The organism is Acinetobacter sp. YH01010 (genome assembly GCF_013420775.1).
Lineage (GTDB): Bacteria > Pseudomonadota > Gammaproteobacteria > Pseudomonadales > Moraxellaceae > Acinetobacter > Acinetobacter amyesii.
On sequence record NZ_VOYF01000014.1, the window covers coordinates 57,672 to 109,089 of the forward strand.

The window sequence follows — 51,418 nt, forward strand, 5'->3', positions numbered from 1 at the left end:
CACAGCGTCTACTGTCTATGTACGAAGGTGTATTCGTAGAACCTGCTTCTGCAGCGTCTATCGGTGGCGCGATTCGTGACATCAAAGCAGGTAAAATTGCTGAAGGTTCTGTGATCGTATGTACTGTGACAGGTAACGGTTTAAAAGATCCTGACACTGCCATCAAGCAATGCCAAGATGCAGTAATGTTGTCGATTGATGCAACTATGGATCAAGTTCGCGATTCAATTCTGTCAAATATGTAATTCATATGCTGACTAAATAAAAAAGCCCTGCTCTTGCAGGGCTTTTTATATCTTGCATTCACTTCAGCATTTAAACGTTGAGTAAATCCAAATACTGAAAGAATGAAAAATCTGAAATCTTATTAAATACGTTTTGGTAACTGGCTCGCCCAATTCATTAGACGTGTCGCATCATTGGTTCGTGCAACTGAAGAATCCGCACCCAATAACACCACCACCGCTGGACGGTTATTCAGTGTGGTATGCATCACAACACAGCGCCCTGCTTCATTAATAAATCCAGTTTTTGAAATATTAATATTCCAACCACCATTACGTACTAAAGCATTGGTATTGTTTGATTTCAACACGCGGTAGCCCAAATTAAAGTCATAACTTGGTGTGGTTGAAAATTGGCGGATCAAACCATACTGCGAAGCGGTATTCACCAAAATACCTAAGTCACGTGCCGAAGCAACATTGCCTGGGTGCAAGCCAGTCGATTCCATATAATGAGTCGAGTTCATTCCTAATGAGCGTGCTTTCGCATTCATCGCTGAAATAAATGCAGAACGACCACCTGGATAAGTACGTGCTAATGCCGAAGCCGCTGGATTTTCAGACTTCATTAAAGCAAACAGCAATGCTTCTGCGCGGTTCATACTGTCGCCAGCACGAAGTGTTGAACTTGAGCTTTTACAGCCTGAACATGAGAAATCAGACTGTTGTAAGGTAATCTTTTCAGACATGTTTAATCGGGCATCTGAAATCACTACTGCTGTCATGAGTTTGGTAATCGATGCAATCGGTAAAGCGGTATTGCTATTTTTGCTATACAGCACCTCACCGGTTTGCCCATCCATAACCAATGCCGCACGTGCATTTACAGAAGGCTGACCTGCGTATTGATTGGTATCAATGATACGGACCGTTTTCGATGGTGCTGTCTGTACCACACCGCCTGTACTACGTACAGAAGTAGTCACTTTAGTTGACCCTTGAGGAGATGGCTCTTCAGCGCTATAAGACACGTCACCGTTGAGTAACTGGTTTGCATCTTCAGATGACCAGCTAATATTTGACTGCTGATTTGCAGCACTATTCATCACAATTTCAGCAGAACTGAAACTGCTCATACTGAATAAAATTGACATGCCCAAAACGTGCATGAAGGATTTATTTAATTTTTTCACCATTGCTCACTCAACTCAGGATACTAAACATTTGCGCAAGACCAGCAATATGCCGTACATTGGTCACAACTACGAACATTTTTTGCTCACACATTGTGTATGAAGTTTTTCATTTCATATAAGAATAGGATTGCTAATTTTGTCGTTTCATTGCAAGCTTATTTTGCTTTATGTAACAAAAAAAACAGATTTTGACTTGAGGGAGAGTGTAGGTGATCACAGTTTTGGTGGTAGATGACCATGAATTAGTCCGTACTGGTATTTGCCGTATGCTCGAAGACCATGCCGATGTCCAAGTCATTGGACAAGCCGAATCTGGTGAAGATGCGATTACACTTGTTCGCCAGCACCATCCGAATGTCGTTCTATTAGATGTCAATATGCCGGGGATCGGGGGGGTAGAAACCACACGTCGCCTACTCCAAACAGCGCCAGATACAAAAGTCCTCGCAGTCAGTGGACTTGCTGAAGAACCCTACCCGTCTTTATTGTTAAAAGCAGGTGCCAAAGGCTATATCACCAAAGGTGCACCAGTCACTGAAATGGTCCGTGCGATTAATAAAGTGATGCAAGGTGGCAAATATTTCAGTGCAGACATTGCGGAACAACTGGCCAGTTCATATTTGTCTGATACCCAACAATCACCTTTCGATGCCCTGTCTGAGCGTGAAATGCAAGTTGCCATGATGGTGGTCAATTGTATTAGCGCACAAGAAATTTCCGATAAATTATTCGTTAGCGTTAAAACAGTGAACACCTACCGTTACCGCATTTTTGAAAAACTGAATATTGATAGTGATGTCAAACTAACTCACTTGGCGATTCGCTACGGGTTAATCAAACCTTAACACAACGTACATCCTGTTACTTATGACACAGCGTTCAATCCATAGTGAATTGAACCAGTATCATTTGGGCCTTTGGTACAGTGCTTATCGCTTTATCATCAGTGCCTGTCTGTTACTGGTCTTTTTACTGACCTACACTCAATTCAGTTCAGATTATGAATACCCACGTTTATACCTATATGTATTGACGATTTATTTGCTGTTTACCAGCATTCAATTCATGTCGCTTGGACGCTTCAAAGTCCGTATTCCAAACCAGCTACTGCTGTTATTCATCGTAGATGTGATTTCGCTGAGCTTACTGACCTTAGCCATCGATGGACCCAATTTACATTTGAGTTTGCTGTTTGTGATTACGATTTTTGCAGCATCCCTGTTATTAGATGCCCAAAAAGCCTTGGTCATCACCCTCATCGCTGTGATCTGTGTGGTATATCAACTGTTTTTAGGTTCAATTCTTGAATTTACCTCACTTAAAAATTTAACCAACAGTGCGATTTTGGCTTTTTTATTTTGTGTAGTGTATGGCAGTGCGCAAATTGCCGTGAAACGTTTTCAGTTATTGGAAAATCTGAATTTTTCGCAATCTTTAGAGCTACATCGACTACAAAACATTAACCGCTATATTTTAGAACAGATTGATACGGGCTATTTGGTTTTGGATGAAAACTGTCATGTGGTGCTGAGTAATCCTGCTGCTTGCCATTTACTCGGCATGCCAAATTCTTATCATCATGATCAATATCCACTGTATACCACGCAGCCCGACTTATTTGAATTACTCAAGTTTGAAGATTTAAAAAGCGGGGAAAAATTTCAATTTGAATCGCAACAAAGCCAATACCACATTCAGGTACTCGTACAAAAACTCGTTGTGCCGCATCAAATGCTGACCTTGCTGATTTTACAAGATGCACAAAAACTCAATCAGCAAGTGCAACAACTAAAATTAGCCGCTTTAGGGCAACTCTCCGCCAGTATTGCTCACGAAATTCGTAATCCTTTAGCGGCGATTGTGCATGCCAATGATTTATATCCGCAAAGTGATACCGAACAACAGCACATGTTGAATCATATGATTTCACGTCAAGCGGTGCGGATTGACCGAATTATTCAAGACACCCTAAATATGGTGCGCAATAAGGAAACCCATCCGACTCGTCTGAATCTAGAACAATTTTTACCGTTGTTCCTACAAGAAGATCTGGCAGACATTCAACAGAACATTCGACTCAATGTACAAGCCAAAACCTTGATCGATTTTGATGAGGCACAGTTCAGACAAATTTTAATCAACCTAATTCGTAATGCGATTCGCCATAACAATCCGGACATGTCGTATATCGAAGTGGTGGCGCGTACAGATCAAAAAAAAGTCCAGATCGATGTCCGAGATTTCGGTCATGGGGTTGCTTTACAAAATCGCGCACAGTTATTTCAACCATTTTTTAGTACCGAAATTACTGGAACTGGTTTAGGATTATATCTTGCTCATAGCTTCTGTGAAGCGAATCAAGCACAGCTTTCCTATGTAGAACAAAAACAGGGAGCTTGCTTTAGGATTGAGTGCTTACAAGCTGTTATTTAATTGTTTTTAGGGGAAAACTGTGGATTCACAACCACTGGTATTGTTAGTTGATGACGAAGAAGACTTATGTATGCTGATGCAGATGTCTTTATCAAGGATGGGGGTTAAAACACATGTTGCGCATCGCCTCGACGAAGCTAAAAAAGCCTTGTCTACCTATAGCTACGATGCCTGCCTAACCGATCTCAACTTACCGGATGGTAATGGTCTACAGCTCTTAGATTGGATGAATGAACACTGTCCTTCCCTACCCGTTGCTGTGCTTACTGCCTATGGCAACATGGACATTGCCATTGCCGCATTAAAGGCGGGAGCATTCGATTTTGTCAGCAAACCGATCAATCCCAAACATCTTGAACAACTGCTACAAAAAGCCCTGAATAAGCCTTTGGCCGAAGACATTACTTCGCAAGATGCTTTAGAGCATAAAATGTTAATTGGTGAATCGCTCCCAATCCAGCAATTGCGTCGAACCTTAAAGAAAATTGCACGTTCACAAGCACCTGTTTTTATTACGGGTGAATCTGGTACAGGTAAAGAGGTCGTGGCCAATTTGGTTCACCGTTTAAGCAACCGTAATGAAGGACCCTTTATTGCCATTAACTGCGGGGCAATTCCCACAGAGTTAATGGAAAGTGAACTTTTTGGTCATAAAAAAGGCAGCTTTAGTGGTGCCACCCAAGACAAACAAGGTCTGATTCAATCTGCACATGGCGGTAGCTTATTTTTGGACGAAATTGCCGAATTACCTTTAGCCATGCAAGTTAAATTGCTACGCGCAGTACAGGAAAAACGTATACGTCCTGTGGGTTCAGACTGTGAAATTGATGTCGATTTCCGTGTGATCAGTGCCAGTCATCAGGACTTAGAAGCTCTCGTCCAACAAGGTCGCTTCCGCCAAGATTTATTTTTCCGTATCCATGTGATGGATTTAGTGTTGCCTGCCTTACGTGAACGTGGCGACGATATCCTCTTATTGGCGCAACATTTTATTCAAAAAATTAGCCATGAATGGGAAATTGCCACTAAGCCTCTGACTGAACGAGCGAAAAATTTCCTACTCAACCAATATTATCCGGGTAATGTTCGTGAACTCCGCAATATTATCGAACGTGCTATGACCCTCTGCGATGATGATCAGATTGATCTTCAACATCTGCAAAGTGCGCCATTAAGACAACCAAGTGCTCAGTTCAATTCCGCTACAGCAACGAATGAATCTGCTCAGCTGAGTGCAAACAGCAACGAACAGAGTGTGGTCCCTCGCAAACTACCTGAAGAAGGTTTAGAGCTCTTTTTAGAAAATATCGAAAAAGAAGTGCTCATGAATGCGTTAAACCTTACCCATTGGAACCGAACCCTTGCCGCAAAAAAATTAGGCATGTCATTCCGCTCATTGCGCTATCGTTTGAAAAAATTCGGCTTAGATACCGAAGACGAAGAGTAAAAGCTTTCCAGCGTATTGCTGTTTATTTTTGATTCAGCAATAACTCTGCAACATGATCGACATAGTGATCTTCACGTGCATCATGTTGCAGCGGATAGTTATAGTCTGGCTGCACCCCAATTCCTTCAATCATTTTGCCATTCGGTGTCAGATATTGCGACACAGTCATTTGTAAAGCCGCACCATTACTCAATGGAAATAGTTTTTGAACCACACCTTTACCATAACTTTTCTCACCCGCTACCCATGCACGTTTATGCTCTTTTAAGGCTGCGGTAAAGACCTCTGCGGCAGAAGCAGAACGATTGTTGATTAAGATGCCGACTTTCATATTTTGAAATTCAAAACTTGGTAAAGCCTGAAATTGTTGGTCACCCTCAGATCGACTTCGTGTCGACACAATAATGCCCTGATTCAAAAATAAATCGGCAGACTCGACAGCTGCGGACAATAACCCACCGGGGTTATTTCTTAAATCAAACAATACGGCTTTGACACGTGAACCGTGACTTTCAATTAAACGCTTTATTTCATTGGCAGTATCTTGTTGAAAAACTTTAACGTGTAATACTAAAACCTGATTATTTAATAATTTAGATTCTATATCTGTTTCAACTTTAGTGTTTCTGACCAAATTGATCGGTTGACTTGCAGTTATCAGCTGTAGATTCAGCGTCGAGCCGATACTGCCGGTGAGTAAGTGTCGCACTTGATCTTGATTGAGTTTTTTGAGTTCTTGATCATCAATTTTAAACACCGCCGTGCCATTTTTCAGACCTAGCTTTGCTGAATCGGCATCAGGCTTTAAATTGGTGATGACCCATTGCTGTAAACCTACATCAAAGCGCAAATTGAAATCGACACTCGCAATATCCCCTTCGGTGTATTGCAAAAGCTGCTTATAGTCTTCAGGTGAAAGATATCGTGAATAACGGTCTAAACCACTGACCATGCCTTTGATGGCTTGTTGGAATAATGCATCGTCATTTTTTTCAACTACATAATTTTCTTTGACAATGCCATAGATTTGAACAAATTGTTGGATCGATTCGACAGGTACTTCGGCATAACTTTGTTCATAGCTGCCATCAAACTCATCGAAAGCCGACTTTGCTTTGTCGGCTCCCCATGTCGAATGACTAGAACACAGCAGCAAGGCTGTAAGGCTTACAACTGACGTCCAGTGTGCTTTAGTCATTCATGCTTCCTTACATTTTAAGATTCAAGAGTAATCAAGTTACGACCTTGCATTTCTGTTGGTACAGGAATGTGCATAAGAGTTAACAGTGTCGGCGCTACGTCAGCCAAAACACCACCTTCTGCAATTGTTGCATTGGTCGGACCAACATAGATAAATGGCACAAGTTCAGTGGTATGTTGAGTATGCACCTGACCACTTTGGTAATCCTGCATTTGCTCTACGTTACCATGATCGGCAGTCACTAGCATGTGACCTTTATTTGCCATCACAGCTTCATACACACGACCTAAGCACGTGTCTACAGCTTCAACTGCTTTCACTGCTGCATCAAATACACCAGTATGTCCGACCATATCACCATTGGCATAGTTCACAACCAGTAAGTCGTACTCACCTGAATTAATTGCGGCAACCAACTCATCAGTGACTTCATAAGCGCTCATTTCTGGTTTTAAATCATAGGTCGCAACGTTTGGTGATGGAATCAAAATACGTTTTTCACCCGGATATTCGTCTTCACGACCACCACTGAAGAAGAAAGTCACGTGTGCATATTTTTCAGTTTCAGCAATACGCAGTTGTGTTTTACCCAAATTAGACAGGTATTCACCAATCGAGTTATGCAACGCTTCTGGCATATAAGCCACAGGTGCATCAATTGTTGCTTGGTAACGTGTCAACATGACAAATTTTGATAAAGCAGGAACCACTTTACGTTCAAAACCTGCAAAATCTTTTTCCACAAATGCTTTGGTAATTTCACGCGCACGGTCAGCACGGAAGTTCATAAAGACAACGCTATCACCATCTTGAATCGGTGCTAAATCACCAATACGCGTCGCTTTCACAAATTCATCTGATTCTTCAGCAGCATAAGCCTGCTCTAGACCTTCAACAGCAGTCGCTGCAGTGCGCACTGCTTCACCTTCAGTTAATAGGCGATAGGCTTGCTCAACACGATCCCAACGGTTGTCACGGTCCATCGCAAAGTAACGACCAATCATGGTAGCAATACGACCTTGACCCGGATACTGAGCAAACAGCGCATCTAATTTTTCAAGCGAAGGTTGTGCGCTTTTTGGTGGCGTATCACGACCATCAAGGAATGCATGAAGATAAACTTTTGCACCACGTTTTAATGCCAATTCAGCCATCGCCACAATGTGATCTTCATGTGAATGCACACCACCTTCAGACAACAAGCCCATGATATGTACAGCACGGTTTGCAGCTTTGGCTTTTTCAACCGCATCGACTAATACGTCATGTTCAAAGAAGGCACCGGTACGAATATCTTTGGTAATACGAGTAAAGTCTTGATACAGCACACGTCCTGCACCAAGGTTCATGTGACCCACTTCAGAGTTACCCATTTGACCATCAGGTAAACCAACGTCTTCGCCAGAGCCTGAAATCAATCCATGCGGATGCTTTTCCTGCATTGCAGTCAAGTTAGGTCGTTTTGCTGCTAAAAAGGCATTGTCCTCGACCGCTTCGCGATGACCCACACCATCCATAATTACCAATACGTGTGGGATTTTGCCAGCAGTTGCATCCGTCATAATGAACACTCTTTCGTTTATAAATTAATCATACTATCTTACCGAATTTTCGGTGAAGACTCTATGTGACAACCATGGTTTATCTAGGTCATCAACATTGTTTTACTCAATCTTGCATGCACTTAACGTGCGCGGTGCAGCAGATAGCCACCCGCTACAAACATCAAAATAATTGGTATAAAGACGAACCATGCAGGCGATGGAGCGTACACCAAACTTGCATAACCCAAGAAATCTTGTAAGTAGTAAAAGCCCAGTCCAGCAAATAAGGCAATCACCAAGCGGAAACCCATCGACTGTTGACGTAAAGGTCCAAAAATAAATGAACACGCAATCACCACTAAGGCAATTAAAGCAAAGGGCGAACCAAACTTTTGCCAAAACGCCAATTGGTAAGTTTTCGGGACTTGGCTATATTCATGCATATAACTCATAAAGCTCACCAATTGACTGGGTGATAGGTCTTCAGGGTCAATGGTAACCATATGCACATATTTAGGTTGCAAGGCCAATGAAAGCGGCTGTTCAGCATTTTGCTTAGCCACAGCATCACCCGTCGCTAATAGGTCGACTTGGGTTGAATTTTGCAGTGTCCAAGCCCCATTTTTGACAAAATTCCCTTGCTCCGCATCTAAAGTGCCTCGCAAACGATATTTTTCATCAAAATCAACAACCTGAACATCTTTAATTTGACCTTGTGAATTGGCATAGTCAATATAAATAAAGCGCTGGCCTTCACGTGACCAATAGCCTTTGACTTCGCCCAGTTCAGCCGCAGTGCGGTGACTTTTGACGCTTTTGGCTTGTTCATTGGTATAGGGAATGACCCATTCGCTTAATGCAAAGGATAAAACCACCAAAATGAGTGCCGAACGAATCACCCAGCCCACAATCCGCCAAAGGCTGATGCCGACCGAACGCATCACAATTAATTCACTATTTGAAGCTAGAGTCCCTAAACCCAGTACTGCACCAATCAAGGCTGAAATCGGCAAAATTTCATATAAATAATTCGGTGAACTCCATAACACATACTGCAAAGCATTCCATGCGTTATAGCCTTCTTTCAGCGAGCCCAATTCACCTAAATAAGTAAAAAGCACTTGTAAGCCAGCCAATACCGCGGTCGCACCAAGCATGGCTAAAGCAGTAGTTTTGGTCACATGTTTTGCAACTATACGACGTGCCAACATTTTAAGACCTCACTCGCTGAATTTGTTTCTTAATTTTGGGCGCTAATTTTTGTTTACGCGAGAACAATGCCGCTGCAATGCCGTAAATTACCAAAACAAGTGGATAAGCCCAGATGCCCATTTCTTCTTTACTGATCCGCGTTTTGATCGCCATTAAAGCCACGATTAAACTGGCAAAAATAAGTAAGGCTGGGAACAGTTTTAGGTAACGCCCTTGACGAGGACTGACCTCAGACAAAGCAGTGGCAAGCAATAACGCCACCAAAATAGCGAACGGCACAAAGATTCGCCAACCAAGTTCACTGGCAACCACAGGATCATGACGGTTATCCCATAACTTCGAGGTTGGTAAAGCTTCTACTTCGGTACTTTCAAATTTTGCTTCTTTATCATTTTCTAAACGTAAACGATAACTTTGGAATTCAGCTTGAGAATAACGCGGTTGCCCCGGATAGATTTCGTAACGGCGGCCTTCAACTAAATCAACCACATTGGCATTGTCATCGGGCACTTCGACGCGGGTCGCTTCTTTTGCCAAAATAATGACATCAGGCTTGCCCTCTTTTTCTGCACGCTGATAGAAGAAAATATCTTTTAAGTTTTTACGGTCTTCTGACAAGTCCCCTGCATAAATGGTATAGGGCCCAGAGGAAATAAACTCTTTCGGTCGAACCAAGTCAAAGCCTGTTCGTACCGCTTGCGAAGTCGTTAATGCTTCAAACTGACGGATGCCCCAAGGCGACGCCCACAGCATCAAAAATGCTTGAACAGCCATAAAGACCACGGTCATCGGCACCAATAAACGTGACAATTGATTACGACTGACACCGCTACCATTGAGCACAGCCATTTCATGATCGACATACAGACGACCAAAGACCAACATCAGACCAATAAAGAAACCGAGCGGAAGAATTAAGGTTAAAAATTCAGGCAAACGGTAGCCAATGATGCTAAATAAAATACTTGCATCTAAACGACCCTGCGCCGCCACACCAAAGTACTTGATCAAACGACCACCCATCATGATCAAGGTCAATAAGGCAATCACAACCAGTGATGTCGACACCACTTGCTTGACCAGATAACGCCGAATAATCAAATTAATTCTTCCAAAAATAGGGCCAATAAAAACTAGCGTTAGTTTACCCGAATGTAGAAAATATAAAACCTATACCCTTGTTGCTCATTGAAACTCTATTCATATAAATGTTTCAATGGTTTAATGGTTTATAAATTTAAAAAGGCATAAATACCGCACATGAAACTTTCTATTAATACGTCATTCCAAGCGAATGCGTCCAGCCAATATTTGTTGATATTAGTAGATTCTGAGCACGTTACAAATGCAGCTACTTCATATCAAATCAATGATTTAGATAATTTAATTGACGCGACTCAATTTAAAGCAGCACTCAATGAAAGCCTGCCTTTGGTGGCGAACATTGCCGCTTGTCGTAACAGCACACTTTTAGGCCTCGGCAAAGTTGCTGAATTACAGGTCAATAAATTTGCAAAAATTGCACAAACCATTATTAAAGCGTCACAAAAAAAATTCAAACAGATCAGTGTCGATATCTCTGCCCTACCACAAGAACAACATTATTTATTTGCACTTAGCCTGACGCAAGCGGCTTATGCATTTGATGAATACAAGTCTAAGAAAAATGAATTTGTTTTGGAGCAGATCCATTTAATCGCTACTGAAAGTCCATTAACCACTGCACAGCTTGAATTAATTTCTGCAGTGCAATCAGGTCAAAGTTTTACTCGTGACTTAGGTAACCGTCCGGGCAATATCTGTTTTCCTGAATATTTAGCCGAACAAGCTCAAGCACTTGCAGCTGAATTCCCAGATCAACTCAAAGTGACTGTACTCGATGAACAGCAAATGGCTGATCTCGGTATGGGTGCTTTCCTTGCTGTGAGTAAAGGTTCTGACCGTCCAGGCCGTATTATTACCATCGAATACCTTTCAAATCGTGAAGAAGCGCCAGTGGTGCTTGTTGGTAAAGGCGTGACTTTTGATACTGGCGGTATCTCACTTAAACCGGGTGCAGGCATGGACGAAATGAAATTCGACATGTGTGGTTCAGCATCAGTTTTGGGTACCATCCGTGCGCTGTGTGAAGCGAAATTACCGATTCATGTAGTCGGTGCAATTGCTGCTGCAGAAAACATGCCGTCTGGTCATGCCACTCGCCCAGGTGATATCGTGACGACCATGAGCGGTCAAACCGTTGAAATTCTAAATACCGATGCCGAAGGTCGTTTGGTGCTGTGCGATACCTTGACCTATGTAAAACGCTTTAACCCTGCACTGGTAATTGATATTGCAACCCTCACAGGTGCATGTGTCGTAGCACTGGGTTCAGTCCTTACTGGTATGTTCACTCCGGATGATGAACTGGCGGCTGAATTGACTGCTGCGGGTCAACATAGCTTTGACCGCGTATGGCGCATGCCCGTGATTGAAGATTATCAAGAACAACTTGATTCTCCATTTGCAGATATTGCCAACATTGGTGGTCCAAAAGCAGGTTCTGTAACAGCTGCATGTTTCCTTCAACGCTTTACGCGTGAATATCGTTGGGCGCATTTAGACATTGCTGGGACTGCATGGAACTCAGGTGCAAATAAAGGCGCAACAGGTCGTCCTGTGCCATTATTAATGCAATTCTTAGCGAATCGTGCTCAAGCGAATGGCTAAAGTTAGCTTTTATTTATTTGAAAAAAGTCCTGAACGACAAGTCGAAAGCACTTGTCGTTTATGCCGTAAGATTCTGCGTCAGCCTGTACGTATTTGGCTACATTGTGCTGACCCAGACTTACAGCAACAACTTGATGAACGCCTGTGGAGTTTCGATCACACAGGTTTCATTCCCCATGGTATCGATCAAGCCGAGGCAACGGTCTGTATTTCTGCCCAATTGCCTGAGCAAGCCGACTGGATTGTGTTTAATTTTAACGATCAAGCACTTGAACAGTTCGCAAGTTTTAGTCACATTATCGAAATTATTGAAAATAACGAACCCGCTAAAATTATCGGGCGTGAAAAATATAAACAATATCGACGTTTGGGCGTTCAACCACAGACCCATAAACTTTAACGTGATATTGGTTTTACCCTATTTGCAAGGAGATGCACCATGGCATTGAATGTCGGTCCAGACTTTAAACAGCGCTGGTTAAAAGTACCTGAAGCTATTCGTCAGACCTTTATTGATGACCTTGGTCGCGTTTGCGATGTACTCAATCCCAGTACAGACATTCAACAATGGCTAGTCAATGACCAACAGCAACAGCAAATGTCTTTTGACAAAATTGAGTCTGCCTATGCAGATTTGAAAGCACAGCTGATTGAAGATGCTCGCATTCGTAAACAATTGGCTTTAGAAAAAGCCTTAGAAGAAAAACGTGAAGCTGAACAAGCCTATGCAGAACAACTGAAACGTGACGAAGAGTTACGCTTTGCTGCACAAACGCAAGCGCTCACCATGATGCAACATAATCTTGATCGTGAAGTACAACACTATGCCGCTCGCTATCATAAAAATCCTGAAACGGGTTTAGCAGGATTAAGCCAAAGCTTATCGGTCAGCGAAGGACAAATGTTGTCAGAACTTGAAAGTGTACGCGTGCGTTTGGAACTTGAGGCAGAAACGCAAATCGAAATGGCAGTCAGTGATTTCCGTGCAAAATTGAAAGCTGCAGCACAAGAAGAAATTGACTATATCTTAGAAAACTCCAATTTTTCGACAGAATCTACATCATCCCAAGCATCGTAAGCTGTCGATCGAAATCTGGTCACTGTCATTAAACTGACATGTATTTGCAACATGATGTTCATATGGCTGAAGCATTGTCCCTCAAAATACAATGCTTCAGGCATCCTAAAAATATAATCATGCATCCAGATGGGAATTCAATATGGACATCATTCACCAGATTACCCAGAAAATATCCTCTCTATCTGCTGGAGAACAATGGGACATTCGTGCCAAAGATCTTTGGCTGAGTCATTCAGACTTTCACAGTATTTCGGTGTATCTCAGCCGAGAATCAGAAAAAGGTGGTTTTAGCATTCAGCAACCGCCCCACAGCTCGATTTTTCAAACCCTTGATGTGGTGACCGTTACAAAACACTAAGTTGTCATCGACTCCATAAAAAAAGCCCACAACTGTGGGCTTTTTTTATGTCTAAGTTTAGCTTAGACCAAATCTGCAACTGCAGAAACAGTATGTCCTAGGAAATAACCGATACCGAGTAGTAATCCAATCCAGATGAAACCACCTAGCACATTATAAAACATAAATGTACCGAGGCTCATGCGCGCAGACCCAGCGGCAAAAGGCGCAAAAGAACGTACAAAAGGTACAAAGCGTGCGACTAAAATCGTTTTACCGCCATGCTTCATAAAATATTTATTGGTTTTGACCATATATTCGGGCTTAAAGTAACGTGTGTGCTTATTAAAGTACTTAATGCCTAGCACGCTGCCCGTATAGTAATTGACGCAGTAGCCCAAGACCGATGCGACAAATAACATCAGCCCCATGGTGTGTAAATGCACCACTTCCGTCGTTGAACATAATGCGCCGATGGCAAGCAACAGGCTGTCTCCCGGCAGGAAGAACATAAATACTGAACCCGTTTCTGAAAATATCACCAGAAATAAAATGGCATAAATCCACACACCATAATTTTCCAATAACATGGGTAACCACTGTTCCAGATTCAGTAAGAAATCAATCATTATCACCTGTCTGATTATTCATCATATATGTCATTCCGCGACGCATTATCACCAAAAATAAAAAAACAGTCTAATTTTTCAATCAGACTGTTTGGTTTTCTTCGGTATCAACTTATTTCAAGAAGCCATTTTCAGCGAGAAAATCTAAGCTAATTTTAGATTGCGCTGTGGTCTCAGCGGCTTTATCTCCGAGCAATAAACGCTCAATATAACGTGCTAAAACATCCACTTCCAAGTTCACTTTAGCCCCAGCTTTCCACGTACCGATATTGGTTCGTTCAGCCGTGTGCGGAATTAAATTTAAGCTCAGCACATTGCCACGTAAATGGTTAATCGTCAGGCTAATACCATCCACGGTCACAGAGCCTTTTTCTGCTAAATAGCGTGCAATTTCTTTCGGTGCGGTCACTTCAAAATAAATTGAACGTGCATCTGAACGAACTTGAGTGATTTCACCCACTGCATCGACATGACCACTGACAATATGTCCACCAAAACGCGTGGTCGGCAACATGGCTTTTTCCACATTTACTGCCTGCCCTGCTTTCCAGTGTTCCAAAGTGGTCCGATTTAAACTTTCACGTGATACATCAGCTGCATACCAATTGCTACCAAAGTCAATCACGGTTAAGCAAATGCCATTGGTGGCAATAGAATCTCCCAAATGCACATCCGACATGTCTAAATCTGTCTGGATACGCAAGCGGACATCGCCACCCACGTTTTGAATGCTTTCAACTTTACCTAGACTTTCAATAATGCCTGTAAACATGTTCAATCCCTAAAAAATATGGGGCGATGATTTTTACCACAAATCAAGTTGCGTGCTCACGCCAGAGGTATCGACACCACCTAATTCTGCAAAATGGTGCAATTGACTCAACAACTGACGGATTGGTGGACCTGATTTGGCATGCGTATCCGTGATGACAATAAACTCTAGTACGCGTGCACGTTCAGACTGACGCTGCTTACTCACGCGGTAACGTGGTACATCTTGCGTCAATAAGCTTACTCTGCCACGTTTTAAATTGGCTTGTAACAAATCTGTGGCGCTGATATTACCATCGGTTGAATAGCTCGTCAGGATGTAACGTGCATTGATGGTTTCTAATAATTTTTCATAAGCTTCTTTCGCATGCTTCGAAGAATTATATGGACTTGGACGTTCTTTACGCCATGCACGGTCGATTCCGCTCTTAAAGCCTTTGGTATCTGGCGTTGGTAAATCCACCTGATCCCATAACGTTAAGGCATTCAACACATGGTAGTTACTGCTATAAGCATGTTGGTTATATGGTGGATCGAGATAAGCCACATCTACTTCAAAGCCGCTCATTTGATTGGCCAAATGCTGTGCGTCGACACACCACATTTCCGCGGCGGGTTTTTTCGGATCACCAATTTCACAAAAACGACTTGGGGTCAGCCATAACAATGAACCGATACGATCTAAGGCTGCTTGGGTTTTACCACCCCAACCATGATGAAAGCTTTTAAATACACCGCTGGTATTGCTGACAAAACTTGCTGAATACAATAACGGTGCCAACAAAGCACTCATTTCCACATCATCAATCGCGCCTTGAGCCTGCCAAGTTGCAATTTGCTGACGAATCGCATCGATACGCATACCATTACGACGTTTAAAGAATAAACGGTCACGTGCCGGATCGTAGATTTCATCATTACGTGGACACAAGTTATGGGTCACCCAACCTTTAACTTCTGGCAAACGGTTCAGATAATCAATCGCTTTCTGATAGCCACCCAACTCTTTAAAAGCAGGTGCTTCAACGCAAGAGAGAATCGCGCTGTTCAAGGCATGGCTGTAGGGTTCCCAGTCATTGGCAATAACACGATAGCCGTTTTGACGAGCCAACCGTGATACCACACCCGAACCTGCAAAAAAGTCTGCAAATATCGGCGCACGACCATCTTCGCGTTTTAAGGTTCCCGTTTGCTCAAGTGCTTCTAAAATCAGATGTAATAGGCGGCGTTTGTTTCCCAAATAAGGAACCAACTGATGGAAAAGATATTCGTCTGTGGTACGAGCCGCATGACGACGTTTGTGATAAACCGTAGACTCTGAATTCATAGCGTCTCTTGAGAAGGGATTAACCTTAAGCGAATGTCATCACCCAATTGAGTGACATCTTTCAGCTTAAATCGAAGCTGCTCTGCCATGCGGTCAAATTCCGCATTAAACATCGCACGTGCTGACTGACCCAACAAGGTCGGTGCAACATAACTGATCATTTCATCGATCAAATGTTCTTGTAAGAAAGCGGTCGAAAGTGTCGCACCGGCTTCCACAAGGACATCATAAATTTGGAACTGTTGAACGCATGCTGCTAACAGATCGGCCAAAGGCTGAATTTCAAATTGTACCACGCCCAAGTCAGCAAGTTCCTGACGATATGGCCCCATGACCATCACGGTTTCAGGTTGCTGCAATATTTTTGCGCTTAATGGCAAGCGGCCTTGGCGATCTAGCACGATACGTTTCGGCTGAACCACGCTTCGCATATCAACAGCATCATCGAGTTGACGTACGTTGAGTAAGCAATCATCTGCTAATACTGTTTCCATCCCAGTAATCACAGCACCTGATATCGCACGCCAATGCTGTACATCTTGTCGCGCCATTGCACCGGTAATCCATTTAGACTCACCCGAGGCCATGGCAGTACGCCCATCCAGGCTCGATGCGACTTTGAGCCGGACATAAGGCATGCCCGTCGCCATGGCTTTTAAAAAGCCCAAGTTCAATTGATGCGCTTCTGCTTCACAAATACCTGTGATCACTTCAATGCCAGCATCACGTAGGATTTGTACACCTTTACCCGCAACCAATGGATTCGGATCGGGACATGCTACAACGACTTGAGCAACACCTGCTTCTACCAAACCTTTGGCACAAGGTGGCGTACGTCCATAGTGTGCGCAAGGCTCTAAAGTCACATAAGCGGTTGCGCCACGTGCGGCCTCACCTGCATCACGCATTGCAAAGACTTCGGCATGCGGCTGACCCGCTTTGGGATGAAAGCCTTCACCAACCAATTGACCGTCTTTGACAATTACACAGCCCACATTGGGATTGGGACGAGTGCTGTATTGCCCCTGCTGTGCCAATGCAATTGCACGCCGCATCCACTGTTGATGCTGCTGCAAAGGCACTTGATCTAACTCAGACATGTAATCACTCATGATAAAAATGGAAGCAGATGTGCATTAGTGCTCACGCTGCTGCATTTGTTCAATTTGACGACGAAAAGCTTCTACATCTTGGAAGTCTTGATACACAGAAGCAAAACGTACATAAGCCACATGATCTAAAGCAAACAAAGACTGCATGACAATTTCACCAATGGTGCGTGATTTCACGTCACGTTCACCCAAACGGCGAATTTGCAATTGAATATCACTGAGTACCGTTTCAATTTGCTCTTGCGTTACTGGACGCTTTTGCAAGGCATGCATGAGCGAGCGGCGGAGCTTGGCTTCATCAAAAGGTTCGCTCTTTGAGTCAGACTTGATGACACGCGGCATCACCACTTCATAGCTTTCAAAAGTTGTAAAACGTTCACCGCAACTAATACATTCACGGCGGCGGCGTATCTGACAGCCTTCAGCAGCAAGACGTGAGTCAATCACTTTACTGTCTTCAGCGTTGCAAAATGGACAATGCATAGCGGTTAAATTGAACAAATCCGAATGGATTTAGAGTGTAGCAAAAATTTTGAAATTTGTAGAGCTTTACGCTAGATATGGAAAAAAAACAGCCCTTTCGGGCTGTTTTACACAATATATTGATTTACTGTGATCTTATTATTCTACACGTTCACCATGTTGACTTAAGTCTAGACCCATACGTTCGTCATCAGCTTCAACACGGATGCCAATCACTAGATCAATCACTTTCAAGATAATGAATGTCATCACTGCTGAGTAAGCAATAGTCGCTAGTACGCCTTCGACTTGAACCCATAATTGATGCATTAAGTCGCTCGGTGCTTTATCACCCATGATGAATTCGCTGGCAAAGAATGCTGTAAGGATCGCACCCACGATACCACCGACACCATGTAGACCAAACGCATCCAAAGAGTCATCCGCTTTCAACGCACGTTTCAGCGCAGTAATCCCCCAGAAGCAAACCACACCACCGATCAGACCCATCGCTAAAGCACCACCAACTGTTACGAAACCTGCCGCAGGTGTAATCACCACAAGACCTGCTACTGCACCAGAAGCACCACCCAAAACAGACGCTTTACCACGAACCACTTTTTCAGTAATTAACCATGCCACTGCTGCTGCCGCTGCTGCAACTTGTGTTACCACCAATGCATAACCAGCGGAACCATTTGCACCCAGTGCAGAACCACCGTTGAAACCAAACCAACCTACCCATACAAGGCTTGCACCGATGACGGTTAAAGTTAGGTTATGTGGCGCCATAGATTCACGGCCAAGCCCCATACGTTTACCAAGCATGTACGCTGCAACGAGACCCGCAACACCTGAGTTGATGTGAACAACCGTACCACCCGCAAAATCAAGCGCACCGTCGTTACCTAACCAACCACCGCCCCATACCCAGTGGGTAATTGGTGCATAAACCACGACACTCCAAATTGCGATGAACGCAACGAAAGCACCGAATTTCATACGTTCTGCAATCGAACCGCTAATAATGGCAACGGTAATGATGGCAAATGTCATTTGGAAAATAACAAAAAGAATCTCTGGAATCGTACCGGACAAGGCTTCTGTGGTGATGCCCGACAACATAAATTTGTCTAAGCTACCGATAAAGGCATTACCTTCACCAAATGCTAAGGTATAACCCACAATCACCCACGTTAAGCTCACGACACCTGCCGCAACAAAACTGTGTGCCATCGTGCTGAGTACATTTTTCTTACGGACCATACCGCCGTAAAATAATGCTAAACCGGGAATTGTCATGAGTAACACAAGTGCAGTGGATACTAAAATCCATGCTGTATCACCTGTATCGAGCTTAGGTTCTTCTTCTGTAGGTGCTGGTTCTGCAGGTGCTGGCGCTGCTTCAACTGGAACTGCAGCTTCTGTTGTATTTAGCGTTGTTGTATTTGCAGTATCAACTACTGTGACTTCTTCTGTAGGTGCTGTTGCGCTTTCTTCAGCCCACGCAACAGAACCACCTAAAAGTGCACTGGACAAGCCGAGTGCAATTAGCATTTTTTTCATTCGTATCCCCCGACCTGATTTTCTGAGTTATTAGCTACTCAGCAAACTTCATGCCAATTTTTTAAACGGCATCTGCACCTGTTTCACCAGTACGGATACGGATGACTTGTTCCAGATTGCTTACAAAAATTTTACCGTCGCCAATTTTTCCTGTGCTTGCAACACGAGTAATTGATTCAATTACGGTATCGACCATTTCATCACTGATTGCGATTTCGATTTTTACTTTTGGTAAGAAATCAACCACGTATTCAGCACCACGATAAAGTTCAGTATGACCTTTCTGGCGACCGAAGCCTTTAACTTCAGTGACAGTGATCCCTTGAACACCATTTTCAGAGAGTGCTTCACGCACGTCATCTAATTTAAAAGGTTTTACAATTGCAGTTACGAGCTTCATGTTTTGTTTTCCTTCGGCTTATTTCACCTGTAAGGTTTTATGTTCAATTTTCATGCCAATATGACTACAGTCGGGGGAAAATAGTCAGCCCAGCATGAGATTTCTTTATAACCTATTTTATACGGATAATCTTGCGTATGCTTATAAAAATAGACGTTTTTACTAGAAGAATTACGATTTTACTGATCGATTAAACGCATATTTAAATAAAAGCACTATGGTCATGAATGTGGCGATGTTAAACTGCTGCCACCAATTCACTGAGGATGGTCAAAACAATGATTGAAACCTTATTACAAGCGATATTAGAACAAATCGATCAGCCGAAAAAAGACGTCGAACATAATCTTCGCAGCTTACTCAATGAAGCTGTGAGCAAAATGGATCTCGTATCTAAAGAAGAAATCGAACGCCAACGTACTGCACTGAATAATGCCAATTTACGTTTAAATGAATTGTTGAAACACGTCGAAGAACTCGAACAAAAAATTCAGAACAAAAAATAAGCACCTTTTTAGTGCAACAAAAGACGCATAACGATTAAAAATAATGCACCATAACGGAACAATAATATGTCTTTTGCCAAAATCTATACTCGGGGTTTGCTCGGCTTAAATGCACCCCAAATTGAAGTTGAAGTTCATGTCAGCCAAGGCCTACCGTCATTGACCATTGTGGGCCTACCTGAGGCCGCCGTCCGTGAAAGTAAAGACCGTGTCCGCTCTGCGATTATTAATAGCGGCTTTCAGTTTCCGACCAAACGTCTGACCATTAATCTAGCACCCGCAGATTTACCCAAAGATGGTTCACGTTTAGATCTCGCCATTGCTTTAGGGATTCTGATCGCGTCGGGACAACTTCCTGAAAATGCAGCAGATGGTTTTGAATTTATTGGAGAATTGGCACTTGATGGTTATTTACGACCTGTCAGTGGCATCTTAAGTATAGCCATTGCCTGTCAGCATATCGGGCATCATCTGATTCTACCGGCACTCAATGCCGATGAAGCGGCACAACTGCCGGAGTTCCAAGTCTTTCCTGCTCAGCATCTTAAGGATGTATGTGAACATTTGAGTCGTTCAGCCTTAATCAGCAGCCACCCCTCGACATCGTCAGCCAATCAACACAGTTACCCTTTTGATTTATCTGATGTGAAAGGTCAACTGAGACCACGTCGTGCTTTAGAAATTGCGGCGGCTGGCGGTCATTCCCTGCTATTTCGTGGCCCTCCAGGCACAGGTAAAACTCTACTCGCCTCGCGTTTAGCCAGCATTCTTCCGCCCTTAGATATGCAAGAAAATTTGCAAGTCGCGAGTATTTATTCCATTGCAGGTGCAAATCATCATTTTGGGCAGCGTCCATTTCGTGCGCCGCACCATACTGCGTCTGCGATCGCCCTCGTCGGAGGCGGATCAAATCCTAAACCGGGTGAAATCACCTTGGCACATTTAGGAGTTTTATTTTTAGATGAGCTGCCTGAATTTGATCGAAAGGTGTTGGAGGTATTACGGCAACCACTCGAATCCAAAGAAATTGTGATTTCACGGGCTTCTCGTCAAATCACCTTCCCTGCGAATTTTCAATTGATCGCAGCAATGAATCCTTGCCCATGTGGCTATGCCTTTAACCAAGACAGCCGTTGTCAATGTAGTGCTGAAAGTATTAAACGCTATCAAAACCGTATTTCAGGTCCATTATTAGATCGTATTGATTTACATATAGATGTCCCGCCACTGGCAGCGCATGAATTACAAAGTTCGCAAGAGGTTGAAAGTTCAAGTACAGTTAGGCATCGTGTCATTCAAGCTTATGAGTTACAAATAGAGCGTCAGCAAAAATCCAATATGGCGCTCACGCCGACGCAATTGGAGCAACAAGCGGTTTTGGATGCTACTGCGCAGAATATTTTACAGTTAGCACAGCAACGAATGAATTTATCTGCGCGTGCTTATCATCGCGTATTACGTGTTGCCAGAACCATTGCCGACTTAGCTCAAAGTGAACACATTCAAGCTCAGCACGTTTCTGAAGCACTGTCCTATCGAAGCCAACTCAATGCTTAAAAAAATGGCGACCTAAGGTCGCCATTTTTAATGCTTTTTAACATTAGAATTCGTATTTCAAACCAAATACGACTTTATTCTTTTGTTTTTCATCCGCACGGTCATAACCACCAACTGTGTAATTCATGCTTGCGGTAACACCTGTATCTGCTAAAGGCTTGCTTAGACCAATATCAAAGTGACGGAAACCAAAGCTTTCTGTTGTTCCTAAATTATCTTCAAAATCACCTGAATCTTGATATGCATATAAACCAAGCGCGGTATCTAGACTGAAGTCTTTAGGAAGTGCATAGCTATATGATGCTTTGATATAAGTATCACCTGCATTACCCCATGAAACATCTTCAAGCAAAGTTTGCGCTGTTAAGCCAAAATCTTTATAGCTTAGCCCAAGCATTGTTTCTAAACCGTTTGCATCACTTGTATCAATATCATAGTAATAGTAGTAAGTTAGGCCTGCTGTGTAACCAAGATCATCATTAATTGAACCGTTATAGCCCGCATAAAAATCATTTTCAAAACCATTCGGTAGGTCATCACCATAGTTTAATGTTGAACCCCACCAACCTGCATAGAAGCCTGATGCATGGCTATAATCCAAACCACCTTGGATTGTCGCATCTTTATTTTCAGGCACATTGGTAATACCACGTAAATTATAGCTAGACAGTACGCCGATATTTCCAGATACAGAATGCTCTGAAGCAGGTGCTTCAGCAAATGTAAACGTCGATGCTGCTCCAAGTACAGCGATTGATAAAGCTTTAAGTGCAAATTTCATGGTTTATTCCCCCACATCGTGCGACGACGTATTTTTTGGTTATTTCGTTGAACTCAATGAGGTATTAGCAAGCGCTGTGCCATGTTTAAAAATATACACATATTTTTTTTATAAAGGTCACGATTTTGGCTTTCATAAAACATATAAGATACTGTTTTTATTTGTTATTTTTTAATTACTCTATTTAACTATTTTTCTCTAAATTTTTTTTTAGAATGCAGATTGTCAACTATTCAGATTATTTAAATCCTTAGGTTGATAGTTGTAACAGGATTTTAAAAATGCGCTTTTTTGAGTATATTTTTTCAACACCGATCTCAAAAATGCATAAAAAAAGTGCACAATCACCATTGTGCACTTTCAAAAATATGACCGAATACGATCAACTCGTTAATGTTAGAAAGAATAGGTCAATCCAACCACAACGTTATCGTCTAATTCCTCGCCTTCACGATCTTTACCGCCCCATACATAGTCAGCAGCAATTTCAAATCCAGTATCTGCAATCGGTTTACTTAAGCCCAAACGTGCTTCAGTGAATACTACATCTTCTGTGGTTGTTAATAGGCTGTCATCGTGACTGTCATTAAAAACAGAAACGCCGAGCGATGAATTTAATGAAACATCATACGGTAATGCATAGCTATAAGTAGCGTTCAGATATACATCGCCTGCGTTGCCATAATTAACATCAGACAACAATACAGCCGTGCCTACTGTTAAATCTTTATAACTTATGTCCTGAATAAATTCGACGCCTGTCGTGCGACGCTTTTCAGATCGGTCGTCGTTATACACTGAACCGCCACCTTGATAGACATAGGCCATCACTTGTGACTTATAACTCCAATCTTCATTCAGTTCACGTCCATATCCGACATAGAAATCATGTTCAAAACCATGTGACTGACTGTCGTCCGTAGGGTCATAGTTGAGTGTAGAACCCCAATAGCCCGCGAACAGCCCACTGTTGTGTGCATATTCAAGTCCGGCTTGTAATGCCGCTTGATCATTTTCTTCACTCGCACGGTACACATATTTGTTTACCACGCCCAAACTTCCAGACCAATTCCCTTGTGCAGTTGTGGCTTGTTCAGTTTGTTCTGCAAATGCAGGGACTGTACCTAGGGTCACTAAAATACTTAAAATGGCTTTTTTATAAAATTGAATCATGTTTAGTCCCCACATCGGATCGATCGTGGATTGGGTTGAGTAAAATTTAGCGCCGATTTTAATCGATTTTACCGCACTGTATAGCCCCTTTTTTCTTATTTTGATCAATTAAATCATTTAAAAACAAAGGTAAGATTATATAAAATAGTAAAAAATAAGCTTTTGATTCATAAAATATCTTTTATCGTGTTCCAGTCTTTAACAATGATTTAATGTTTTAATTTATATGTATTTATCACGATTATTATCATCTTTTATTGAGCTAGATTTTAAGGAAAACATTTCTGACGACTTCGCTAAAAGTCATTCTCTATTTACAAAAAAACACGCCAACAGTGCTTACTTAGCCTGAACATTGATGCCATGCACCTCAGCAGTTTTTATACTTTTTGATCAAAATACCAATTTAAATTCAGCACAAATTGTCGCGAAGAGTAATGATAAATCAGCAAGTTAAATGAAAGTTTTTACCGTTTTTTATATTTTTTTATGATAAGCAATGAAGAAACTTCTCTTTAGCTTAATATATATTCAATTTAAATAAACTATTTGTTTAACAACAATAACATACGAAACATTTGCTTGTTACAGATTGACCGATGATCTGAATGTTTTCTAACTTTAGTGTAATAAGCGCATTAAAAATAGTGATTTTTTTAAGAAAAAATATACAATCGCACTACATATTAACCAAATTTGCATGAGGCTCTCTCCCAATGCTTAAAGCTCAACAACTAACACTTGCAGTATTAGTAAACGCTGCTCTTATTTCTACTGTTTTTGCTAGCGAACAAAGCGAATCTAAAGGCTTTGTGGAAGATGCCGAAGGCTCTGTATTGTTCCGTACAGGTTACATCAACCGTGACAAAACCAATTACATTGACAATGATACTGGTGCAGTAAAACGAGTAACAGATACCAGCTCAGCTGCTCAGTCTGCGATTGTAAAACTTGAATCTGGTTTTACAAAAGGTATTATCGGTTTTGGTGCCAATGTTACTGGCGATGCTTCATTCAAATTAGGCAGCAATGATAATGCTGGCAATGGCATGATTCCGCTTCATAACGGCGGAGCTAAAGATGCAAATGGTGATGTAGACGCCTATAACCATTGGGCGCGTGGCGGAGCTAGCGTTAAAGCACGAGTATCAAATACAACTGTTGAATACGGTACCCAAGTTCTAGATCTTCCTGTACTTGCGTCTAATACAGCACGTATGGTTCCAGAATATTTCACTGGTGTTCTTGCGAAAAGCCGTGAAATTGAAAATCTAGAATTGGTTGCTGGTAAATTCACAGAGAATCAATATTCAGATCAAATCAATACTGATGGCCGTCATCTAGATAATGCAATCGTTTGGGGTGCAAAGTACAAATTTAACGATCAGCTTAATGCATCTTACTATGGCTTAGACAGTGAAGATGCGCTTGAACGTCACTACATCAATGCAAACTACACATTGCCTTTAGCTGAAAAACGCTCTTTAAATGTAGACTTCAATGGCTACCATACTGAATGGGACGAGCAAGCTGGAACTTATTCTTCAACAATTGGTAATAAAAATGTTGACGGCCGCAGCAATAGCATCTGGTCTCTTGCAGGTACATTAAACCAAGGCGCTCACTCAGTCATGCTGGCTTACCAACAAAATACAGGCAACACTGGTTATGACTATGGCGAAAATGCTGATGGCGCACAGTCAATCTATGTAGCTAACTCATACTTATCTGACTTTGTGGGGAACCATGAAAAATCGGCACAAGTTCAATATAACTTAAACTTTACTGATTATGGTGTGCCAGGCTTGAACTGGACTTCTGCATTCGTTTATGGCTGGGATATTAAAGTCAACAATTCAGCAAAAGAAGGTCAAGAGCGCGAATTCTTTAACCAAGTGAAATATACTGTTCAATCTGGTTTTGCTAAGGAAGCAAGCTTACGTGTACGTCATTCTTACTACCGCGCAAGTGATAACTACCAAGCTGGTAACTATATCGGTGATACAAACGAATGGCGTTTATTCTTAGACATCCCTGTGAAATTATTTTAATTTCGCAGCTACTCTAAGATAGCGAAAAAAAACCTGCACACTGTGCAGGTTTTTTTATGAGCATCGATTTCATATAAAAACGATGCTCAGCTTAAAACAATAAATATTATTTGTTCGCAGCTTGGTAAGCTTCAATTGAGCTCAGTACTTCTTGTTTCGCAACATCAGCACCTTCCCAACCACTTAACTTAACCCATTTACCAGGCTCTAAGTCTTTGTAGTGTTGGAAGAAATGCTCAATTTGATTGATCAACAATGCAGGAAGATCGGTATATTCTTGAACATCTTTATAAAGCGGAGTCAATTTGTCGTGTGGAACAGCAACAAGTTTTGCGTCAACACCACCGTCATCTTCCATGTTCAATTTACCAACAGGACGGCAACGAATTACAGAACCTGGCTCTACTGGATGTGGAGTTACCACAAGTACGTCTAATGGGTCACCATCCAAAGATAATGTATTTGGAACATAACCATAGTTCGCTGGGTAGAACATTGCAGTACCCATGAAACGGTCTACAAATAACGCATCAGAATCTTTATCGATTTCGTATTTGATTGGTGCTGCATTTGCAGGAATTTCAATAATGACATAGATGTCGTTTGGTGCATCTTTACCCGCTGGGATATTGCTGTAGCTCATAGCATCACTCTTTAAACAAAGTTAAATCTTTTAATCCGGCACAATTATAACGGTTTTATCGCTTTTTTTGTGATTTTAGCGATCATGCTGATAATTTAATCATCAAGCAGAACATTTAGCTTAATTTAATGACCAATAACATCAGGCAAATCGGGCATAACATCGACAAGGTCCAAATGATTGAACGTAAAGTTGCCCAATTGGCTAAATAACATAGCCCATAAATAACGCGTAAAACGAGATAGGCTATCCCAAAGGTCATGATGTATTGTTGATGAATCACCATGTATTCGGCCATTAGAATAGCCGCAATAAATAAAGGTAAACTTTCAAAACTATTTTGCTGCACTGCATGTGCGCGGCTCGCCAACCCTGTAGAGCGCGCTAAAACTTCACGTGGATTTTGATTATCACTCGACTTAAAACCTGCAGCTCGCTTCGCAATAAATGTAAATACATATGGCAGTAAACAAGCGGCCAAAATGAGATAGATGATCCCACTGATGCTGTGCATGTGTTTTTTCTCAGGAAGATTTTATGGCTGCTATAATACCATGGCATTTCGTGAATAATTTTTGTTAAATATAGTGTTTTTATAATCGGCAGATGAAAGGATCCTCTATGAGCACTTCTGATCAAGATCAATTATTTGAAGTTCTTGAAGAGCAAAAACGCCATCAGCTTCGCGTCGATCGTGCCTTAAAAATCGTCATCCCTGTGACTGCATTTTTACTTGCTGTGATCTGCGCCAACTTAAATGTCTGGTCGACTGTTTTCAGCTTTGTCATCATGTGGGTTGCATTCTATGCAGTTTCCATCAAGCAACTTCCCCTTTGGCATTGGGTCATTGTCATTGCCCTATATTGCTTAGTTGACAATATTTTAACCTATGGCAGCTATAACCAATCCGGCTTTAGTCGTCAGTTCGGCGCGATGTTTATTTTCTTAGGTGTTTTTGGAGTAGGACGTCGCTACTTTGATCGCTGGTCGATGAATAAAGGCAAGCTTTAATGAGCTAAATTTAAAGCGATAAAAAAGCGCCCGAAGGCGCTTTTTTTATGCATCGTATTATGCGGTTTTACGCAAATCTTTACGTAGAATTTTACCAACGTTTGATTTTGGTAATTCATCCATAAATTCAACATAACGTGGGCGTTTATAGCCAGTTAAGTTTTCTTTTGCGAATGCCAAAACTTCTTCAGTCGTTAAAGATGGATCTTTTTTCACAACGAATAATTTAGGTACTTCACCTGATTTTTCATCAGGAACACCAATCGCAGCAACTTCTAGCACTTTTGGATGTTTTGCAACAACTTCTTCAATTTCAGAAGGATAAACGTTGAAGCCAGACACCAAAATCATGTCTTTTTTACGGTCTACAATCTTCACATAACCGCGTGGATCCATGACACCAATGTCACCTGTACGGAAGAAACCGTCCGCCGTCATTACTTTGGCAGTTTCATCTGGACGGTTCCAATAGCCTTTCATGACTTGAGGACCACGAATCGAAATTTCACCTTGCTCACCTTGAGCAACTTCATTGCCATCATCATCTAAAATAGCAACTTCAGTCAGTGGCAATGGAATACCAATCGTACCGCTGAATTCCATTGATGCTGGAGGGTTTGCGGTTGCAACAGGTGAAGTTTCTGATAAACCATAACCTTCGATAATATTGGTACCTGTAACTTTCTTCCACGCTTCTGCAGTCGAAGGAAGCACTGCCATACCACCACCCATCGCCATTTTTAGCTTACTGTGGTCAAGTTGCTTGAACTCTTCATTGTTCACCAAAGCATTGAACAATGTGTTCACTGCTGGGAAGAATGAAGGTTGGTATTTACGTAATTCTTTCATTACCGCAGGTAGGTCACGCGGGTTAGGAATCAATACGTTTGCCTGACCTTTGTACATACCGTAAAGTGCACACACCATAAATGCAAAGATGTGATACAGCGGTAATGCACAGAAGATACGATCATCTGGCTGACCATCTTTCTGACCAAATTTACTTTGGAAAATACCATCACACTGCAACATGTTTGACACAAGGTTACGATGAGTCAATTCTGCGCCTTTAGATACGCCAGTTGTACCACCGGTATACTGAAGTACAGCAGTATCACTTAAAGTTAAGTTTGGACGTTTGTAATTGTTTGCACTCACTTTAGACATTGCTGCATTAAAGCGAATATGACCTGGAATGTTCCAAGCTGGAATTTGTTTACGTACTGAACGTAATACAAAGTTAACCAATGTACCTTTCAGCGTACCAAGCATGTCACCCACAGATGCCACGATCACGTGTTTTACTGGGGTTTTACCAATAATCGCTTGGTAAACAGATGCAAAGTTTTCAATAATAACAAGAGCTTCTGTTCCAGAGTCATTCAATTGATGCTCAAGTTCACGAGAGGTATACAGTGGATTCACGTTGACCAATACCAGGCCAGCACGGAATACACCCAATGCGACAACAGGATATTGAAGAACGTTCGGCATCATGACTGCAACGCGTGAACCTTTAGCTAAACCTAAACTTTGCAAATAAGTTGCAAATTTACGGCTAGCTTCATCAAGTTCTTTAAAAGTTAAGACTTTATCCATAAAGATAAAGGCATCTCTTGAGCCAAACTTCTGGAAATTACGCTCAAAAATATCGACCAATGAGGTATTTTCTGCGGGTAATTCTACAGTTTCTGGAATCCCTGTCTTTTGGTATTCAGCGAACCAAATCTTTTCCATAACGCCCAATTCTCCTGTCGTAATCCTTAATAATCCAACTGTTTTTTTTCAATATTAAGCGGTCATTATTTAACTTGTTTGTGCTTAATATTGCATCCATTTCACGAATAACAGCATATATAACGTATTTCGTTCCATGGATGCTAGTATTATCTTTGAATGAACAGTTTATTTGCTTTTTGATATCCACGTGGTAACAACACACCTTTCGATGCACGTTTGCCCACATATTTTTGCAGATCGTCGGCTTTAAGCTTTAATTGTTGATTACCTGCAAGCACTTGAATTATTTCATCTAAATTCAAAGTTGTCATGGATACAATTTGATCTTTTGCCTCAAGTTGTATCAATTTATTACCTTTACCCTTATTCAGCACTGGTAATTCATCAAGTTCAACCAACAGCAAACGCCCCGCAGAACTGAGGAGTGCAAGATGTGTTGCATTCTCAATCGCCGTTAAATTCATAACCGCCGCCCCTTCAGACAAGCTAAGGAAGGCTTTACCCGCTTTGGCATTGGTATCAAGATTTTTCGCTTGGGTTTTAAAGCCATAGCCTTTACTACTCATTGCCAAGACTTCTGTTTCATCTTCAGCAATAAACACTTGTTTAAAGCCAACACCACTTGCAGGTGCAAGCTTAGAACTCAGAGGCTCACCTAAACCACGCGCGGATGGTAAAGTATTGATGCCCAAAGCATAGCTACGACCGGCATCATCTAAGACATAAACACGTTGATTTGATTTACCTTGTGCATGGCTGAGATATTGGTCACCAGCACGGAAATTTAAGTTCTCAGCATCGACTTCATGACCTTTCGCCGAGCGAATCCAACCCGCTTCAGACAACACCACAGTCACAGGATCTGCAGGAAGCATATCTTGTTCATTAATCGCATGGGCTTCTGCACGTTTCACAATTGGAGAACGGCGGTCATCACCAAATTTCTTCGCATCTTCTTTAAGTTCATTAATGATCAAGGCTTTTAATGATTCAGGATTCGCCAATTGTTCACGAATAATGGCAGCTTTGGCTTCCAATTCTTCTTGTTCACGGCGCATTTCCATTTCTTCAAGTTTTGCCAAATGACGTAACTTGAGTTCTAAAATCGCTTCGGCTTGAATTTCATCGATATTAAAATGCGTCATCAACACCGGTTTAGGCTGATCTTCTTCGCGAATAATACGAATCACTTCATCAATATTCAGATAAGCAATGATCAAGCCTGCAAGTATATGTAACCGTTTTTCAATTTTATTCAGATGATAAGTCAAACGACGTGTCACGGTATTTTTACGGATTTCAATCCATTCCAACAAAATACGGCGGATCGATTTCACTTGCGGACGACCGTCAGCGCCAATCATGTTCATATTGACACGATAGCTCGACTCTAAGTCGGTGGTTGCAAATAGATGACTCATCACCGATTCAGCATCAATACGATTCGAGCGCAGGACAATCACTAAACGTGTTGGGTTTTTATGATCTGACTCATCACGTAAGTCCGTGACCAATGGCAACTTCTTCGCCTGCATTTGATCTGCAATCTGCGTGATCACTTTCGAACCTGAAACCTGATACGGCAGCTCCGTAATCACGATTTCATTTTTCTCAATGCTGTACACCGCACGAGTTCGATAACTACCGCGACCCGTGGTTTGAATTTTAAGTAATTCTTCTGGAGAAGTAATAATTTCCGCACGTGTCGGCAAATCAGGCGCAGGAATATATTCTGCGACTTTCTCATCGGTTAAATTAGGATTGCGAATTAAGGCGATGGTACCCTTCACCACTTCACGTAAGTTATGCGGTGGGATATCGGTTGCCATACCCACAGCAATGCCCGTTGTGCCGTTGAGTAAAATATTCGGTACACGTGCGGGTAAATTCACCGGCTCTTTCATCGAGCCATCAAAGTTATCCTGCCAATCACAAGTCCCTTGTCCTAACTCAGACAATAATAAATCACTATAAGCAGACAGTTTTGCTTCGGTATATCGCATTGCTGCGAAGGATTTCGGATCATCTGGTGAGCCCCAGTTTCCCTGACCTTCAATAAATGGATAGCGATAACTAAACGGCTGCGCCATGAGGACCATGGCTTCATAACAAGCTAAGTCACCGTGAGGATGGTATTTACCCAGTACATCACCAACCGTACGTGCAGATTTTTTTGGCTTACCCGTTGGCTTTAGCCCGAGTTCGCTCATCGCATAGACGATACGACGCTGAACGGGTTTTAAACCATCACTGATATGTGGCAATGCACGATCCATAATCACGTACATGGCGTAGTTGAGATATGCTTGTTCGGTAAATTCTGCTACGGAACGGTTTTCTGTCGCATGATGCGCAAGGCTTGTCATAACAACCTGTAATCCTAAATTGTTCGTTCTTTATTGGGTTCTTATGCTATGTCGCAGGTGTCCCCTATACAAGGGGATGATCTAACACTCTGCGACAAATTGTGTCTTATGGCGTAAAAATATCCATTTTATTCACCATGATCAACTAAAAATTCAACAGTCTTTATAGACCGATGGATTCTAAAGTTTTGCCCTTAGTTTCTTCACCTAAAACCAAAATCACCACGGCAACTGCAATTAAGACTGCTGTAAACATCATAAAGACATAGCTAAAACCATGATCCATATCCATCATATGTGTCACAGCAAAAGGCGCGGCAATGCCCCCGATCCGACCAATGGCACCCGCCCAGCCCGAACCAAAGGCACGAATATTGGCCGGATATTGTTCTGGTGTATAGGTGTAAAGTACGCCCCAAGCACCGAGATTAAAGAAGGACATTAAACAGCCCCAAATCACAATCTCTGTCACACTGCCAGACTGACCGAAGAAATATGCCGAAATGGCACACATCCCAATGAAGCCCGCCAACGTAGCTTTACGACCTAATTTTTCGACCAACCATGCAGCTGCAATATAACCCGGTAATTGTGCCAAAATCATGACCAAAACATATTCAAAGGATTGAACAATGGTGTAGCCTTCTTTAACCAATAAACTTGGCAACCACGTAAAAATACCGTAATAAGAAAAGACGATACCGAACCAAATGAGCCACAGCATTAAAGTACGACGTGCAAAAATGCCTGACCACAACTGTGAAAAACTGATGTTGTGCTTTTCTGCAACCGGTTTGACCTCAAAGATTTCAACCACTTGCACACCACATTTGGCTTCAATCTTTTTCACCAATGCATGTGCTTCATCAAAACGTCCACGGTTAATCAAATAAGGCACCGATTCAGGCACCATTTTCCAAATCACGATCGCATATAACGCAGGGATTCCGCCAATCAGGAAAGCCGCATGCCAACCAAAATCAGGAATAATAAAGCGTGATACTAACGCCGCAACCAACCAACCCAGTCCCCAAAAACTTTCCAGTAAGACAATAAAACGTCCTCGTACATGCGCTGGAATATATTCACTGACCAAAGTCACCGCGACTGGGAGTTGCCCCCCTAAACCTAAGCCGACAATAAAACGAAATACCAACAACCAAGTTAGATTAGGTGCAAACGCACATGCAGCGGTGGCTAAGCTATAAATCACCAATGTCCATGCAAACACTGTTTTTCGGCCAAAGCGATCTGCCATTCCTCCAGAAAACACTGCGCCAATCGCCATTCCAACAAAACCAATCGAGACCACCCAACTTTTATCATTTGGCGTCATGGCCCAATCTTCAGCCATTTTCGCTAAGATGAAGGAAATGAGTCCCGTATCCATGGCATCAAACATCCAGCCAAGGCCAATAACCCAAAGTAAAGTGTAGTGAAACTTACCGATGGGTAAGCGTTGTATACGTGAGACTAAGTCCATAACAAGATCTCTGAACTGGTGGAAGGATGAACACTGCTTTCCCAACAGGATGTATGATTTTGCGTTTTTTAGTATAGATCCATGCAAAAGACCGACCATTGATCCGTCTTTTTAGCATTTTAATGTGATGTTATAGCAACGCGGCTATGACAAATCTTTTGAAGATACTGACTGATCATCATCATCTTTATAAATAAATTTAGGCATTTCTAAGCCAAAGTAAATGGCGATCAGACGTAAGGTGAAACCGAAAATGAGCGTCGCAATGACGGTCAATTCTAGCGATAAGCCAATCTCAATGCAGAGCCAATAACAAATCACGGACACAAAAGAAATACTGGCATAAAGTTCACGACGGAACACCAGCGGGACATCGTTACATAGAATGTCTCGTAAAATACCGCCAGAGACACCAGTTAGTACCCCTGCTACCGCAGAAACCACAAAACCATGTCCCATTTCTAAAGCGATTTGACAGCCAATAATGGTAAAACCAATGAGACCCAAGGCATCGAGAACCAAGAAGATATTACGAAGATGACGCATCCACTTTGCAATCAGGATGGTGACAAATGCAGCAAAGCAGGTCAGCATGAGATATTCGGGATGCTTAACCCACGTCAGCGGATAGTGGCCAAGTAGCACATCACGAACCGAACCGCCCCCCAGTGCCGTGACACAGGCAATCAATGTTACCCCAAACCAGTCCATACTCCGCCGACCCGCAGACAATGCACCTGTCATTGCTTCTGCCGTGATTGCGATAATATAAATAACGGTAAGTAACATCGCCCTTCTTCCACTGAGGGTTGAGATGCGCGCTATTCTAAGCTAAATCTGCTCAAATGTTATAAAAATTGCGCACAACATTGTTTAAATTTTCGTCCAGAACCACAAATACAGGGTTGCTTCATGGTGATTTTCATCTCTGTGGTCGGATCAAGGAAATACCAGCGCTGCTCGAACTTCACAAAGTGTGAAATTTCATGATGTACCTGCGCTTGCTGCCCATCGTGATAATGGGCTTTAAATTCAACTTGAGCATGATTTTTATCGAGCTTTTCTTGAGCCTGTACCACCTCAAGTTTTAACCATTGATTGACCTGACTCCACGCTGCAATGGCACTCACATCCAAGGCTTGCTGCTGTCCAAGCGCAGTTGTTTGTACAATATAATCAATCTCATGCTGTGCAAAAGCACTATAACGTGAACGCATCAACTGCTCTGCGCTCTGTGCATTTTCACGCCCCGCATGTAAGGGCTGACAACAGTTGGCATACTCACCTTTGCCACATGGACATTGGACTTGTGACATATTTGTTTCCATAAAAAATAGCCTGACAATGCAGGCTATTTTAACGGATCTTTCCACACAATTTTCATCAGTAGATCCGTATCGATTCAAATAAAAGAATGATACACGGTAAGGTCATCCGCAAGTGTTTGAGACAGGACTACTTCTAATCAAAAATGTTTTTGCAATGCTTTGAATAATTTGACGGTAGTGAACGAGTTTTGCGGATGACAATGGTTTTGGGTACTTTTGCCGAAACAAAAGTACCTCCAGCCGAAGGCTAATCCCTTTATTTAAACCCTAGATGTAAGACTCCGTCGAATAGACTTAAAAATCATTTTAAAAATGCGTAATTACTTTTACGTGCGTAACATCAGTGATCTATATAGATTACCCCCCGATACGCAACTTAATCTTCAGTTGGCATGGGAATGACATGCACTTTTTCGATCTTGTGGCCATCCATTGTGACCACTTCAAAGATGTGTTCATCCGCTTTGAATTTTTCACCATTGGCTGGTAAACGGCCCAAATGAAATAAGATATATCCAGACAGTGTCGAATACTGTTCAGCATCATCCACCAAATCACGACCCAACAATAAAGACACATGACGAATGTCAGTTGAGCCATCGAGTAACAATGAACCATCATCGAGACTTTCTGCTGCTGTCTCCGGTTCATCTTCATCGGGAAACTCACCAGCAATCGCTTCTAAGACATCAATTGGTGTTGCAATCCCTTCAATTGAACCGTATTCGTTCAACACCAAGGCCATTTGCAACGGCGCTTGACGCAGTTGTTCCATCACCATCAAGACTTGTGCATTTTCATGCACCACTACAGGCTCACGGAGATGTTTTTCGAAATCGAGTACGCCCGTTTCAATATAGTCATTCATGACTTTATGAGTCAGTACCGCACCCGCGATATTGTCTAACTCGCCGTGTGCCACAATCAAACGTGAATGCGTGGTACTGAGTAATTGAGCACGAATCGCCTCAGGCGCTTCATCCAAGTCAATCCATTCTAGTTCAGGACGAGGTGTCATCACTGACTTCACTGGACGTTCAGATAAACCCAGTACCCCTTGTACCATGACACTGTGGTAAACCCCGTTGTCTTCATCAAAGACTTCATCGGCAAAGGCACGTGTTGCAAGCACATCTTCATTTTCATTTTGATTGTCTGCAACATTTTTCCCACCGAGCATACGCATCACCGCTGAGGCTGTGCGATAACGTAAGTCTGTGGTTGTCACCATTTTTTCCTGATTATGACGCATGGTTTGGTTCAAGAACTCAATCATGACAGAGAAACCAATGGCCGCGTATAAGTAACCTTTTGGAATATGGAAACCAAAGCCTTCGACTAAGAGCGAGAAACCGATCATCATCAAGAAACACAGACACAGAATCACCACCGTTGGGTGACGGTTCACGAAGTTCATCAGTGGTTTAGATGCCCACAGCATAATGCCGACAGCAATAATGACCGCAATCATCATGACAGAAAGGTGTTTCACCATCCCGACAGCGGTAATCACGCTGTCGAGCGAGAACACGGCATCAAGCACCACAATCTGCACAATCACCATCCAAAACGTCGCATGCACAGGATTTTCTTCCTTTAGCATGGGCTTGTTTTCAAGACGTTCACGCAGTTCCATGGTGCCTTTAAACAGTAAGAACACCCCACCAAACAGTAAAATTAGATCTCGACCGGAGAATGGATGGTCGAAAATATGGAACAGTGGATTGGTTAGAGTCACCACCCATGCAATTGAGGCCAGTAAGACCAATCGCATACACAGTGCAAGCAATAAGCCGACAATCCGTGCGGTATTACGCTGTTCTGGCGGTAATTTTTCCGCAAGAATCGCAATAAAAACCAGGTTATCGATACCTAAAACAATCTCAAGCACCACCAGTGTCAATAAACCCACCCATGCAGAAGGATCGGACATCCATTCAAAGATCATGGTTGTATCTCCTGAATGTTATTCACACGTAGATCATGCTGATTTGAAGATGAAATGCATTGGACATGCGCAAACGCTTTTAATGGCGTTCTTTCTAATATTTTGATGTGTGCTGAGTGACAACAACCACTACCCATGACGGTTCTTTAGCTTGAAATGAAGTTTTAAGTATAGCAAGTTAAGGTAAAAATTCACCCTTTTTTACCAAAGTACAATCTCAGTATGGAAGAATTTAAACCCAGTGATGACATTAAATTGTCATATTTAGCTGCCAATGTAGTGTCATAAAAAATAACATGCTAAGGTAAAATTAAAACGTAATGAATAGCGGATTAAAAATGACAGAAAAACGTGGTAATCCTTCTCCTGCTACAACACAACCTTTAATCGCACTGTATTGCGGCTCCCGCTCTGGTAACAATCCAATTTATCAAGAAAAAGCCATCGCATTAGCGCAAGGCTTGGCTGAACATGGTTTTGGTCTGGTCTATGGTGGCGCCAGTATTGGCCTGATGGGTCAAGTCGCTGACGCTGTGGTCGATCATGGCGGCGAAGCTGTGGGTGTGATTCCTGAGTTTATGTTGGATTATGAAATTGCACATAATCATTTGACTGAACTACACGTCGTGCGCAGTATGCATGAGCGTAAAGCCATGATGGCAGAACGTGCAAGTGCCTTTGTTGCCCTGCCCGGTGGTCTCGGTACATTCGAAGAAATTTTAGAAATCGCCACTTGGGGACAGTTGAATCAACACCAAAAGCCGATGATGCTTTATAACGTCAATGGCTTCTATGATGCACTGATTGCACAATTAGACCATGCGGTCGCTGAAGGTTTCTTGCCGCCGCAGCATCGTGCCAAACTGATCGTATGTAATTCTTCGAAGCAGATCTTTAGTGCACTGAAAAATTTAGATTGCCCGAAAAATTTCGTGGTCTAACTGTATTTTAGATGTCAAAAAGGGGAATAAATCATTCCCCTTTTTTATTACTCGATGTCCTACTTCAAATCTATATCGTGCCGACTTAACCCGACACCACACGATAGAACCATGGCAAGGTTGTCGCTAAGAAAATACTCATCAATAAACCAAGCATCAATTTCATCGCATCTTTGCTGACATTTCGTGAAGTTCGATATTTATTCACTTCATGTAAATGCATGGACATGGCAAATTCACGTCCTGCAAGTAAGCCCAAGAACACCCAAGTGGTACTCATTGGAATATTACTCCACTCTTTGAACACCAATAAAATCAAGGCATACATAAAGTCGATAATGGTTGCCGAGCGGATATCAGCCACACCCGTTTTGGTGTCGATAATGCCCTGAATCGCCCCACCACGTTGGTACAAAATGATCCCAAGCAGTACGATAAACACCACAATTGCAAAAATCAGGAACTCCAGCGGCACCTGACGAGGGACGTAGACAAAAATATTGGCCAAATCCTGAATCAGCCACTGACTCCATAAAAATGCCGTCGAAACCCACTGTAGTCCCACCCAAATATTCGAGGGTGTTTCATCACGTGTTTTACTGAAATAAACCGAAATGCCTTTAATCACAAAACGGTAAATAATAATCGCGACAACAAAAGCAACCGCGTAACCCATCATCGACTTGGTTAACATCGACCCGAGACTACTCGGAGAGAAAATCGTCAACACTAAGAATGTGGTACTGACTGGAATACCGTAGCGAGTCAAAATGATCAGTAAGATCGGTGGCACAATATAGAGCCACGTTACCCCTTCTGCGGGAAATGGAATCGTTTCTAAACGACCATAAGATGCATCCCCCACGCCAGAACTGTACCAACCATAAACCAATACAATGGCTAGAATACTGCTGACATAGATCCACAACAGCCACCAAGGGCGATGCGCATTGGATGAAATAAAGGTTCCCAATGTCTGTGGCACATCATTACCGACAATAGAATAGGCCGCGAGACAGAAGCCTATGACCATCAGAATTTCGATTGTCATGAAAACAAAACACCTTTGCCATAAAGAAAAAGCCCTCCAATAAATGAAGGACTTGAGCGCATTATGACAGTTTATCTGGCGTTCATACAATTTTGTGCCGTGCTTTTCTCGACATCAAAATAAAAACTTTAAATAAAACAAAAATTTAAAATTTAATTATTTCAATTTAATCTGATAAACCGCAGTGCTACCGTTCACTTCATTTCTAACAACCAACAAAGGTTGAGCATTAGGCGAATCTTTGGCGGCAATAAAAATCAGATCTTCAGGTCCCACATCGCCTTGTTTAATCACATCAGTGCCGAAACTTGTAGTTTCATGTTTTCATTCGTCTTTTATTTAAATATGACCAAGTTATAAACATTAGGTTGCATAGAGATGAAACTTTCATTGCATTTTTCTTGCAATTTTTTGGCTCAATTATGCAAAGCTTTTACTACATCTGAATGGCAATCTTCATTTAAACTGTTTAAAAATCTCAGCTTTATTGACTTATGAATAGCACGCCAACACATCAGGCTTTACAACCCGAATTTAGACTTCTTGTGCTATTGGTCTCTATTGGCTTTTTTATGCAAGGCCTGGATACGACCATCGTCAATACAGCAATCCCAGCGATGGCAAGAAGTTTGGGCGAAGACCCGCTACAAATGCATAGTGTGGTCGTGGCCTATGTCTTGTCTGTCGCAGCGTGTATTCCTTTAAGTGGTTGGTTGGCCGATCGTTTTGGTGTACGAAATACCTATTTCACAGCCATCATTATTTTTACATTAGCATCGCTAGGCTGCGGCATGGCCAATAGCCTGAATGAGCTGCTGGTTTATCGGGTAATTCAAGGCATAGGTGGCGCATTACTGCTGCCTGTTGGGCGTTTGGCGATGCTCAAAGTGATTCCTCGGACACAGTTTTTATCGGCCATGAGTCTGATGAGCCTTGCTGGTTTAATGGGCCCCTTAATTGGCCCTACCCTTGGCGGCTGGATGGTGGAAGTCGCAACATGGCATTGGATCTTTTTAATAAACATTCCAATGGGGCTGTTAGGGGTTCTTATTACCTTTAAAGCCATGCCCAATGTGACCGAACCGAGCGTACAACGCTTCGACTTTATGGGTTTTTTCTTATTGGTCGTCGCCATGGTGGGGTTATCGTTAGGCATTGAAAACTTTGCTAGCCCTCATCTTCCGCTATGGTGGAGCCTGCTTTTGGTCGCTGCAGGCATCATCGCCAGTTTGATCTATGCCTTTCATGCACATACCCACGCCAATGCGCTGTTTCGCAGTAAATTATTTCAAAATCGGATCTATGCTATCGGCATTATCGGCAACTTCTTTGCCCGCCTTGGCGGCAATGCCATGCCATTTTTGATTCCCTTAATGCTACAAGTGGCTTTTGGCTTTGAGCCATTTATCACAGGGTTATTGATGATACCGACGGTACTCGGTTCATTGGCATCAAAACCGATTATTCGTCAAATTATTCAACATTTTGGCTATCGTAAAGTGTTATTGGTAAATACCTTCTTGGTCGGTGCCTGTATTTGCAGTTTTGCACTCTCTACGGCTGAAACCCCCACTTGGTTACGTGCCTTACACTTTTTTATTTTTGGTATTTTAAACTCGCTGCAATTCGTTTCGATGAATACCTTAACCCTCAAAGATTTACCCCAACAAGATGCCAGCAGTGGCAACAGTTTCTTGTCTATGATTATGATGGTTTCGATGAGTATCGGTGTGGCTTTGGCAGGGACTTTAGTCAACGTGTTTACGGCCTATTATGGTCCTGCACAAATCGAAACAGCATTCCATAGCACCTTGATTTTACTCGGCTGCATTAACCTGATTACCGCAGCGATTTTTTGGCAGATTCCTAAACATGTGGATGTCTAAACCTGTGTCATCGGGCAAATCTATGACAGATCAACCTTTAAAGGGTTATGATAAAAGGGATACTTGGATACATTTTCATGCCTAAAAAAGCCAAATCACGTACCACAAAAAGTTCACTCAAAAAATACAGCCCGATTATTGCACTCAGCGCTATCAGCGGCGTCATGGTGGTGGCTGGATTAGGTTATTTAGCCGTGATGCCGCATCGCCCTGCATCTGCAGAAGAATATCCCGTCAAAGGTTTTGATGTTTCTCATCATCAAAAAGATATTCAATGGTCAAAAATTTCACCTAAAAAATACCAATTCGTTTATCTCAAAGCCACAGAAGGTGGCGATTTTAAAGATCGAAAATTTCAAGACAACTGGTTACAAGCACGGGAAAACGGCTTTTTAGTTGGGGCCTATCATTTTTACCGTCTGTGCCGTGATGGCAAGATTCAGGCGGAAAATTTTATTGCTTCCGTGCCGAAAAAAGCCGATGCCCTTCCTCCCGTGATTGATTTGGAATATGACACCAACTGCATTAACACCTACAGCAAAGAGCAGTTACTCAAAGAAATCAGCTATATGCATGATCGCTTGCACCGCCATTATGGCAAACAACCGATTTTTTATACCTCGAAGTCTTTTTATAATATTGTCTTAGCTGGCGAGTTTAAACAGACGCCGCTGTGGGTCCGCGAATATAAAGGCCCACCCGATCTAAAAAACAATCCGAAATGGCTGATTTGGCAACATACTAATCAAGGACAAATTCAAGGCATCTCGACCAGCGTCGATTTAAATGTATTTTCAGGTGATGATAAGGCTTGGACTGATTTTTTAGACAAAAATGGCGTTTCCCCGATCAAACCCCGTTGATTTATTCACCGACTCAGGACAACATCGAACAAAATAATCCATGAAAACTGAGTCGAAGGATGCGTATTTTAAAAACTTTTCTTATTATATTTTCAGTCTTTATGATCCTCGCCATCGGGATATTGGCATATTTGATCCAACCTTCAGGGACCTTGGCAGCGTTTAAAACATGGCATTATCAACTTCCCGCACAAAGCACTGCAGATACTCGCTCAGCGGCGCCCTATCACGTCAAATTCTTTGGCGTTTCCACCTTACTTTTTGACGATGGCCAAGAGCAAATTCTCATAGACGGCTTCTTTAGTCGACCTTCACTCAGTCGGACCGTATTTACTCAAATCCAAAGTGATCAGCCTTTATTACATAGCTATATCGACCAATACGACTTAAAACGCACTCGTGCTATTTTCGTGACTCATTCGCATTATGATCATGCGCTCGATATTCCAATGTTGGCCCACCAACTCCCCAAGGCCATAATTATCGGCTCTAAAAGTACCTTAAATATCGCACGGGCGATGCCAATCGCTGAATCACAATTACACGAAGTTCAAGCTTGGCAACCGATGCAAATCGGTAAATTCACCATTACTGCCATCCCCTCGCAACATACACCGCCAACGGCCGTTAATGATGATTTGGGAGAAGAAATTTCGCAGCCACTGCAACTCCCTGCACATTTTAGTGCGTTTAAAGAAGGTGGATCGTATGATTATCTCATCCAACATGGGCCGCATTACAGTTTAGTCAAAGCCAGTACTGGTGCTGTGCCCAAACAGTTGCAAAAACTAAAAGTCGATACTTTATTTTTAGGCATTGCCCAACTTTCCAAGCAAACGGCAGCGTTTCAACAGCAATATTTCAAAGAAACCTTAGCGATTCTTCAACCCAGTACCGTGATTCCAATTCATTGGGATAATTTTTTCAAACCACTGAATCCAGAGCTCGAATTTTTGCCCCGCTTTGCCGATGACACCCCTCAAAGCCTAAATCTATTAATACAGTCGGCAGCAACTCAAAACACCAAGGTGGTTTTACTCAGTCAACCTGTGTCGTTCGAGTTAAAAAATTGAGGAAAGTGCTGGATTGACTGTGCGATACTGACATTCAATTTTTAGGCACTGATCTAACTAGGCATGAGGAAAATCATACATATCGACATGGATGCATTTTTTGCATCAGTAGAGCTGCGGGAACGTCCAGAACTCAAGCAGGTTCCTGTTGTTGTGTCTTCACATCACCCTCGTGCAGTCATCTGTGCCGCGTCCTATCCTGCACGTGAGTTTGGTTTACGCTCGGCGATGTCGATGGCACAGGCCCGTAAACTCTGCCCACAGGTCGTGGTGATCGAACCTAATTTTGAAAAATATCGTGCCGTTTCGGCGCAAATTCATTCCATTTTTCAACGCTATACGTCGCTGATTGAACCGCTGTCTTTAGATGAAGCTTATTTGGATGTCACAGAAAATTTACAACACATTCCGAGCGCCACCGAAGTCGCTATGCGAATTCAGGCAGAGATTTTACAAAGCACTGGTTTAACTGCCTCCGCAGGTGTCGCGCCCAATAAATTTTTGGCTAAAGTCGCTTCTGATTGGAACAAACCCAATGGCATTTGTATTATCAAACCTTCACAAGTTCTGCATTTCATCCATGACTTGGCACTGAAAAAAATACCCGGTGTGGGAAAAGTGACTCAAGAAAAATTAAAAGCCATGCAACTCAATACATTGGGTGATTTACAACAAATTGATGAAGCCGTTCTGATTCATCATTTCGGTAAATATGGCCGACAACTCTATCTGTATGCACAAGGCATTGATGAACGACCAGTCCAATCTAGCCGCGAGCGTCAGCAGATTTCCAAAGAAACCACTTTTGATGATGATCTCACCCTGAGCCAATGTCAGCCCTATTGGCCCAAACTGATTGACCAAGTTTGGTCTAGTTTAGAAAAAAAGCAGTTAAGCGCACGTGGTGTATCGGCCAAATTAAAACTGAAGAATTTCCAAGTGCTACAGCACAGTAAAAGTTTTAAAACGTCACTGAATCATCGTGAAGACCTTGCGCAGGTATTACAGCAATTACTGCATGAAATGCATATTTCTGAGGAAGATCAATTTCGCCTGATTGGCGTAGGGGTCTATCAATTAAGTGCGCAAAACCAAGAAACACAACTTTCGCTGCTCTAAAAACTTCAAGAAGATCGTATTTGCTTAAGATTTAGGCAGAAGAACAAATTTAAAGCAATTTGCTATTCACAAAGCCTAAAATTAGAGTACTCTATCAGCGCACTACATTATCCGTGTATGCGCTGAGATGCTGAAAATCACCTTTACTTTCAGCATGCTGTCCTGTGATTGGCGTGACGATCAAATCCGAATATTACAGGGCAACTCTGTTGTCAATCATGGAATACCCCGCTGTATGCCTTCTGTAAAATCCGCTCCAAATCCTCAAAATATTTCACAAAATCAAGAACAACGCGCTCGTAAAGCCGCATTAAGTAGCTTCATTGGTGCCGTAGTCGATTGGTACGACTTTTTACTTTATGGCATTGTTGCCGCACTCATTTTCAAAGATCAGTTTTTCCCTAGTATTGGCAACAATATGGGCACGCTTGCTGCTTTAGCCACATTTGGCGTCGGCTTCCTGTTCCGTCCATTAGGTGGCATTGTGTTTGGACATTTTGGTGACAAGCTGGGTCGTAAGAAAATGTTGGTGCTCACCGTCATCCTGATGGGCATTTCTACTGTCGGCATTGGTTTACTGCCCAATTTTTCGGCCATCGGTTGGTGGGCCCCGATCCTGCTTGTGACACTTCGAGCAATACAGGGTTTTGCGGTCGGTGGTGAATGGGGCGGCGCTGCTCTGATGGCCGTGGAAAATGCCCCGAAAGGCAAAAAAGCCTTTTACAGCAGTGGTGTACAAATTGGCTATGGCGTCGGACTTGTTCTGGCAACAGGCGCTGTGTCGTTGATTATTGCCACTTTGGGTGAAGATGCTTTTGCTGATTGGGCATGGCGAATTCCCTTTATTGCCAGTATTATCTTGCTGGCTATCGCGATGTGGATTCGACGTGATCAAGACGAATCACAAGAATTTGTCGACCATGTGGTCAAAGCTCAACAAACGCTACAAAAATTACCGATTCTGCAAGCGATTAGCCAACACCCAAAAGCCTTTTTCTACATTATTGCGCTGCGCCTGACCGAGTTACTCACCATGTATTTGGTGACGAACTTTGCACTGAATTATTCCACCGCTCAATTGGGCATGGACAAACAGTTCTTCCTCAATATCACCTTAATGGTTGGTGCCATTAGCTGCTTCAGCATTCCCCTCTTTGCGCGGCTAGCAGATCGATTTGATCATCGTAAAATGTGTGTTCTGGGTGGATTGATTGGTGCGCTTTCTGCCTTTCCATTCTTCATGGCCCTTGATGCTCAAAATACTTGGCTGATTATTGTCGGTGCAATTTTCCTTGCCAATATTGCCCATGATATGGTGGTGAGTGTACACCAGCCGATTTTCACCTCCCTGTTTGGTACCACCTATCGCTACAGTGGCGCAGGTGCCGGCTATCAAGTGGCCAGTATTATCGGTGGTGGCTTTACCCCAATGATTGCAGCAGCTTTGGTGATTTGGGGTGATGGTTCATGGCATTATGTAGCAATCTACCTTGCTGTTGGCTGTTTATTGACGGCCTTGGTTGCAGCTACAATGCCTAAAACTCAAGATTAAGTGACCTTTTTGCTTTCAGGATATTCCGCATGACCATCCAACGCCTGCATGTTTCAAAACGCTTTTCCGAAATCGCTATTTCAGGTCAATTGGTCCATTTAGCAGGTCAATTGGCAACAGACCTTGATTTAGACATCAAAGGACAAACACAGCAAACATTTGAGCTTATTGATCAGTTCCTTGCAGATGCCGGTACAGATAAAAGCCAGATTATGTCAGTGACCATTTATCTGAAAGATATTGAACAGGATTATGCAGCATTTAATGAAGTATGGGATGCGTGGGTGTCAGACATTGAAGCATTACCCAGAACTTGTGTTGAAGCCAAATTATACGACCCGCGTGTACTGGTAGAATTAACCGTCGTAGCCGTTAAGCCTGAATAATCATTAAGCCTAAATAACCATTAAAAAAAAGCATGTCTAAAGACACGCTTTTTTTTGCAAAAGGCTTTGCTCTTTGAATCCCTAAGATCCAATAATTTTGATCTTTTTACGTTCCAAATCTGAATATAAATGATATTTTTTCAAATCATTAACCGGTACAAATGGCGCTTGTACACGCTGCTCATTTAAGAAATCTTCGCGTAATTGAACGTACTCAGGCACATCATCATAACGAATGACACGATAGCCTGCCAAAGCGAGCAAAGCATCTTGATATTGCGACTGCTGCATCCGTTTGAGTACCATTGGATCATCTAAAGCGACGATCGCTAAGATTTGGTGCTGTTCATCGAGGACAACAAAGTCCGCCACCATATTTCGATACTTGTTCCGCGTCCGATAATATTTCGTGGTCAACAGTGCATCAAAAGACACATGCGCAAGGATTGTATGCTTAGGCAAAATTTCTTTTAAACGCGTGTAGGTTAATTGCTCATTAATGTTGAAAATAGCACGTTGTTTCAATGCGCTATCTTGTTGCTTAGAATCACCTTCTAAACTTTTCCAAGCCATTATGAGCACACAGAAGAGTAAAATACTCCCTATTACTATGTATATAGTCATCTCATAATCCTTTATATTTCTTATATTTTTGGTTTTTGACATACTTCTTATGAATACGAAGTATACAACCAGTATTATTTTTTTAATTTCCTATTAAAAAAAATAACTCTAACTTTCACACAATACGTATTTAAACTGACAAAAAGTTGCAAACTTAAAGCGTCAAACATCACATGCCACTTCGTTCAGAGTAATAGCATCCATTGCTATATATTGATACTTTAGATCATTCGCTAAAACGACAGCAAGTGCATTTCCTCTCACTGTCTGACAATTCCGATAAGCTGTCAAATTTTGCTCGTATTTCATTGAGATAACCGACGCACATATGGCATTGAGCTTGTAACAACATATAAAAATGCAAACTGTCTGATGCTGCCGAGCATATCAGCCATAAAAAAAGACACCGAAGTGTCTTTTTTTATTTCATCATTTTAAGCGCGTGATTTAGGCTTCGATTTTCCTTTGGGTTTCGAACCGCCAAAAGGTTTTTTCGCTTCACCCGTTTCACGCGGCGGCAGACCAGTATGCTGCGTCAAAATTTGACCACGCTCAGGACGCTTCTTGGTATTTGAAGGACGCGATTGAGCAGCCTTCGTCCGATTACCTTGTTCGCCTGTACGTTTTTGTGAATCACCCGCAATGCTTGAGTTCTTTTTACGTGCAGATTGGTATTGGCCCTCAGCACTACCCGCAGGCTGATACGTCGGAATCAAATGCTGTTTTGAGTTCCCGATCAGATCCTGACGGCCCATTTCTTTGAGCGCTTCACGTAGCAATGGCCAGTTGTTTGGATCATGATAACGCAAGAAGGCTTTATGCAAACGGCGGCGTTTTTCACCTTTCACGATATCGACATTTTCGGTATAACGCGCCACTTTAGCCAGCGGGTTTTTACCGGTGTAATACATGGTCGTTGCAGTCGCCATTGGTGATGGATAGAAGGTTTGCACCTGATCGGCACGGAAACCATTCTTCTTCAGCCAAATTGCCAAGTTCATCATGTCATAGTCAGTCGTACCCGGATGCGCTGCAATAAAGTAAGGAATGAGATACTGCTCTTTCCCTGCTTCCTTACTGAAACGATCAAACATTTGTTTGAAACGGTCATAGGTCCCGATCCCCGGTTTCATCATCTTCGATAATGGACCTTTTTCTGTATGTTCTGGCGCAATCTTCAGATAACCGCCAACGTGATGTGTCACCAATTCTTTGACATATTCTGGGTTTAACACCGCAAGGTCATAGCGTAAACCAGAACCAATTAGAATCTTTTTAATCCCCGGCAATGAACGTGCTTTACGGTATAACTGCGTTAAAGGTGCATGATCGGTATGTAAGTTTTGACATACACCCGGGAATACACACGACGGCTTACGACAGTTCTTTTCAATCTCAGGATCTTTACATGCCAAACGGTACATATTGGCCGTTGGGCCGCCTAAGTCAGAAATGATCCCGGTAAAGCCCGGTGCGGTATCACGAATTTTTTCAACTTCACGCAAAATCGATTCTTCAGAACGGTTTTGAATGATACGCCCTTCATGCTCTGTAATTGAGCAGAAGGTACAGCCACCAAAACAGCCACGCATAATGTTTACAGAGAACTTAATCATGTCAAAAGCAGGAAAACGCGCTTCACCATAAGCTGGATGCGGCAGACGTGCATACGGCAAGTCAAACACATAATCCATTTCCTCTGTAGTCAATGGAATCGGCGGTGGATTTAACCAGACATCACGTTCACCATGCTTTTGTACCATCGCGCGCGCATTGCCCGGATTGGTTTCCAAATGCAAAATACGGTTGGCATGTGCATACAGCACAGGATCATTCGCCACATCTTCATAGGCAGGCAAACGAATCACCGCCAATTCACGCGGCGGCAATTTATGCTTAATGGCTTTTGATGCAGGTTGCAGCTGCACGATTTGCGTGTCGGCGTCTAAATTATCGCCTTCACGAACAATCGGATTTGCTACCGCCTCTTTTTGGAAGCCCTGATATTGCGTAACGCTGTCTTTGCCTTTCTCGATTTCACAGCCTTCAAGGTCTTCAGTCATCACGTACGGGTTAATGATCGGATCGACACGGCCAATCGCATCGACATCATTTGATGCGATTTCAACAAACTTCGCTTTTGAAGCCCGGTTATTTTTATTCACAATAAATGCGGTACCGCGGACATCCGTAATCTCTTGGATTTTTTCACCACGGGCCAAACGATGCATGATTTCCGTGATTGAACGTTCACCATTACCATACATCAATAGGTCGGCTTTCGAGTCCATCAATACTGAACGGCGGACTTTATCTGACCAATAATCATAATGCGCAATACGGCGCAGCGAGGCTTCAATACCGCCCAATAATACAGGCACATCTGGATATGCTTCACGCACACGCTGGCAATATACCGTTGCTGCACGGTCTGGACGTTTATTCGGTTGATTATCTGGAGAATACGCATCATCCGAACGGATTTTACGGTCTGCCGTATAGCGGTTGATCATAGAATCCATGTTGCCGGCAGTCACGCCCCAAGCGATATTCGGCTTACCTAACACACGGAAAGCTTCAACATCTGTCCAATCCGGCTGTGCAATAATACCGACACGGAAGCCTTGCGCTTCTAAAGTACGACCAATAATGCCTGAGCAGAATGATGGATGGTCAATATAGGCATCACCGCAAACCAAAATAAAGTCGCAGCTGTCCCAACCGAGTTGATCCATTTCTTCGCGTGACATCGGCAAAAATGGCGCAGGGTCAAAACAAGACGCCCAATATTTGTCGTAATCAAACAACGCTTTTGGCGCAGTCTGCATAGTATAAGCAGTAGACATGGCTAGCAATTCTCGGCTGGCAGATGGAATGATCTGAAAAAAGATCAAAGAAGATGAAAGCCGATCATTTTACCATGAATTCCATTCATCATGCTTGATTATAATTTATACAACAGCTACAGAATCATTGAATTGTTTTATATAGACATCAGATGTAATCGTGCTGTAGCACGACTATAAAACAAGATTTAAATAAATCATTTGTAACTTTGCTTTAGTTTAAATCAACCTAGAATGTGCCATGAGTTATCGCATTTTTATTCAACATTAAAGCCTGCGCCTGTTGAAATTGAATGTGCATTTCAGGTAAATATTTTTCAATATAAATCTTACGCTTATCTATACTGTCTTGAGTCATTAATGGTTTTACATCAAGCATTTGACGGCGTGTCGTTTCCTGCTGATATTTCTGCCAAAAACTCAATGCTGCATTTGGATCAAAACCCGCTTTCGACATCAGATCAAGTGCAAGGACATCTGCTTCCAGTTCAAATTTTGAAACTTTAGGCAAAAAAACAGCTTGCCCAGTCACACTACTGGCCGCAGTAGCAAGCGCGCCGATACCTGCAGTTGAAGAAATCATCGCCACCTGACTAGCAAACAGCAAGGAAATCTTCTCACGATGATGATCACGCAATGCATGTGCCATTTCATGCGCCATCACAAATGCCAATTCATCTTCAGTCAGCTTTAGACTCCAATACAAACCCGTGTTAATAACAATTTTCCCACTCGGGAAACCATGTGCATTTAAATCTTTATTGAGATTCCCACTGACTTGCCAATCCCATTGACTCGAACCATGGCGGTAAAACTCCGCATTTTGCTTGAGTTTATTTAAAATTTGATCCAATTTCGGATCTATGATCAAAAGTTGCTTGTCTTTCGCTTGATGAATAAATTGTTGATACGATCTATCCGCCTGTTTAGTTAATAACTTTTGAGGAACGATAAAAAACTGTTTTCGCTCTGCGCCTGCTGTCCCTAAATTCGTGGTACTTGTACAAGCTGAGATTAAGATAAAAACCAAAGCCATCATTAAAATAGTTATATTTTTCATAATCGCCTTAATTTTAATACCAATATTGATCTATATATATAATTCTATCTAAAAACAAATGCAAAAATATTCAAAAAAACAAATAATTCATATTTATCATATATTTATTATTTTTCAAACTTTTAAAAATGATAACCAAAAATATTTTATTTATTATATTGTGATGCGTTTCATTATTATGAGGCACCTTTTAAAAGAAATATTAGACCAAAGTTGTATAATCATAAAAATAGTAAATTCCGCCATTTTTATAGCGTTATTTATATTAAAAAATAGATGTAAAACGAATATTAAATAATAGCTTATTCACATATTTCTATTTTAATTTATTCAATTGTATTGCTAAAAATAAACCGATCATCAAAATAACAGCAATAAAGCTCGTCAACCCCATCCAACCAGACATTTCCCAAACCAAACCACTACTACTACCCAAGATACTAGAACCTAAGTAGTAGCAAAATAAATACAGAGATGAACCTACGGCACGGTACTGCAGGGATTGAACTGATACCCAACTACTTGCCGTGGAATGCGCTGCAAAAAAAGCAAAAGTGAATATAATCAGCCCCAAAATGACTGACCAAAATGCCGGAATGAGCATGATCAACAACCCCAACAGCATCATGATCAGCATCGAAGGTAAAACTTTTGCCCGTCCAAAGCGTTTCCCCCAACTTGCAGCCCGAGGTGAACTATATATTCCTGCCAAATAAGCTATTGAAATTAGCCCAATCCAAGTTTGAGAAAGTTGATAAGGTTCTTCTAATAGGTGGTAGCTCATATAGTTAAATATAGAGACAAAACATCCCATGAGGATAAAGCCTTGAAGGAATAAAATTCTCAGCTTTGGATCTGCTAAATTTTTAACGAAAGATTCATAAAATCGGTTGAAACGAATGGGGTAAGCTTGAAAATGTTGAGATGCCGGAAGTAATAAAAAGAATGCTGTGGCTATACATAGGTTAATGATTCCAATAATCATCATGGCATTTTGCCAACTAATATAATCAATCAATACCCCGGCAATGAGACGACCACCCATTCCTCCAATCGCAGTACCCGATATATACAGGCCCATTGCAAAGCCTATATCTTTTTGCTCAATTTCTTCACCTATATAAGTCATTGCAACTGCAGCAACACCGCTCACACTTAATCCGATCAGCACGCGATTCAATAAAAATATTTCCCAAAGTGGAAATATAGAACTAATGATTGAAAGTGACGCTGCCAAAAATAAAGCGGTGACCATCACAGGCTTACGACCGAATCGATCTGAAATCAAACCAGTGAATAGCAGCCCAATCGCTAAGGCAATGGTAGAAAAAGATAAAGGAAAGCTGCTATGTGTCGGACTGACATGAAAGAAATTCGCAAAGATGGGCATCATCGGTTGTACACAATACAACGATGAAAAAATTGCGAAGCCAGCTAAAAATAAAGAAAATAAAATGGCAAGAAATGGCCGTGTGCCATATTCAATATATGGAGAATTTGAGGCTAAATCAGACATGAGCTTTCCATCAATGACAAGGATAGTATACGCCTTTCTGCCTTTAATTTAAAAATCACATAAAAATGAATGAAGAATTCTTTATTTTCTCCCCATTCCCTCCCTTTTCATCACACATAAAAAAACACCCCCTGAGATATCAGGGGGTGTTTCGAATAATGAGCTGGCGATGACTTACTCTCACATGGGTAACCCCACACTACCATCAGCGCTAAGAGGTTTCACTTCTGAGTTCGGGAAGGGATCAGGTGGTTCACTCTTGC

General features: G+C 42.2%; 47 protein-coding genes and 1 rRNA gene (1 of these 48 running past the window's edge). 19 read left to right on the plus strand and 29 right to left on the minus strand.

Features of this window, described 5'->3' with window-relative positions; genetic code table 11:
- A protein-coding gene (thrC, locus tag FTT77_RS12915) for a threonine synthase (protein WP_078192584.1) crosses the window boundary here: on the plus strand, positions 1-245 show its final stretch. Its footprint begins 895 nt before the window's first position; 245 of the gene's 1,140 nt are visible here — the last part of the coding sequence; the start codon falls outside the window, past its left edge; its stop codon occupies positions 243-245.
- 122 nt (positions 246-367) lie between these two features.
- Here thrC and FTT77_RS12920 read toward each other — a convergent pair whose 3' ends face one another.
- Entirely contained in the window at positions 368-1,417 is a 1,050-nt protein-coding gene (locus FTT77_RS12920; protein ID WP_180004717.1) for a serine hydrolase, read from the minus strand.
- Between the two features lie 212 nt (positions 1,418-1,629).
- On the opposite strand from FTT77_RS12920, the gene FTT77_RS12925 reads away from it, so the two are divergent.
- The 3 genes from FTT77_RS12925 (at position 1,630) to FTT77_RS12935 (ending at position 5,300) form a co-directional block, all read left to right on the plus strand.
- Entirely contained in the window at positions 1,630-2,265 is a 636-nt protein-coding gene (locus tag FTT77_RS12925; protein WP_078189449.1) for a response regulator, read from the plus strand.
- Between the two features lie 22 nt (positions 2,266-2,287).
- Entirely contained in the window at positions 2,288-3,853 is a 1,566-nt protein-coding gene (locus FTT77_RS12930) for a PAS domain-containing sensor histidine kinase (RefSeq protein ID WP_180026526.1), read from the plus strand.
- 70 nt (positions 3,854-3,923) lie between these two features.
- Positions 3,924-5,300 carry a sigma-54 dependent transcriptional regulator gene (locus tag FTT77_RS12935; protein WP_218949186.1) on the plus strand — a complete coding sequence of 459 codons (1,377 nt, stop codon included), beginning with the start codon at positions 3,924-3,926 and terminating at the stop codon, positions 5,298-5,300.
- Between the two features lie 22 nt (positions 5,301-5,322).
- Here FTT77_RS12935 and FTT77_RS12940 read toward each other — a convergent pair whose 3' ends face one another.
- From FTT77_RS12940 to lptF, 4 genes are all read right to left on the minus strand, one after another.
- Positions 5,323-6,498 (minus strand): S41 family peptidase, encoded by a 1,176-nt coding sequence (locus FTT77_RS12940; protein WP_180026524.1) that lies wholly within the window; start codon positions 6,496-6,498, stop codon positions 5,323-5,325.
- 17 nt (positions 6,499-6,515) lie between these two features.
- Positions 6,516-8,063, minus strand: coding sequence for a 2,3-bisphosphoglycerate-independent phosphoglycerate mutase (gpmI, locus tag FTT77_RS12945; RefSeq protein ID WP_180026523.1), 1,548 nt, complete (start codon positions 8,061-8,063; stop codon positions 6,516-6,518).
- Positions 8,064-8,185: 122 nt separating this feature from the next.
- Positions 8,186-9,256, minus strand: a complete 1,071-nt coding sequence (gene lptG / locus FTT77_RS12950) for an LPS export ABC transporter permease LptG (protein ID WP_078189454.1) — start codon at positions 9,254-9,256, stop codon at positions 8,186-8,188.
- 1 nt (position 9,257) lies between these two features.
- A complete protein-coding gene (gene lptF / locus FTT77_RS12955) occupies positions 9,258-10,358 on the minus strand; it encodes an LPS export ABC transporter permease LptF (RefSeq protein ID WP_180004700.1) in 1,101 nt (366 codons plus the stop codon).
- Between the two features lie 159 nt (positions 10,359-10,517).
- Here lptF and FTT77_RS12960 point away from each other — a divergent pair, with 159 nt between their 5' ends.
- From FTT77_RS12960 to FTT77_RS12975, 4 genes are all read left to right on the plus strand, one after another.
- Positions 10,518-11,966, plus strand: a complete 1,449-nt coding sequence (locus FTT77_RS12960) for a leucyl aminopeptidase (protein ID WP_180026522.1) — start codon at positions 10,518-10,520, stop codon at positions 11,964-11,966.
- Positions 11,959-12,366 carry a DNA polymerase III subunit chi gene (locus FTT77_RS12965; RefSeq protein WP_078189457.1) on the plus strand — a complete coding sequence of 136 codons (408 nt, stop codon included), beginning with the start codon at positions 11,959-11,961 and terminating at the stop codon, positions 12,364-12,366. The genes FTT77_RS12960 and FTT77_RS12965 overlap by 8 nt, the downstream gene beginning before the upstream one ends.
- 39 nt (positions 12,367-12,405) lie before the next feature.
- Positions 12,406-13,044, plus strand: coding sequence for a hypothetical protein (locus FTT77_RS12970; RefSeq protein WP_180026521.1), 639 nt, complete (start codon positions 12,406-12,408; stop codon positions 13,042-13,044).
- 142 nt (positions 13,045-13,186) lie between these two features.
- The gene (locus FTT77_RS12975) at positions 13,187-13,405 is read left to right on the plus strand and encodes a hypothetical protein (protein WP_078192596.1); all 219 of its coding nucleotides are present in this window, start codon (positions 13,187-13,189) and stop codon (positions 13,403-13,405) included.
- A 62-nt stretch (positions 13,406-13,467) separates the two neighbouring features.
- On the opposite strand, the gene FTT77_RS12980 is transcribed toward FTT77_RS12975, so the two are convergent.
- The 7 genes from FTT77_RS12980 to glnK all read right to left on the minus strand — a co-directional run bounded on the left by FTT77_RS12980 (position 13,468) and on the right by glnK (position 19,651).
- Positions 13,468-14,013, minus strand: a complete 546-nt coding sequence (locus tag FTT77_RS12980) for a VTT domain-containing protein (RefSeq protein WP_078189460.1) — start codon at positions 14,011-14,013, stop codon at positions 13,468-13,470.
- A 112-nt stretch (positions 14,014-14,125) separates the two neighbouring features.
- Positions 14,126-14,785: a riboflavin synthase gene (locus FTT77_RS12985; protein WP_078192598.1), complete on the minus strand. Its 660-nt coding sequence runs from the start codon at positions 14,783-14,785 to the stop codon at positions 14,126-14,128.
- Between the two features lie 33 nt (positions 14,786-14,818).
- Entirely contained in the window at positions 14,819-16,111 is a 1,293-nt protein-coding gene (locus FTT77_RS12990; protein WP_078189462.1) for a DNA adenine methylase, read from the minus strand.
- Positions 16,108-17,211, minus strand: a complete 1,104-nt coding sequence (gene ribD / locus FTT77_RS12995) for a bifunctional diaminohydroxyphosphoribosylaminopyrimidine deaminase/5-amino-6-(5-phosphoribosylamino)uracil reductase RibD (RefSeq protein ID WP_180059117.1) — start codon at positions 17,209-17,211, stop codon at positions 16,108-16,110. The genes FTT77_RS12990 and ribD overlap by 4 nt, the downstream gene beginning before the upstream one ends.
- 36 nt (positions 17,212-17,247) lie before the next feature.
- Positions 17,248-17,706, minus strand: coding sequence for a transcriptional regulator NrdR (nrdR, locus tag FTT77_RS13000; RefSeq protein ID WP_067763170.1), 459 nt, complete (start codon positions 17,704-17,706; stop codon positions 17,248-17,250).
- 138 nt (positions 17,707-17,844) lie between these two features.
- Positions 17,845-19,251: an ammonium transporter gene (locus FTT77_RS13005; protein ID WP_180026519.1), complete on the minus strand. Its 1,407-nt coding sequence runs from the start codon at positions 19,249-19,251 to the stop codon at positions 17,845-17,847.
- A gap of 61 nt (positions 19,252-19,312) precedes the next feature.
- Complete coding sequence (glnK, locus tag FTT77_RS13010) at positions 19,313-19,651, minus strand: P-II family nitrogen regulator (protein WP_067763174.1); 339 nt, start codon at positions 19,649-19,651, stop codon at positions 19,313-19,315.
- A 278-nt stretch (positions 19,652-19,929) separates the two neighbouring features.
- On the opposite strand from glnK, the gene FTT77_RS13015 reads away from it, so the two are divergent.
- Both FTT77_RS13015 and FTT77_RS13020 read left to right on the plus strand, forming a co-directional pair.
- Positions 19,930-20,157 carry an accessory factor UbiK family protein gene (locus tag FTT77_RS13015; protein ID WP_078189551.1) on the plus strand — a complete coding sequence of 76 codons (228 nt, stop codon included), beginning with the start codon at positions 19,930-19,932 and terminating at the stop codon, positions 20,155-20,157.
- A gap of 66 nt (positions 20,158-20,223) precedes the next feature.
- On the plus strand, positions 20,224-21,714 hold the full coding sequence (locus FTT77_RS13020) for a YifB family Mg chelatase-like AAA ATPase (RefSeq protein ID WP_180109419.1): 1,491 nt from the start codon (positions 20,224-20,226) through the stop codon (positions 21,712-21,714).
- A gap of 43 nt (positions 21,715-21,757) precedes the next feature.
- Here the strand turns inward: FTT77_RS13020 and FTT77_RS13025 are convergent, their stop codons facing one another.
- Positions 21,758-22,495 carry a TorF family putative porin gene (locus FTT77_RS13025; RefSeq protein ID WP_180008086.1) on the minus strand — a complete coding sequence of 246 codons (738 nt, stop codon included), beginning with the start codon at positions 22,493-22,495 and terminating at the stop codon, positions 21,758-21,760.
- A 396-nt stretch (positions 22,496-22,891) separates the two neighbouring features.
- Positions 22,892-23,668: a TorF family putative porin gene (locus FTT77_RS13030; protein ID WP_180109418.1), complete on the minus strand. Its 777-nt coding sequence runs from the start codon at positions 23,666-23,668 to the stop codon at positions 22,892-22,894.
- A 716-nt stretch (positions 23,669-24,384) separates the two neighbouring features.
- On the opposite strand from FTT77_RS13030, the gene FTT77_RS13035 reads away from it, so the two are divergent.
- Positions 24,385-25,719: an OprD family outer membrane porin gene (locus tag FTT77_RS13035; protein WP_180109417.1), complete on the plus strand. Its 1,335-nt coding sequence runs from the start codon at positions 24,385-24,387 to the stop codon at positions 25,717-25,719.
- A 106-nt stretch (positions 25,720-25,825) separates the two neighbouring features.
- Here the strand turns inward: FTT77_RS13035 and ppa are convergent, their stop codons facing one another.
- Together ppa and FTT77_RS13045 are read right to left on the minus strand one after the other, a co-directional pair.
- Entirely contained in the window at positions 25,826-26,362 is a 537-nt protein-coding gene (gene ppa, locus FTT77_RS13040) for an inorganic diphosphatase (RefSeq protein WP_168378239.1), read from the minus strand.
- A gap of 115 nt (positions 26,363-26,477) precedes the next feature.
- Positions 26,478-26,876 carry an MAPEG family protein gene (locus FTT77_RS13045; protein ID WP_078189470.1) on the minus strand — a complete coding sequence of 133 codons (399 nt, stop codon included), beginning with the start codon at positions 26,874-26,876 and terminating at the stop codon, positions 26,478-26,480.
- Between the two features lie 107 nt (positions 26,877-26,983).
- Here FTT77_RS13045 and FTT77_RS13050 point away from each other — a divergent pair, with 107 nt between their 5' ends.
- A complete protein-coding gene (locus FTT77_RS13050) occupies positions 26,984-27,373 on the plus strand; it encodes a hypothetical protein (RefSeq protein WP_168378240.1) in 390 nt (129 codons plus the stop codon).
- Positions 27,374-27,430: 57 nt separating this feature from the next.
- On the opposite strand, the gene FTT77_RS13055 is transcribed toward FTT77_RS13050, so the two are convergent.
- The 6 genes from FTT77_RS13055 to FTT77_RS13080 form a co-directional block, all read right to left on the minus strand.
- A complete protein-coding gene (locus tag FTT77_RS13055) occupies positions 27,431-29,110 on the minus strand; it encodes a long-chain-fatty-acid--CoA ligase (protein WP_168378241.1) in 1,680 nt (559 codons plus the stop codon).
- A gap of 149 nt (positions 29,111-29,259) precedes the next feature.
- Entirely contained in the window at positions 29,260-31,479 is a 2,220-nt protein-coding gene (parC, locus tag FTT77_RS13060; RefSeq protein ID WP_180010706.1) for a DNA topoisomerase IV subunit A, read from the minus strand.
- Between the two features lie 163 nt (positions 31,480-31,642).
- The gene (locus FTT77_RS13065; RefSeq protein WP_180109416.1) at positions 31,643-32,962 is read right to left on the minus strand and encodes an MFS transporter; all 1,320 of its coding nucleotides are present in this window, start codon (positions 32,960-32,962) and stop codon (positions 31,643-31,645) included.
- 144 nt (positions 32,963-33,106) lie between these two features.
- Complete coding sequence (locus FTT77_RS13070; RefSeq protein WP_078189475.1) at positions 33,107-33,751, minus strand: trimeric intracellular cation channel family protein; 645 nt, start codon at positions 33,749-33,751, stop codon at positions 33,107-33,109.
- A 59-nt stretch (positions 33,752-33,810) separates the two neighbouring features.
- The gene (locus tag FTT77_RS13075) at positions 33,811-34,278 is read right to left on the minus strand and encodes a YchJ family protein (protein ID WP_180010708.1); all 468 of its coding nucleotides are present in this window, start codon (positions 34,276-34,278) and stop codon (positions 33,811-33,813) included.
- A gap of 388 nt (positions 34,279-34,666) precedes the next feature.
- A complete protein-coding gene (locus tag FTT77_RS13080) occupies positions 34,667-36,238 on the minus strand; it encodes a TerC family protein (protein ID WP_180109415.1) in 1,572 nt (523 codons plus the stop codon).
- A 320-nt stretch (positions 36,239-36,558) separates the two neighbouring features.
- On the opposite strand from FTT77_RS13080, the gene FTT77_RS13085 reads away from it, so the two are divergent.
- A complete protein-coding gene (locus FTT77_RS13085) occupies positions 36,559-37,179 on the plus strand; it encodes a TIGR00730 family Rossman fold protein (protein WP_078192607.1) in 621 nt (206 codons plus the stop codon).
- Between the two features lie 85 nt (positions 37,180-37,264).
- Here FTT77_RS13085 and FTT77_RS13090 read toward each other — a convergent pair whose 3' ends face one another.
- Together FTT77_RS13090 and FTT77_RS13095 are read right to left on the minus strand one after the other, a co-directional pair.
- The gene (locus FTT77_RS13090; protein ID WP_111884840.1) at positions 37,265-38,230 is read right to left on the minus strand and encodes a hypothetical protein; all 966 of its coding nucleotides are present in this window, start codon (positions 38,228-38,230) and stop codon (positions 37,265-37,267) included.
- 156 nt (positions 38,231-38,386) lie between these two features.
- Entirely contained in the window at positions 38,387-38,524 is a 138-nt protein-coding gene (locus FTT77_RS13095; protein WP_162689750.1) for a hypothetical protein, read from the minus strand.
- Between the two features lie 200 nt (positions 38,525-38,724).
- Here FTT77_RS13095 and mdtD point away from each other — a divergent pair, with 200 nt between their 5' ends.
- The 6 genes from mdtD to FTT77_RS13125 all read left to right on the plus strand — a co-directional run bounded on the left by mdtD (position 38,725) and on the right by FTT77_RS13125 (position 45,109).
- Complete coding sequence (gene mdtD, locus FTT77_RS13100) at positions 38,725-40,116, plus strand: multidrug transporter subunit MdtD (RefSeq protein ID WP_180109414.1); 1,392 nt, start codon at positions 38,725-38,727, stop codon at positions 40,114-40,116.
- Positions 40,117-40,193: 77 nt separating this feature from the next.
- Positions 40,194-40,979 (plus strand): GH25 family lysozyme, encoded by a 786-nt coding sequence (locus FTT77_RS13105; RefSeq protein WP_180109413.1) that lies wholly within the window; start codon positions 40,194-40,196, stop codon positions 40,977-40,979.
- 59 nt (positions 40,980-41,038) lie between these two features.
- Positions 41,039-42,052, plus strand: coding sequence for an MBL fold metallo-hydrolase (locus FTT77_RS13110; RefSeq protein WP_180109412.1), 1,014 nt, complete (start codon positions 41,039-41,041; stop codon positions 42,050-42,052).
- A gap of 63 nt (positions 42,053-42,115) precedes the next feature.
- Entirely contained in the window at positions 42,116-43,171 is a 1,056-nt protein-coding gene (gene dinB / locus FTT77_RS13115; RefSeq protein WP_180109411.1) for a DNA polymerase IV, read from the plus strand.
- A gap of 235 nt (positions 43,172-43,406) precedes the next feature.
- Positions 43,407-44,723 carry a shikimate transporter gene (gene shiA / locus FTT77_RS13120; protein WP_180109423.1) on the plus strand — a complete coding sequence of 439 codons (1,317 nt, stop codon included), beginning with the start codon at positions 43,407-43,409 and terminating at the stop codon, positions 44,721-44,723.
- Between the two features lie 29 nt (positions 44,724-44,752).
- Positions 44,753-45,109: a RidA family protein gene (locus FTT77_RS13125; protein ID WP_180109410.1), complete on the plus strand. Its 357-nt coding sequence runs from the start codon at positions 44,753-44,755 to the stop codon at positions 45,107-45,109.
- Positions 45,110-45,190: 81 nt separating this feature from the next.
- Here the strand turns inward: FTT77_RS13125 and FTT77_RS13130 are convergent, their stop codons facing one another.
- The 5 genes from FTT77_RS13130 to rrf form a co-directional block, all read right to left on the minus strand.
- Positions 45,191-45,733 carry a DUF2726 domain-containing protein gene (locus FTT77_RS13130; protein WP_078189487.1) on the minus strand — a complete coding sequence of 181 codons (543 nt, stop codon included), beginning with the start codon at positions 45,731-45,733 and terminating at the stop codon, positions 45,191-45,193.
- A 434-nt stretch (positions 45,734-46,167) separates the two neighbouring features.
- Positions 46,168-48,579 carry a YgiQ family radical SAM protein gene (locus FTT77_RS13135; protein ID WP_180109409.1) on the minus strand — a complete coding sequence of 804 codons (2,412 nt, stop codon included), beginning with the start codon at positions 48,577-48,579 and terminating at the stop codon, positions 46,168-46,170.
- Positions 48,580-48,808: 229 nt separating this feature from the next.
- A complete protein-coding gene (locus tag FTT77_RS13140) occupies positions 48,809-49,639 on the minus strand; it encodes a M48 family metallopeptidase (RefSeq protein ID WP_180109408.1) in 831 nt (276 codons plus the stop codon).
- Between the two features lie 316 nt (positions 49,640-49,955).
- Complete coding sequence (locus tag FTT77_RS13145) at positions 49,956-51,155, minus strand: MFS transporter (protein WP_180109407.1); 1,200 nt, start codon at positions 51,153-51,155, stop codon at positions 49,956-49,958.
- Positions 51,156-51,316: 161 nt separating this feature from the next.
- Positions 51,317-51,418 (minus strand): 5S ribosomal RNA (rrf, locus tag FTT77_RS13150); the annotation flags it as partial.

What these genes read in the sequence shown, in the direction of transcription:
- FTT77_RS12975 (WP_078192596.1), top strand. Translation starts at nt 13,187, where the DNA reads ATGGACATCATTCACCAGATTACCCAGAAAATATCCTCTCTATCTGCT.
- FTT77_RS12965 (WP_078189457.1), top strand. Translation starts at nt 11,959, where the DNA reads ATGGCTAAAGTTAGCTTTTATTTATTTGAAAAAAGTCCTGAACGACAA.
- gpmI (WP_180026523.1), bottom strand. Translation starts at nt 8,063, where the DNA reads ATGACGGATGCAACTGCTGGCAAAATCCCACACGTATTGGTAATTATG.
- ribD (WP_180059117.1), bottom strand. Translation starts at nt 17,211, where the DNA reads ATGTCTGAGTTAGATCAAGTGCCTTTGCAGCAGCATCAACAGTGGATG.
- FTT77_RS12960 (WP_180026522.1), top strand. Translation starts at nt 10,518, where the DNA reads ATGAAACTTTCTATTAATACGTCATTCCAAGCGAATGCGTCCAGCCAA.
- FTT77_RS13090 (WP_111884840.1), bottom strand. Translation starts at nt 38,230, where the DNA reads ATGACAATCGAAATTCTGATGGTCATAGGCTTCTGTCTCGCGGCCTAT.
- FTT77_RS12935 (WP_218949186.1), top strand. Translation starts at nt 3,924, where the DNA reads ATGCTGATGCAGATGTCTTTATCAAGGATGGGGGTTAAAACACATGTT.
- FTT77_RS13050 (WP_168378240.1), top strand. Translation starts at nt 26,984, where the DNA reads ATGAGCACTTCTGATCAAGATCAATTATTTGAAGTTCTTGAAGAGCAA.
- FTT77_RS13045 (WP_078189470.1), bottom strand. Translation starts at nt 26,876, where the DNA reads ATGCACAGCATCAGTGGGATCATCTATCTCATTTTGGCCGCTTGTTTA.
- FTT77_RS13125 (WP_180109410.1), top strand. Translation starts at nt 44,753, where the DNA reads ATGACCATCCAACGCCTGCATGTTTCAAAACGCTTTTCCGAAATCGCT.
- shiA (WP_180109423.1), top strand. Translation starts at nt 43,407, where the DNA reads ATGCCTTCTGTAAAATCCGCTCCAAATCCTCAAAATATTTCACAAAAT.
- FTT77_RS12980 (WP_078189460.1), bottom strand. Translation starts at nt 14,013, where the DNA reads ATGATTGATTTCTTACTGAATCTGGAACAGTGGTTACCCATGTTATTG.
- ppa (WP_168378239.1), bottom strand. Translation starts at nt 26,362, where the DNA reads ATGAGCTACAGCAATATCCCAGCGGGTAAAGATGCACCAAACGACATC.
- FTT77_RS13030 (WP_180109418.1), bottom strand. Translation starts at nt 23,668, where the DNA reads ATGATTCAATTTTATAAAAAAGCCATTTTAAGTATTTTAGTGACCCTA.
- FTT77_RS13075 (WP_180010708.1), bottom strand. Translation starts at nt 34,278, where the DNA reads ATGTCACAAGTCCAATGTCCATGTGGCAAAGGTGAGTATGCCAACTGT.
- FTT77_RS13025 (WP_180008086.1), bottom strand. Translation starts at nt 22,495, where the DNA reads ATGAAATTTGCACTTAAAGCTTTATCAATCGCTGTACTTGGAGCAGCA.
- FTT77_RS13105 (WP_180109413.1), top strand. Translation starts at nt 40,194, where the DNA reads ATGCCTAAAAAAGCCAAATCACGTACCACAAAAAGTTCACTCAAAAAA.
- parC (WP_180010706.1), bottom strand. Translation starts at nt 31,479, where the DNA reads ATGACAAGCCTTGCGCATCATGCGACAGAAAACCGTTCCGTAGCAGAA.
- FTT77_RS13135 (WP_180109409.1), bottom strand. Translation starts at nt 48,579, where the DNA reads ATGTCTACTGCTTATACTATGCAGACTGCGCCAAAAGCGTTGTTTGAT.
- FTT77_RS13130 (WP_078189487.1), bottom strand. Translation starts at nt 45,733, where the DNA reads ATGACTATATACATAGTAATAGGGAGTATTTTACTCTTCTGTGTGCTC.
- FTT77_RS13065 (WP_180109416.1), bottom strand. Translation starts at nt 32,962, where the DNA reads ATGGACTTAGTCTCACGTATACAACGCTTACCCATCGGTAAGTTTCAC.
- glnK (WP_067763174.1), bottom strand. Translation starts at nt 19,651, where the DNA reads ATGAAGCTCGTAACTGCAATTGTAAAACCTTTTAAATTAGATGACGTG.
- FTT77_RS13055 (WP_168378241.1), bottom strand. Translation starts at nt 29,110, where the DNA reads ATGGAAAAGATTTGGTTCGCTGAATACCAAAAGACAGGGATTCCAGAA.
- FTT77_RS13070 (WP_078189475.1), bottom strand. Translation starts at nt 33,751, where the DNA reads ATGTTACTTACCGTTATTTATATTATCGCAATCACGGCAGAAGCAATG.
- mdtD (WP_180109414.1), top strand. Translation starts at nt 38,725, where the DNA reads ATGAATAGCACGCCAACACATCAGGCTTTACAACCCGAATTTAGACTT.
- lptG (WP_078189454.1), bottom strand. Translation starts at nt 9,256, where the DNA reads ATGTTGGCACGTCGTATAGTTGCAAAACATGTGACCAAAACTACTGCT.
- FTT77_RS12985 (WP_078192598.1), bottom strand. Translation starts at nt 14,785, where the DNA reads ATGTTTACAGGCATTATTGAAAGTCTAGGTAAAGTTGAAAGCATTCAA.
- FTT77_RS13145 (WP_180109407.1), bottom strand. Translation starts at nt 51,155, where the DNA reads ATGTCTGATTTAGCCTCAAATTCTCCATATATTGAATATGGCACACGG.
- FTT77_RS13015 (WP_078189551.1), top strand. Translation starts at nt 19,930, where the DNA reads ATGATTGAAACCTTATTACAAGCGATATTAGAACAAATCGATCAGCCG.
- FTT77_RS13110 (WP_180109412.1), top strand. Translation starts at nt 41,039, where the DNA reads ATGCGTATTTTAAAAACTTTTCTTATTATATTTTCAGTCTTTATGATC.
- FTT77_RS13085 (WP_078192607.1), top strand. Translation starts at nt 36,559, where the DNA reads ATGAATAGCGGATTAAAAATGACAGAAAAACGTGGTAATCCTTCTCCT.
- FTT77_RS13005 (WP_180026519.1), bottom strand. Translation starts at nt 19,251, where the DNA reads ATGAAAAAAATGCTAATTGCACTCGGCTTGTCCAGTGCACTTTTAGGT.
- FTT77_RS13020 (WP_180109419.1), top strand. Translation starts at nt 20,224, where the DNA reads ATGTCTTTTGCCAAAATCTATACTCGGGGTTTGCTCGGCTTAAATGCA.
- nrdR (WP_067763170.1), bottom strand. Translation starts at nt 17,706, where the DNA reads ATGCATTGTCCATTTTGCAACGCTGAAGACAGTAAAGTGATTGACTCA.
- FTT77_RS13080 (WP_180109415.1), bottom strand. Translation starts at nt 36,238, where the DNA reads ATGATCTTTGAATGGATGTCCGATCCTTCTGCATGGGTGGGTTTATTG.
- dinB (WP_180109411.1), top strand. Translation starts at nt 42,116, where the DNA reads ATGAGGAAAATCATACATATCGACATGGATGCATTTTTTGCATCAGTA.
- FTT77_RS13140 (WP_180109408.1), bottom strand. Translation starts at nt 49,639, where the DNA reads ATGAAAAATATAACTATTTTAATGATGGCTTTGGTTTTTATCTTAATC.
- FTT77_RS12930 (WP_180026526.1), top strand. Translation starts at nt 2,288, where the DNA reads ATGACACAGCGTTCAATCCATAGTGAATTGAACCAGTATCATTTGGGC.
- FTT77_RS13035 (WP_180109417.1), top strand. Translation starts at nt 24,385, where the DNA reads ATGCTTAAAGCTCAACAACTAACACTTGCAGTATTAGTAAACGCTGCT.
- FTT77_RS12990 (WP_078189462.1), bottom strand. Translation starts at nt 16,111, where the DNA reads ATGAATTCAGAGTCTACGGTTTATCACAAACGTCGTCATGCGGCTCGT.
- FTT77_RS12970 (WP_180026521.1), top strand. Translation starts at nt 12,406, where the DNA reads ATGGCATTGAATGTCGGTCCAGACTTTAAACAGCGCTGGTTAAAAGTA.
- FTT77_RS12940 (WP_180026524.1), bottom strand. Translation starts at nt 6,498, where the DNA reads ATGACTAAAGCACACTGGACGTCAGTTGTAAGCCTTACAGCCTTGCTG.